The following is a 57,671-nucleotide window of genomic DNA, read 5'->3' as shown; positions in this document are numbered from 1 at the left end:
AGCCCCCTAACTGCTCACTATTTTTATATTTTTCGAAACTTTTAGTTAGATAGACCGTAATACAGTTATACGATTTTTTTTATACATAAGAGGGAGGTTTTTATATGAGTGTAAAGCGTACCTTATTATCTGTTGCGCTCGCTTTATTTGTTATTTTAGGCTTACTGGCCGCAACAACATCATGGTATACGGTGGATGAATCAGAGCAAGCGGTTGTTATTACATTCGGGCAAGCGGATGAAATTATTACAGAATCGGGACTTCATTTTAAAATGCCGTGGCCTATTCAAAAAGTAGAGGTGCTTTCAAAGGGAACAAAAAGCTTAACTTTTGGTTATACACAAAATGATGATGGAGAAATGGAATTAAAGGATAAAGAAACGAGAATGATTACTGGGGATGAAAATATAGTCCTTACAGATTTAGTCGTTCAATGGCGAATAGTTGATCCGAAAAAATATTTATTTAGCTCACAGGACCCTGAAAAGATACTTCATAGTGCTACATCAAGCGCTATTCGCTCAGTTATTGGGAGTTCAAAAATTGATGCAGCCCTAACAGATGGTAAGGCGGATATTGAGAAAAGTACGCGAGATTTACTCGTAACACTAGTAGATAAATATGATATTGGTATTAGTATTTTAGCAGTAAAGCTTCAAGATGTAGAGCTACCAAATGCTGATGTTCGCGCAGCGTTTATGGCTGTTACAGATGCTCGTGAGATGAAAAATACGAAAATTAACGAGGCAGAAAAATATACAAACCAGCGCATTAGTGAGGCGGAAGGTGAAAAGGACGCCATTATTTCACGTGCTGAAGGGGAAAAAATCGCCCGTATCCAGCAGGCAAAAGGGGAAGTTGCAGTATTTAACGAGCTGTATAAGCAGTATGCAAATAATAAAGAAATTACACGAGAACGTTTAGTGCTTGAAACGCTAGAAAACGTGCTGCCCAATGCACAAATTTATATTATGAATGATGATGGTGAAACGTTGAAATATTTACCGATTCAGCCTCCTCAAGCGGCTACACCAGCCAATAACGAAGAAAAAACTGAGGGGAGTGAAAAACAATGAGCAATGATAACAATAAATACGATGGCGACCTAGAAAAGTTTATCCGAAACCTATTCGGCGAAAAGGCTAAAAAATCGAACAGTGATAAGGTTGTTGATATGGATAGCGGGAAGATTAAAAAAACGAAGCAGCCAATCGATATGCGAAAATGGACAAAATCAATTATTGCCTTTACTGTTATTTTCGCGATCATCATTATCGCATTAGCAAATGTTTATATTGTAAAGGAAAATGAATATCGTGTTGTTCGTCAGTTCGGTGAAGTAGTGAAATATGAGGATACACCAGGGCTTCATATGAAAATACCATTTATTCAGCGAATTGAAACCCTTCCAAAAAACTTAATGATTTATGATGCAATGCAGGAAGAGGAAATTAGTACGTTTGATAAAAAACGAATTATTGTTGATAATTACACAGTTTGGCGTGTAACGGATCCAAAAGCGCTTATTTCAAACGCAGGGACTTTAGTGAATGCCGAAAGTCGTATGGAAGAAAACATCTACTCGGTCATTCGTATTGAGCTTGGACAGCTGAACTATGAAGATATCATTAATGATGAAAATTCAGAGCGCGGTAGTATTAATGATCGTGTCACTGCTCGTGTAAATGAGCTGCTAGCACAGGATAATTATGGTATTGAAGTAGTAGACGTTCGAATCCGACGTACAGATTTACCTGCAGAGAATGAACAATCTGTATATACGCAAATGATTTCAGACCGAGAATCTATTGCTCAGAAATATTTATCTGAAGGTGATGCGGCGAAAAACCGTATGATCGCTCAAACAGATCAAAAGGTGCAGGAAATGCTTGCAACAGCGAAAAAGGACGCAGCACTCATTACAGCTGCTGGGGAAGCAGAGGCAGCTAAAATATACAATGAGGCGTTCTCGAAGGACCCACAGTTTTATTCATTATATCGAACACTAGAATCATATAAAAAGACAATCGGAGAGGATACAGTTATCATCCTTCCATCCGATTCACCGTATGCTAAAATTTTATCAGGTTATACGGACTAAAAGAGAAACTCGCAAAGGCTGCTTAAAGGCTGTTGCGAGTTTTTTATTGTTTAATGAGAGGAAATGAAATGCCTTGGCTGTTATTCGCTGTTGGGCTAGGTCACATACTAGTCTTGTTCATCTATATGGCATTTTACTCAGTCAATTTAAGAACTATAATGACATTTGCTCTTTCAATAATAACAGTATTCGTCTTGTTCATTAGTAATTACTTCTTTGATGGTCTTAAAAATAATAAAAAAATCACGCGTGTTGATTTACCTCTTATTGTTAAAGAGAAAATTGGAATACGTTGATTTCCGCTACGGCTGACTCGCTTTCCGCAGGCACGGCTTCAACTAATTTCTTTCGGCTAATGCCGAAAGAAATGGATTTTCAGCTCGTGCTGTTCCTGCTGGAGTCGAGTCGCCTTCGCTCCAATCAACGAGCAAGCGCCTTTTTATTAATCATTTCACTAAAAAGCACGTTTATGATCTACTAGTATTTGTATAATCAACACATCTGTAAAAAAATATGTAAATTAAGTCAATTTAGCGTATTTCACACTTTGTGATGCGCTTTTTTAATTATATTAAGAAAATAATTACCTTTTTGCCCTAAATTATGTATAATGTTCTTTAGGTTAAAAGTCATTATTTTTTAACTTTGTATAATAAGTCTATGTATCTATTTCGGAAAGGGAGATTAACTTGATTCTACTAGATACCTCTTATGTATCTCCACTACTAATTAATACGCTATCTCAAACAGAAAAACCAATTTATGATGTAACGCATCAACAATTTTTAAAAGGAGACTTTGCTTTTCGGGCTTTTGGTCAGGATCATTCAATTATCATGAACGCTGAAATTGGAGTAAATACATTGAATGAATTTTTACCCGACCATAATCTAACGAAGATGGCGAATTTATTTAAAAATAAATTGGCGTTTCGAAAATCATTAGCTTCGAAATATCCAGACTTCTTTTTTCAATCCTGTTCACTAAAAGAACTAAAGCAATTACGTGTAAGTGAATTACCTTATCCGATTATTGTGAAACCTATTTTTGGTTATGGCAGTGAGGGTGTTAATAAAATTAATAACAGCCAGGCGATGACGAATTATATTAACACGTTAGCAGAGAATAGAATAGTCGATGAAAGGTTCATACTGGAGCAATATATTGAAGGAAATGAATATGCGATTGATTGTTACTATAATGAGCATGGTGAAGCAGTCATTCTGAATGTATTTACTAGAAGCTTTAAGGATAGTAATGATGTGGGGGACAGAATTTATTTTACTAGTAAAGAAGTAATTCGTTCAACAATCCCTATGTTTACTCAATACATACAGCATTTTGGTGAAAATTATAGATTGAAAAATATTCCCATCCATATCGAGCTTCGAGTAACACCTTCAAACGATATCATCCCTATTGAAATTAATCCACTACGTTTTGCAGGCGAGGGAACAACAGAGCTAGGCTACTATGCGTATCAAATTAATCCATATGATTATTACATACATAATCAAAAACCAGATTGGGATAAGGTTATAGCGGAAATGGATGATGCTATTTATAGCTTTACTTGTGCAGAGATTGAAAAAGAGATGGAGCCATCCATAATTGACGTAATCGATCATGATGCGCTAAAGAAAGAGTTTAATGAAATACTTAGCTATCGCGTATTACCTTTAATCGGTCGATCTACATTTGCGGTCATCTTTTTCAAAAGTCCAAATGTGCAAGAACATGGACATATTTTACATCTAGATTTTCAGCAATTTATTAAATGTAAACATTATCAATTACAGTGAGGGGCTAAATAAAACGTGAGTAAATTAAAATCGATTCGAACAAGAATTTTATCGGGTATTATTATACCGATAGTGCTAGTGAGTAGCATCTTTGCCGTTATATTAAACTTTATGACAACCGCATTAATCGAAGATCATGTTGTGCCGCAATATAAGGATAGTTTAGCATTAATGCTTGAAAAATATGACGCTTTTGTTGATCCAGAGTTAATCAATGCTGCAAAAGACGATGAAAAAGCATATGAAGAGCTAAAAGTAATAACAGATAAATTCCAAAAAGAGTTTGAGTTAGAAAATGTTTATATTATGAGTAAAGTGGATGGAGAAGAAGTTATATTAGTTTTAGGGGGTACTGACGACTATTTAACACCTCTCCCATTTACGAAGGAACAGGGGGATGCACTAACTCAGGATAATCTAATCGTCAGTGATATTTATGAAGACGATTATGGTAACCACCTATCGACGTTTATTAGTGTAAATAATACGGATTCTGTATTAGGTCTAGATGCAGATGCTGACTTTATTCTAGAATTACAAAAGAACATGATGTTAACTATAGTTGCTGTATTAGTCGTTGTTATTATACTAGGAATCGCTATTGCAATGTTTGTGTCACGTAGTATTAACGGTCCGCTAAACAAGTTGCTAAATCATACTGAGAAAATTGCACAGGGTGATTTAACGGAAGAGTTTTCAGTGAATCGTGAGGATGAAATCGGTCGTTTAAGCGATAGCTTCCAAAATATGCAGAACCAGTTGAAAGAAACATTATCACATGTATCAACAACTTCTAACCATGTTCAACAAGGTGCAACGAATTTATCAGATAGTCTTGAGCAATTATCGATTACATCTTCGCAAGTTGCCGATAATATTACGGATATTGCGTCATCGACAGAGGTTATTGCAAGTGGGGCTAATCAAAATCAAATTGTGCTTGTAAATATTTCTGAACAAATAAATGAGATTTCAACAGCAACGAATCACGTATTAGAAAGTGCACATGATGCAACCAATGCTGCATCTATCGGAAATGAAGTTATTCAAAAATCGGTAACAGGCATTAGAACAATAGATGATACAGCCCGTACTTCATTGTCTATTACAGAAAAAATGAATAATAAGTCTATGGAAGTAGGCGAAATTACAAAGATTATTTCTAATATAGCCGATCAAATTAATTTACTAGCATTAAATGCAGCAATTGAGGCGGCTCGTGCGGGAGAATATGGAAAAGGGTTTGCAGTTGTTGCCGATGAAATTCGTTCTTTAGCTGAACAATCATCGCATTCAGCGAGCAATATTACTTCGCTAATTACAGAGATGCAAAATGATTCAAATGAATCTGTAAGAGCTATTTCAGTTGTTGTAGAAAAAATTGAAGGTGAAAGTAAAACCATTTATTCTGCTGGTGAAACATTCGCTCAAATTGTGTTATTAATAGAAAATATTAATCATGAAATTCAATCAATTACTGCAACAATTGAAGAAATTGCAGCAAGTTCTAACGAAATTATTCATACAACAGATTCTACTACTTCATTGCTTCGAGCAACTTCCGACAATGCTCAAGGGATTGCTGCTTCAATCGAAGAACAAACAGCCTCTACTGAAGAAATGTTTAGTATTGCAACTCAATTGAATGATATGGTCCATGCACTGCAAGATCAAATGAATAAATTTAAACTGTAATAAAGCATAATTTATTTTCCAAGAGTATAGGGGGATTCCCTATACTCTTATATTTTACCTCAAAAGAATATGAGAGAAATCTATTAAACAACGATAAATATTTTGTTATACTAGACTCCAGATTAAAAACTGGAGGAAAAAACGTTGAGCAAATTTATTCAAAACTTCTTGTTGTCGTTTGCCATGGCTACCTCTGTCTTTGCTTGGTTGGATCAAGCACATTTTGGAATCGTGAATTATAAACTTTTAAATATACCAATCTTCTTTATTGTTCTTATGGCGTTAAGCTTCGTTATTGCAGAAGATGTACGAAATTCATTTAAAAAAGTACTAAAATTTGAGCAGCGTCAGGACAAGCGTCCGATTTGGCAGGTCGGTATCGGCATGATCTTCTTCTTTACACAAATCGGATTTGTTGAGCTATTCGCCCGCCAGCTTATGCCTTTTAATTTAGGTGGCATGCCGTTGTATATCGTATTTTCATTTATGAATGCTTTTTTAATAACGGTCATCTATGAAGAAATTTTCTATAGGGAAGAAAAAATATCGGATCAATTTCGATTTAAGAAATTAAAATGATGCAGGGCTAGTTGCCTTGCATCTTTTTTTATTTTTAAAAAGCGTACATATGTTTTACAATAGAGAGGACTTGAAATTACGGAGGAGATACGATGATAAAGGAGAAAGTGCTACTTTTAGATGGAAATAGCTTGGCATACCGTGCATTTTTCGCACTTCCATTACTAACAAATGATAGCGGAATTCATACGAATGCCACATATGGCTTTACGATGATGCTACAAAAAATTGTTGAGGAGGAGAAGCCAACAAAAATGCTCGTTGCATTTGATGCAGGCAAAACGACTTTCCGTCATGAATCTTACGGCGAGTATAAAGGTGGTCGTCAGAAAACACCGCCGGAATTATCGGAGCAATTTCCATACATTCGTAAGCTTATTGATGCATACAATATTCAGCGCTATGAACTTCCTCTATTCGAGGCGGATGATATAATCGGTACGCTTGCCCGCCAAGCTTTAGACGAAGGTATGGAAACGGTCATCGTATCGGGTGATAAAGACTTAACGCAGCTTGCGAGCGATAGTGTAACAGTGTACATTACACGAAAAGGTATTACAGATATTGAAAAATATACTCCAGCTCATATTGAAGAAAAATACGGCTTAACGCCACAGCAAATTATTGATATGAAGGGATTAATGGGTGACGCCTCAGATAATATCCCGGGTGTGCCAGGTGTCGGTGAAAAGACAGCGATTAAGCTTCTAAAAGAATACGGTACAGTTGAGGCTCTTTATGAAGCGATCGATGCGATGAAGGCTTCGAAAATGAAGGAAAAGCTCGTTGACAATGAAGAGCAGGCCTATTTATCGAAAAAGCTAGCGACGATTTATACAGAGGCCCCAATTGAAATTTCATTGCAGGATATTTCGTACAGTGGACCAGACGAGGATGCGTTGTTAGCCGTTTGGCAGGAGCTTGGGTTTAAATCCTTAATTGAAAAAAGTGAGTTTAGCGGTAATGAAGTGCAGCACGAGGATATATCTTTTGATATTGTCGAAACGATTACAGAGGATACTCTTACAGATCGGATGGCGGTTCATATTGAGCTTGAAAACGAGCACTATCATTCGTGCCGAGCGCTGGGCATTGCATTGACGGATGGGGAAAAAACATTGTATTTGCCAATCACTGATAAGCTTGAAAATGAAGCTTTAAAGGCATGGCTAGAAGATGAATCGAAGCAAAAATTAATGGCAGATAGTAAGGCTGCACAGGCGATGCTACAGCGTATGGGGATTTCGTTGCAGGGTGTAACGTTTGATTTACTGCTAGCCTCCTACATTGTAAACCCAGCAATTTCAGGAGACGATGTGGCGGTTCTATCGAAGGAATTCGGGTATCAAGATGTACAAACAAATGAAGCCCTTTACGGAAAAGGTGCAAAGTGGCACATTCCAGCTGATGATGTACTAGCCGAGCATGTGAGTCGGAAAGCGTTAGCTCTTTGGAGGCTTCAGCCTATTCTTGAGAAAAAGCTTCAGGAGAATGAGCAGTTTGATTTATATAAAGAGCTAGAGCTCCCGCTAGCTTCCATTTTAGGAAGGATGGAAAGTGAAGGCATTCAGGTGAATGTCGATACGCTTGAAAAAATGGGCGATGAGTTAGCGATCAAGCTCCATGAGATTGAGAAGGCTATTTACTCGCTTGCAGGAGAAGAGTTTAATATTAATTCACCAAAGCAATTAGGTGTTATTCTTTTTGATAAGCTAGGCCTCCCTGTTATAAAAAAGACAAAAACAGGCTATTCAACAGCAGCGGATGTGCTAGAAAAATTACAAGCTGAGCATGAGATTGTAAAGCATATTTTACATTACCGTCAGCTGGCGAAATTAAAGTCGACGTATATTGAAGGGTTAATCAAAGAGGTGCATGGTGAGGATAGTAAGGTACATACTCGATTCCAGCAGGCACTAACAGCAACAGGACGTTTAAGCTCAACAGATCCAAACCTACAAAATATACCGATTCGCTTAGAGGAAGGTCGGAAAATTCGTCAAGCGTTTGTTCCGTCAAAGCCAGGCTGGGTATTATTTGCCGCCGATTACTCACAAATTGAATTACGCGTGCTAGCACATATGTGTGAGGATCCGGCGTTAGTGGATGCATTCAGACAAGGGATGGACATTCATACACGTACAGCGATGGACGTATTTAACGTACCGGCTGAAGAGGTTACATCAAATATGCGCCGTGCAGCAAAGGCAGTAAACTTCGGTATTGTATACGGCATTAGTGATTATGGCTTATCTCAAAACCTAGATATTACACGTAAGGAAGCGGCAACATTTATTGACAATTATTTAGCTAGTTTCCCAGGGGTTAAAGGCTATATGGATAGAATTGTGGAAGCGGCTAAGGAAACTGGATATGTGTCGACTATCTTAAATCGTCGAAGATACTTACCGGATATTAAAAGCTCGAACTTCAATTTACGAAGCTTTGCAGAGCGTACGGCGATGAATACACCGATTCAAGGAAGCGCGGCAGATATAATTAAAAAAGCAATGATTGATATGGATGCTCGTTTACGTAAGGAAGGCTTACAGGCAAAGCTCCTTTTACAGGTGCATGATGAATTAATTTTTGAGGCGCCACAGGAAGAAGTGGAAAAACTAGAAAGAATCGTACCGGAAGTGATGGAAAACGCAATAGAGCTAATGGTTCCTCTTAAGGTTGATTTCTCTTATGGCTCCTCTTGGTACGATGCAAAGTAAGGAGTGTTGGGGATGCCTGAGTTACCAGAGGTTGAAGGTGTTGTTCGGGCGTTAAAGCCTGCAGTAGAAGGGAAAACAATCAAAAAAATTGAGCTATCCGAAGTTGTCTACGATGCAGTTCGTGCAGGGAAACAATGCATTGTGAAAAATACAGCGCCAGAAATGCTTGAAAGGCTGCTGGAAGGAATGCGCATTCGAGAAATAACTCGGCGTTCAAAATATATTTTCTTCCACATTGAGAGGGAGGAAGAGTCCTTTTTACTCGTCAATCATCTTGGTATGACGGGTGCATGGTTTATTGTTTCTCGTATAGAGGATATTACAGAGGAAAAATTTCGTAAACATGCTCATGCAGTCATAACGTTAGATTCGTCCGAACTACTTGTTTATGCTGATATCCGTCGTTTTGGTGAGCTACGCTTTTTAAAGGAGCTAGGAGATCATCCACCACTACTGCAAATGGCACCAGAGCCGTTTGATGAAGGGGCATGTGAGTTTTTCTTAGCGCAGTGTGATAGGCCAAAATACGCAAATAAGCCAATCAAAGAAGTGATTATGGATGGTCAGGTCATATCCGGCTGTGGCAATATTTATGCGACTGAAGCACTCTTTCTAATGGGCATACATCCAAATCGAAAAGCGAATCGTATAAGCCAGAATCGGAAAATAGAGCTATTTCGGGCAATCGAGATGATTTTGCTGCAAAGTATTGAAATGGGCGGCTCTACTATTTCGGATTATCGAAATATTAATGGAGAAGCTGGTGGGATGCAGGACCGATTAAAGATGTATGGCAAAAAAATATGCCCGCAATGTAGTACGAATACGAAACTAATGACAATTGGCGGAAGAACATCGGTCTATTGTCCAAAATGTCAACGGTAGGTGCTAAAAGTGATTATTGGATTAACAGGTAGTATTGCAAGTGGGAAAAGTACGGTTGCGAAAATGCTAGAAGGCTATAAGCTGCCGATTGTGGATGCAGATCTTGTCGCTCGAATCGTTGTAGAGCCAGGCACGTCGACGCTAGCGGCAATTGCTGAAGCGTTTGGTCCTGAAGTGATCTCTGAGGACGGGTCGATGGATCGTGAAAAGGTTGGTAGTATTATTTTTCACGATCCTGCACAGCGAAAGGTATTAAACGATATTATTCATCCAGCGATTCGAGCAGAAATGCTTCGTCAGCGTGATAGTTTAATTGAAGCTGGTGAAAAGGTTGTTGTGATGGATATTCCGCTCTTGTTTGAAAGTAAGCTGCAGCATTTTGTGGACAAAGTTTTAGTTGTCTCCGTAAAGGAAGAGGTTCAGCTAAAACGATTAATGGAACGTAATGGTCTATCTGAGGAGGAGGCGCGAGCACGAATCAATACACAGCTTCCGCTTTCTGTTAAGGAAAAAGGTGCTGATGCGGTCATTTATAATAATTTAGATTTAACTTCAACGGCTGAGCAGCTTGCAAAAATTTTAAAGTATTGGGAAGTAATTTAAATGAATTTGTTGTCCTATCGATTATTCGGTAGGACTTTTTCTGTTCACTTATAAATTCTTTGAAAATCGCTCATACCAAGAAAAATAATTAATGGCTGTATTATCGTACAGATATCTAATTGCGAGCACGACAACATTCCGTCATTTGTCTTCGTCTTTATTGTCAGAAAATAATAACTTTAAATTTCTGTGTGAATAATGTTCATCTTTTTTAAGAATGTGTTATACTAATTTGCGAATATAATAAATAAAATTATAACGTAATTACAGGAGGCTTTTTTTATTATGACAGTTTCAATCGCAATTAATGGATTTGGCCGAATTGGTCGTATGGTTTTCCGCCAAGCTATCGTTCAAGATGATTTAAACATTGTAGCTATAAACGCAAGCTACCCAGCCGAAACATTAGCACATTTAATTAAGTATGACACAAATCACGGAACATTTGATGGCACGATCGAAACAGGGGAAAATGCATTAATCGTAAATGGTAAGCATGTGGCTCTAATTTCTGAACGTGATCCATTAAAATTACCATGGGCAGAAATGGGTGTAGACCTTGTAATCGAAGCAACTGGTAAATTCAATGATCGTGATAAAGCAGCTCTTCATTTAGAAGCAGGTGCAAAAAAGGTAATTTTAACTGCGCCAGGTAAAAATGAGGATATCACGGTAGTTTTAGGTGTTAACGATGACTTATTAGATGTTGCGAAGCATGATGTTATTTCTAATGCATCTTGTACGACGAACTGTTTAGCTCCTGTAGCAAAAGTATTAAATGATACATTTGGTATTGAAAACGGTTTAATGACAACTGTACATGCCTATACAAACGATCAAAATAACTTAGATAATCCACATAAAGATTTACGTCGTGCTCGTAACTGTGCATCATCAATCATCCCTACTTCAACGGGTGCTGCTAAAGCATTATCTTTAGTTTTACCAGAATTAAAAGGGAAATTACACGGTATGGCACTTCGCGTTCCAACTCCCAATGTATCTCTTGTAGACTTAGTTGTAGATGTGCAAAAAGACGTAACAGCTGAGGAAGTAAATGCGGCATTTAGAGCAGCTGCTGAAGGTCCAATGAAAGGTATTTTAAACATTTCTATGGAGCCATTAGTATCTTCTGACTACAATACAACAACATTCTCATCAACTGTTGATGGTTTAACAACAATGGTAATGGGTACTCGTAAAGTAAAAGTTTTAGCTTGGTATGATAATGAGTGGGGTTACTCTGCTCGTGTAGTAGACTTAGCGAAAAAAGTATCAAAAGAATTACAAGCTGTAAACGCTTAATCAATATAGCTGCCTAATCCGTGCATCATTGCTCGGATTAGGCATTTTTTCATTTAGATTAAATTTAATATCATCACCAAAAGTCGGGGGACAATATATACCCCGCACACTACACTCCGAGCGGGCGCTTTCCGCGGGCGAAGCGCTGAGCCTCCTCGTCGCAAGGTGCTCCTGCGGGGTCTCATCCCTCCGCTTTCCCGCTGGAGTCGCCGCTCTTCGTTACGTGTGCTAATAATTGCTAAAAGTAATTTTGGATTCAAAATTTTTCTCCTGAGTGATCGCATCATCATGTTACCATTCTCGTATCCTTTTTTGATTGGAGTGGAGCCAGCGTGACTCCTTGGGGATTAGCGTCAAGAGAGGAACGAAGGCTAAAATCGTCACGTCGTGTGACAACGCCTTCGTGACCAACATCATGTTGGCCTGAGACCCCTCGGGCGTAGTGAGGAGGCTCAGCGGATGCCCCCCAGGAATATAGGAACGAAGGCTAAAACCGTCATATCCTCTGACAACGCCTTCGTGACCAACTTCATGTTGGCCTCTGGCGCAACGGAAATCAACCAATGTTATGGTGAAAGACGAAATTTGTTTTCTTTATGAAATGATTAGAAGTACCTTTTGGCATCGAATATGTTACCGAATAAACAACGATTATGGACAAGGAAAAGGAATTGCTATTTTTCATAGAACAATTTTTGTTATAATAGGATTACTAAACTTGAAATGAAGCAGGAGAAATGAATATGAGATGTCCATCTTGTCAGTACAATGGAACACGCGTTGTTGACTCAAGACCGGTAGATGATAATAAAGAAATACGAAGACGCCGAGAATGTGAGGCGTGTGGATCACGTTTTACAACATTTGAAAAAGTAGAGGAAACACCGCTAATCGTTGTGAAAAAAGAAGGCGCGCGTGAGGAATTTAGCCGTGAAAAGGTGCTGCGCGGCTTGATTCGTGCTTGTGAAAAGCGACCAGTAGCCTTAGATATGCTGGAGGAGCTAGTGTTTTCGATCGAAAAGGATTTACGAAGAATTGGAAATGCTGAAGTCCGCTCAGAGGATGTAGGGGAGATGGTGATGGATCGCCTAGCCAAAATTGATGAGGTTGCTTACGTCCGATTCGCTTCTGTATATCGTCAATTCAGAGATATAAGTGTATTTCTAGATGAACTAAAAGATTTATTACAAAAGCAAGCTGGTGAAAAGTAATGAGTAAAGGAGTGAATTAAAATGGTTCATATGTATAAAGAACTACTTGCGACGGATCATTTTGAAATAACGCTCCCTCATGCCTTATCATCAAATGAACGTCAGTTATTAACGCTTTTTTATCAGCCGCTAACAGGCGCGGAGCCGATTAGTTTATATTTAACTCTTTGGGCTGAAGGAGAGGACCATTCGAGTGGTGAAGGGACGCATTATTATTTGATGAACGTGCTCGGTACCTCCATTCGAAAAATATTTGAGGCACGTATTGCGCTAGAAGCAATTGGACTGCTACGAACATGGCGGAAGGATGATGGAGATCGTCGTCATTTTATTTATGAATTAGTTTGTCCACTTGATGCGAATGCTTTTTTTGCCGATCCATTATTATCGATGTTTTTATTTAGTAAAATTGGAGAGCAGGCTTACCGTAAATTGCGTCAGCGGTATATAAAGCCCGTTGATAAGCGTGATTTCCAAGAAGTAACAAGGACATTTACCGATGTGTACAAGCCTGTATATTCGGATTTATCTGTGGAGTCGTTTGATGGGAATGCAGAAAAGCAAGGATATCCTTTCTATTATGAACAATTCGACTTTGATTTACTTCGAGCCGGGCTTTCAGAGCAGCTCGTGCCATCCTCTGCACTAACAGTAGAGGCACGTGAGTTAATTGCAAAGCTGGCCTTTCTCTATCATTTGTCGCCGCTCGAAATGCAAAAGGTCGTCATACTAGCCTTAGATGAAGCAATGAAGCTACCGCCAGAGCGTTTGAAAAAAGCAGCGGCCGATTATTATAAAATTAGTATTTCGAAGGAAGCACCAAAGCTCGGGAAAACATTTAGGGATGAGTCATTAAAGTTACCTGAGATAAAGAAATCTAAAGAAGATGATTTACTTAAATATTATGAAACTACAAGTCCGATTGATCATTTGCGGAATATTAATAACGGGAAAGAGCCTACTACTTATACGAGGGAACTAGTAGAAAATTTATATTTAATACATGGGATGAGTATCGGGGTAGTAAACGTTTTAATTGATTATGTCATGCTTCAAACAGACAAAAAATTACCTAAAAACTTTGTTGAAACGATTGCGGATCATTGGAACCGTAAAGATATTAAAACGGCAAAGCAGGCAATGGAAATCGCTCGGCTAGAACATGATAAATACAAAAAAACAAAATTTAGTGAAGATCAGGAAAAAAGTACAACGACAACTATTCAAGGAACAGGGTATGAAGCGACAACGTATGAGTTCCTAAAGCGTATGAACAATGGGAAGGAACCATTCTCTTCAACCGTTGAGCTTGCCCAAAGCCTTGTCCAACAATATAGAATGCCAAATGATGTTGTAAATGTTTTAATTGAGTACGTAATGAAAGAAACAGATATGAAGTTTCCTAAAAAGTATGTGGAGCAAGTGGCAGAGCATTGGATTCGTAAAGATGTGAAAACAGTCCAACAAGCCCAAAAAATCATTAGGGACAATGAGGCGAAAGCCAATCCGAAAAGCAGTCCTAATAAAATGATTAATAAACGACAGGCCAAGTATGTGGAAAAGAAGCCAAAATGGTTTGATGGGAATAAAGAAAGCAATACAAATGAAGCTTTTGATGTAGATAAGGAACAACAGGAGCTAATGAAAAAAATGGGGATTATTGATGGGTAGGTGAGGTAAAATAGAACCGATTAGTAAGAAATTAAAAAATATTAACATTCCATCTTTCCAGGAACGGTACCAGGAAATGCGGAAATCAATTTTGGAAAATCCACTCGTTCAGCAATTTCTTGAAGAAAACGAACAGATTGTTCATAAGGATATGGTAGAAAGAAGCCTGACGAAACTAAATGAATATATTAGTCAATCTCAAGGCTGTTGCAAGTGCGGTAATACAGAGGATTGTACAAACCATTTAAAAGGATATATTCCTAAGCTGTTTATTGCCAATAATATTATTGATATTAAATATGAACGATGTGAGAGGAAAATTTTAGAGGATGAACGACGAGATACAGCTTCCAATATTTCGAGTATGTTTATGCCGAAAGATATTCTAGATGCAAAGTTAGAACAAATTGATGCGGACACGAAAAAGCGTATCGTTATTAAAGGTGCAGCAACACAATTTGTTGATTTCTACCGAAAAACAGGACAGCTTCCACCGAAGGGCTTTTATTTACATGGAGAGTTTGGTGTAGGAAAATCCTTTGTTCTTGGTGCTATTGCAAATGAACTGGCTCTTTTGAAAGTAAAAACGGTACTCGTGTTTGTCCCAGAATTCCTACGTGAAATGAAAAACTCTATTTCGGATAATTCTCTTCAAGAGAAAATTGACTTTGTGAAAAAAGCGCAGGTGCTTATGCTAGATGATTTAGGTGCTGAAAATATGTCCCCTTGGGTACGGGATGAAATTTTAGGGACGATTCTTCATTACCGAATGAGTGAGCAGCTTCCAACGTTTATAACGTCTAATTTCGATTATAGTGAATTGGAGGCACATTTAGCACAGTCCTCTAAAGGCGATGTCGAAGAAGTGAAGGCACGTAGAATTATGGAGCGTATAAAAGCGATTACGACGCTTGTTGAAATGGACGGGGTAAATCGACGGAACTCGTAAAAAAATCTGAATTCTACAGTTGCATTTCTTTGTAAAGGGGCGTATACTTTGCTAGTAAATATACTATCAATGCTTTGATAAGGACATGAAGTTTGTGAACCGCGCTTTTAGAGAGGGTAGCCTTGGCTGTAAGCTACCTAGTACGACACAACCTTTACTACCTTGGAGCTCCTGTGAGGATAATTTGCAGGCGTCTATCAGTACGTTAACTGACCGAGAGCTTCTAATCGCTACGTGCGAGAAGGAAGAAGGGTGGAACCACGAGCATACGCGTCGTCCCTTTTTGGGATGGCGCTTTTTTATTTGGATTCTAGTTTTCGTCTGTCGCTTTGGCGGAAGTTTTTTGAAAAATGGCGGAACAAACGAAAAATTTGGCGGAAGTTTTCCAAAAAATTGGAAGAACCTCAGAAAATTTCGGCGGAACTTCAAATAGAATAGGGCTTTGTGGAAACTAGACAAAACATTTTTAGGAGGAATCATTCATGGCAGACATGATCAACATTACTTTCCCAGATGGAAATGTAAAAGAATTTGAAAAAGGTATTTCTACATTAGAAATCGCTGGCTCTATTAGCCCAGGTCTTAAAAAATCAGCCTTAGCTGGTAAAGTGAACGGTGCTTTAGTGGATGCAAAAACATCAATCGAAGCTGATGCAGAGATCGAAATTATTACAAATAAATCACAGGAAGCGTTAGAAATCCTACGTCACTCTACTGCTCACTTAACGGCACAAGCAGTTAAGCGCTTATTCCCAGATGCAAAATTAGGGATTGGTCCAGTAATCGAATCGGGCTTCTACTATGATATCGATTCGCCAACACCGATTACGGCAGAAGACCTACCAGCAATCGAAAAAGAAATGAAAAAAATCATTGCTGAAAATATTGAAATCGATCGAAAAAATGTTTCTCGTGACGAGGCACAAAAAATTTACGAGGAAGTTGGCGACGAGTACAAATTAGAGCTACTTGAAGCAATCCCAGCAGGAGAGCAAGTATCGATCTACTATCAAGGTGATTTCTTTGACCTTTGCCGTGGCGTACATGTACCTTCAACTGGTAAATTAAAAGAGTTCAAATTATTATCTTTAGCGGGTGCATATTGGCGCGGAAACTCTGATAATAAAATGCTACAACGTATTTATGGTACAGCTTTCTTCACAAAGGATGAGCTAAAGCATCACCTACAAATGCTTGAAGAAGCAAAAGAGCGTGATCACCGTAAAATCGGGAAAGAGCTTGATTTATTCATGACGAGCCAAACGGTAGGTCAGGGTTTACCACTTTGGTTACCGAATGGTGCAACAATTCGTCGTACAATTGAGCGTTATATCGTGGATAAAGAGCTTTCTTTAGGCTATAAGCATGTGTACACACCAGTACTTGGCTCGAAAAAATTATACGAAACATCAGGTCACTGGGATCATTATCAGGATGGTATGTTCCCGCCGATGGAAATGGACAATGAAACATTAGTGCTTCGCCCGATGAACTGTCCACATCATATGATGGTATTTAAAAATGGTTTACATTCTTATCGTCACTTACCAATCCGTATTGCAGAGCTAGGTACGATGCACCGTTATGAAATGAGTGGAGCGGTTTCAGGCTTACAGCGTGTTCGTGGGATGACTCTAAACGATGCACATATTTTCGTACGTCCGGACCAAATTAAAGCGGAGTTCAAAAAAGTAGTAGAGCTAATCCTAGCTGTATACAAAGATTTCGATTTAAACGACTACTCATTCCGTTTATCATATCGTGATCCGAATAATAAAGAAAAGTATTATGATGATGATGAGATGTGGGAAACTGCACAAGCAATGCTTAAAGAAGCGATGGATGAGCTTGGCTTAGATTACTTTGAAGCAGAGGATGAGGCTGCATTCTACGGTCCTAAGTTAGACGTTCAAGTGAAAACGGCAATTGGTAAAGAAGAAACATTATCAACAGCACAGCTTGACTTCTTATTACCACAGCGCTTTGACTTAACTTATATCGGTGAAGATGGTCAGCCGCAGCGTCCAGTTGTTATTCACCGTGGTGTTGTATCAACAATGGAGCGTTTTGTAGCCTTCTTAATCGAAGAATACAAAGGTGCATTCCCAACTTGGTTAGCACCAGTTCAAACGACAATCATTCCGGTATCGAACGCAGTACACTATGACTATGCGCGTGAAATTCAGGAAAAATTACAAGCAGCGGGCATTCGTGTAGAGATGGATGATCGTGAAGAAAAGCTGGGCTATAAAATCCGTGAATCACAAATGAAGAAAATTCCTTATATGCTTGTGATTGGTGACAAAGAGGTAGAAGCTGGCGGCGTCAATGTTCGTCGTTACGGCTCTAAAGATTCTGAAACAATTAGCTTCGATGAATTCCTAGCGAACATTCTAGCGGAAGTAACAAAATAAAGTAAAAACAGTGCAGCCTATGAAAAGGGCTGCGCTCAAACTGTAGAAAAAGTATTACCTTAGAAATCGGCAAGCCCCGCCACTACGCTTTTCGTGGGCGAGCGCCGAGCCTCCTCAAATTTGCACGAGTGCAAATTCTGCGGGGTCTCGGGGCAACACGATGTTGGTCACGAAGGCGTAGTCACACGACGTGACGATCTTAGCCTTCGTTCCATTATCGCTTTCCCACAGAAGTCTACGTGGCGGGGCTTGCCTTTTTTTAAAACATATATCAGTGAATTCTTCAAAGGTCAACAACTCAAACCTTTTCACAAAAACGGATAATGAAATTGATAAATATTGTTATTATTGCATTTACTTTACGAAGAAGATGGTCTTCTAGAAAGGTATTGGAATACCAGTTTTTCAAGTTGTTCACGTCATGGATGCCATTTTTATTCATCATCTGGAACATTTGTATAAATAGAGAGGGCATATCTTATCATTAAGCAATAGTAGTTGATTGTAGTGAAAGGCGCGACACTCCAGCAGGAAAAGCACGAGCGGAAAATCCATTTTTGCGGCGGTCCGCAAAAGGAAGGAAAACTAAAATCGTCACATCATGTGACAACGTTTTCCTGACCAACGTCTTGTTGGCCCGAAGCCGTGTCTGCGGAAAGGGAGCATCTGGAACGGAAATCAACGGTTTCTTACTGATTATTTTAAAAAGAAAAAAGACTGTAGGCAAACTCAAATTTATATGAGTTTGTCTACAGTCTGAGCGCAGCCTATGAAAAGGCTGCGCTGTTTTGTGTACTATACTTTAAAGTGATTTACGGCATTTTGTAGCTCGACTGCACGATTACTTAACTCTGTTGAGACTACACTAATTTCTTTTAGTGTAGAGACTTGCTGCTGCATCGCTGAGTTCGCCATAAGCGTATCCTCTGCATTAGTAGTTGCTGAGGATGAGATTTCCGATACAGACGCCGCAACCTCTTCAGCAGCTGCAGAAATTTCCTCTGTAACAGCAGAAATGTCTTCAATTTGCGCTTTCATACTATCGACAGCTCCGACAATTTGATTGAACGATAAACCTGCGTTTTGAATAATACCAACACCGGCTTCAACTGTTGCAAGGCTTTGCTGAATAGCCTCCTCGACATTTTTAGTATCAGACTGAATTTCAGTTGTTAGTGCGGTAATTTGACTTGCAGATGCATTGGATTCTTCTGCGAGCTTGCGAACCTCATCCGCTACAACCGCAAAGCCTTTCCCGTGTTCTCCAGCACGAGCCGCCTCGATTGCTGCATTTAGTGCAAGTAGATTTGTTTGCTCTGTAATACTTGTAATGACCTTTGTTATATTTTCAATTTCCATTGATTGTACGCTTAATTTTTGAATAAGCTCTGTTGTTAACTTTGTTGATTCATAAATAGTTGTCATTTGACGCTCGGCTGAAGAAATGTTGCTTTCTCCTTGGTCTGCAATTGTAGATGTGTCCGATGCTGTTAAATGTAGTGTTTGAGCTGATTCTGCAATTCGTTGAACCGCGGAAGACGTTTCGTCCATTGCAATCGCACTTTCCTTTGCCGATGCTGCTGCTGCCTGAGTGTTTTCGGCTGATATTTCAGCACGATCTGCCACATTAATTGAAGTAAGTGTTACTTCCTGGGTAGAAGCTGTTAATTCCTCGGCTGCTGCACTTAGCTGTTCCGCACTAGTAGAAAGGGATGTAATTAACTTACGAATCGTATCTTTCATTGTGTTAAATGATTGTGTTAATTGACCAACCTCATCCTTTGATCGAATGACCATATCCTCCTGTGTAAGATCTCCAGCTGCAATCACTTGGACAGATTGCTGTAATTTCCTTAACGGGAGAGCGATGATTCGATTCATAAAAATAGTTGTCAGTATAGCAGCAATAATTGTAGCTACAATAAGGGTAATAGCTAAATATAAAGCGTTTTGAGCTTTTGATTGAGCTTCATCTTTAGCATCATCAAAAAGTACATCAATCAAATCGGCAAGCTTATTTGCAGTGGCTAATGTATCCTCGTTAATAGGGACAACATCTTTGTTTAAGACGGCAACTGCTGCGTATACATCTTCCTTTTCATTAATTTCTAGAACCTTTTCCACAAGTGCATCAAATTCTTGTTTATTTGAAATAACGTGATCAAGTAATTGATGCAATTCTTCTCGTTCAAAGCTTTCATCTAGTTGAGTGATGATATTTTGTAATTCCTGTTGAGACGTACGTAGCTTTTCTAGTGCCTCTGTATTACCTAAAATATATGATCGTAATTGTAAGCCTTGATTGAGAACGTGGTATTCAATATCAGCTGTTAAATGTGTTTGAGGCAATCCGCGCTCAATTGTGCCACTATAATACTTATCTATACTGCGTAATTGAGAGAAAATACTGAAGCAAGCTACTACTGTAATTATTGTAGTAATACTAAATCCAAATAATAATTTTTTCCCGATTGACATAATAATCAGCACCTTTGTTATTATATTTGGTATATATACATTAATAGTAATCGATAATATGGAATTTTGAAATAATTATTATTGTTCAAAAAATATTAAAAAGCGGTATTATTCTGTCATCTGAATAGAAATATGTCGAATTAAAAATGTCTTGAGTATAAGTATTGACAGTGAGACATACCCGTGTTAATATTATCTAGGTTATGAATACAAGTTTGAAGTAGAGGCTGCCCGCTTCTCACCTGCCAGAACGCCATTTGAGCTGTTTACAGGTATGATACGTTGAATTGTTTTACGCAAGACTTGCGTATGCACATATAGTGGGCGGACATCTTTTAACATGTCCGTCCTTTTTTTATGGACATAACAAGAGGTGTACCGTTCAACCCGGGCCAACCTTATGCCCAAACCATGTATTCGCGCACAATTTGGAGGTGGATTATTATTAGCAAAGACATGTATGTAAACGAAGGCATTCGCGCACGTGAACTTCGTGTAATCGACCATAACGGTGATCAGCTAGGCGTCAAAACACGAAATGAAGCTCTTGAAATTGCCACTCGTGTTAACTTGGATCTTGTCCTTGTGGCCCCTCAAGCCAAGCCCCCGGTCGCACGTATCATGGACTATGGTAAATTTAAGTTTGAACAGCAAAAGAAAGACCGTGAAGTTCGTAAAAATCAAAAGGTCATCAATATGAAAGAGGTTCGTCTGAGCCCAACAATTGATGAGCATGATTTCCAAACGAAGCTACGTAATGCTATTAAATTCCTTGAAAAAGGCGATAAAGTTAAATGTAGCATCCGCTTCAAAGGTCGTGCTATCACACACAAAGAGATTGGTCAACGTGTGTTAGACCGCTTTGCTGAAGCTTGTGCTGAAGTATCAACGGTTGAACAAAAGCCGAAGATGGAAGGCCGAAGCATGTTCTTAGTTCTTAACCCAAAGAACGAGAAGTAATAATGAATTGATTAGTTTAGGAGGAAATCGACATGCCAAAAATGAAAACTCACCGTGGCGCTGCTAAGCGTTTCAAAAAGACGGGTACTGGAAAATTAAAATTTGACCGTGCTTATGGTAGCCACTTATTTGCTAACAAATCAACGAAGCAAAAACGTCAACTTCGTAAAGCAAAAATCGCTACTTCTGGGGATTTCAAACGTATCCGTACGTTACTTACTTACATGAAATAATACTTGAACATTCAGGTTCAAATCAAAAAAACACATTCGAAAGAATTTGCAGGAGGTAATTAGTATGCCACGCGTAAAAGGCGGAACAGTAACGCGCAAGCGTCGTAAAAAGGTTTTAAAATTAGCTAAAGGTTATTTTGGTTCAAAACATACTTTATATAAAGTTGCTAACCAAGCAGTAATGAAGTCAGGTCAATATGCATATCGTGACCGTCGTCAAAAGAAACGTGATTTCCGTAAATTATGGATCACTCGTATTAACGCAGCTGCTCGTATTAACGGTCTTTCTTATAGCCGTTTAATGCACGGTTTAAAAGTTGCTGGTATCGAAGTTAACCGTAAAATGTTAGCTGACTTAGCAGTAACAGACTCACAAGCATTCGCTCAATTAGCAGATGCTGCAAAAAAAGCTGTTGCTAAATAATTGAACAAAAACAAGGCTGATAGGGATTTTCCTATCAGTCTTTTTTCTTCAGAAGGGGTGGAAATATGGAAATCGCAGTATTTTTTTATGTAGGTGTAGTATCCCTCATATTGCTGATCCTCATGTATAATGACAAGCAAAAGGCAATAAAGAAAGAATGGAGAATTGCAGAAAGTACATTGTTTACACTTGCAATAGTTGGTGGAGCGATTGGCGGTGTGCTCGGTATGTATTTATTTCGGCATAAAACGAAGCATAATTCATTCGCATTTGGTTTGCCATTAATTGCTGCTGTTCAAATTTTCCTTATCGTAAAGCTTGTTTCTTAATAACTTTAAAAACCGTAACAGATTACCATTGTAATCCGTTGCGGTTTCATAGCTATTCCTTCATAAGGTTTTCAATCGGATTTTTCCAAGAGATTTTGGCCTTCGGGTAACTCATTAGAATTTCTTTTTCTAAATAATAAAAGTCGTCCTTTGTAAAACCTTGCAGCTTCATTGAATCGTGAACAAATATGAAAATAGACACAACTTCAAAGGCATCATCCGTTGTTCCTAAATATTTTTCCCCCTCAAATAGAGCGCCTTTATAAGAGATAAAGAAGTTTTTTCGTACATTTTTTACATCATCATAAAAGTAATAATCCCCTCGTTCATACGCCTCGTCCAACTTTCGCTTCGGATCAGTTAAATAGCGTACACCCTTGTAAAATATGTAAATAATCAAAGCGATTATGATAATTCGTAACAATAACGCCATAAAAATTCCCCCTTGAATGCCGTGTTCCTTTCCTATACGATTGAAGAGGAGAAAAGTTTCATTTTTTTAAGAAATCGAGGTAATATTTTATGGAATTTAAAGAATTATTTACAATGCAACGAGAACTTGATGCATTTATTCAGGAAACACAAAATATTCAGCATGATGTGTTTCAGGAAAAAGGATTAGCACTGTTAGTCGAGCTATCAGAGCTTGCCAATGAAACACGTTGCTTTAAGTTTTGGAGTACAAAAGGTCCATCTGAACGAGATGTTATTTTAGAGGAGTTTGTCGATTCAGTTCACTTTATTTTATCACTAGGGCTGATGAGAGGCTTTTCGCTAGATGCATGGCCAGAGGTAAAGGAAGCGCGCGAATTAACGCCATTATTTATCGAGACAACGAATGCTGTATTAGAATTTATTGGAGCACCAGCTGAAGCATCGTATTCTAATGTGTGGTCCAAGTATGGCCTGCTAGCGCATAATTTAGGTTTCTCTGTAGATGAAATTATTCAAGCTTACATCGAAAAAAACGAAAAAAACTATGAGCGTCAACGTTCTGGTTATTAAAGAAGAATTTAGTTTAGAAAATAAAATAACGCATAACAGAAAGCATCTCGCCAGAATAGGGCGAGATGCTTTTATAATAGCCTATTTAGCCAATTCTAAAAGGGCGAGTTGCTGTTGTTGCTCGATATAAATTTGCTGTGCTTCCTCGATGGAAATGATCTCAAAATGAATAGTAGACATTGGTTGTAGCTGGGCTAACTTTGGTAAGTCAGCTCGAATCACCTGTGCGATTTTTGGATATCCACCTGTCGTTTGTCGATCTACCATAAGAATAATGGGCTGACCATTTGGAGGAACTTGGATTGTACCGAATGTTACTGCTTCGGATATTAAATCTTCTTTTAGTGTACGCTCTAATTTTCCTTCGCTTTGCAAGCGGTAGCCCATTCGATCGGCATCTTTAGTTAATGTAAAAGGGATCGTCGTCAAAAGCTTATGACTTTCTGCAGTAAATGCCCCCCATTCTGTGCCCGCCGTAACTCGAATCGTAACATCCTTTGAAAACTTAATGAAATCTTTATATCTGGCAAAATATTTACTAGGCATATCACTGTTTGGTAGAATCGGTAAAATATCACCTTTTTGCAGTGCTCTTCCTTCAAAGCCGCCAAAGCCAGCTCGTAAATATGTACTTCGACTACCTAATACAGGTGGTACTTGAATTCCCTGCTTTACAGCGATATAGCCTCTAGCCCCATCTTTCGCTGCCTGAAGTTTTAAAACACTTCCTGCTTTAACTGTAACAGGTCGCCACATCGGACATGGCTCCCCATTTAGCAACGGTGAAAAATCAGCCCCTGTTAAAGCGATTACAGCATCGGCATCAAATCGAAGTGTAGGACCAACTAATGTTATTTCGATAGCTGCTTCCATTTCCTGTTGAAGTAAAATATTGCTTATTTTATAAGATAGAGGATCCATTGCCCCGCTTACAATAATGCCGTATTGCTGCTGAGAAAAACGGCCCTCATCTTGAACTGTTGAAAAAAAACCTGGTTTCATCACTGTAATTGTCATTGCTTTGTCTCCCATTGAAGAAATTCTTGTTCTGAAATGGCTTTAAAACGAATACGATCGCCAGCCTTCAAATAGGTTGGTGGATATTCGTTAGGCAAAAATAGAGGCTGTGGAGTACGGCCAATAATTTGCCAGCCACCCGGTGTTTGGAATGGATAAGCGCCTGTTTGTTTTCCTGCGATTCCGACAGAGCCAGCTGGAATAGCTAGACGTGGCGTTTCTTTCCGTGGTGTAGCAATAGATTCATCTAGACCACCCATAAATGCAAAACCTGGGGCAAAGCCAAGTAAATAAACGAGACAATCACTTTCTGTGTGACGTTTTATTATCTCCTCCTTAGTGAGATTATGATAATTTGCGACGAATTCTAAATCTGGTCCATATTCGCCACCGTAAACTACGGGTATTTCAACGATGCGACTTTCTGAAACGGTTTCTTTATCTTTCTGTTGCAGTAATTTTTGTAAATAGTCGACAATTGATGCGTAAATAGATCGTGAACTATTATGGAATGAACTTTTGGCTACTCTCGCAATATCATAATGAATACAAATATTTGTGTAACCAGGGACGATTTCTACCATCCCTTCAAACGGTGCATTTTGTAGCACTCGAAAAAAATGTTGAATTTTCTCATGTGTTTCAGTAGAGATCGAGTCTCCGAAAACAACGAATAAAGCCGAATCACTTAGCGGCTTGAATGTGATATTTCCTACCATAGAACCCCCAAAAAATATAAATATATGATTAATTATAAGCTAAATATTCAAAAATGCCATTAAAATTTGATGCAATTGTCATTAATATCAGAATTGTGATAAAATACGAAAGTGGTCATTTTAATAGAACTAGAGAGGGGGAGAAATGAAATCATGAAATTTAAAGTCGACATCAATTGTGATTTAGGGGAAAGCTTTGGTCGCTATACTTTAGGAGAGCAAGAGGAAATATTAAAGTACGTGACATCTGCAAATATTGCCTGTGGTTTTCACGCAGGAGATCCAACTGTAATGCGTGAAACTGTAAAATTAGCGATTGCTAATGATGTGAAAATTGGGGCACATCCTGGCTTACCGGATTTAGTGGGCTTTGGGCGCCGCGAAATGGCGATCACACCACAGGAAGCATATGATATGGTAGTTTATCAAATTGGTGCATTACAAGGCTTTTTAACAACAATGGGGGCTACTATGCAGCATGTTAAACCGCATGGCGCGTTATATAACATGGCTGCTAAAGATGGGGCACTAGCCGAGGCGATTGCACAGGCTGTGTATGATGTATCACCACAGTTAATTTTATTTGGTCTTGCATCGAGTGAATTAACGAAGGCTGGTGAAAAAATCGGGCTTCAAACAGCGCATGAAGTATTTGCAGATCGTACATATCAGGAGGATGGCTCATTAACGTCACGTAAGCAGCCAAACGCGCTTATAACAGATGAGGAGCAAGCCTTACAACAAGTCATTCAAATGATTACAACGGGTACAGTTACATCTCAGCAAGGAACGGCTGTAGCGTTAAGAGCAGATACAGTTTGTATTCACGGAGACGGGGCCCATGCAGTACAGTTTGCAAGATTCACAGAGCAAAAATTAGCACAACAAGAAATAGAAATCAAAGCATTCATTTAAGGGGATTTTATATGGCAGAAATTAATATTAATTCACAAGTTAAAAGAGATAAAACAAGACGAAATGCGTTATTAGGTGCAGCGTTCCTTATGGCAACATCATCTATCGGACCAGGCTTTCTAACGCAAACAACAGTATTTACTAGTGAGTTGATGGCAAGCATGGGGTTTGTCATTTTAATTTCATTAATTTTAGACGTAATCGCACAGATGAATGTTTGGCGTGTCATCGGCGTTTCTGGTTTACGAGGACAAGATCTTGCGAATAAAGTATTTCCAGGATTAGGGTATGTACTAGCCGTACTAATTGTAATTGGCGGTCTTGCATTTAATATTGGAAACGTAGCAGGGGCTGGCTTAGGTTTAAATGCCATGCTCGGTATCGATACAATTTATGGTTCTATTATGAGTGCAGCATTCGCTATTTTTATCTTCTTATTTAAAGAAGCAAGTAAAATAATGGACCGTGTAGCACAATTAGCAGGATTTATTATGATTTTCTTAATGCTGTATGTAGCGTTTACAACTTCGCCACCTGTAGGAGAAGCCATTGCGCGCACGGTATGGCCTGAAGAAATTGGCTTACTTGCAATTGTCACACTTGTAGGTGGTACAGTAGGGGGCTATATTACGTTTGCAGGCGGCCACCGTTTAATCGACGCAGGTATTACAGGTGTAGAAAATCTTCGTCAAATTACAATGAGCTCGGTAACAGGTATCCTAGTAACAGGTATTATGCGTGTGGCACTATTCTTAGCAATTTTAGGTGTTGTATCGCAAGGTTTAAAACTTGATCCGGCTAACCCGGCAGCGTCAGTATTCCAATTGGCAGTAGGAGATATCGGCTACCGAATTTTCGGTGTTATTATGTGGGCGGCAGCAATTACATCTGTTGTTGGTGCTGCGTATACATCGGTATCATTTATTCGTACATTCCATCCGGCGATTGAAAAATACAAAAACTGGATTATTATCGGCTTTATTATCACGTCATCGGCTGTTTTTGCCCTTGTTGGTCAGCCAGTTCAAGTATTAGTTGTTGTAGGTGCATTAAATGCATTAATTTTACCACTTGCACTAGGAATTATACTGATTGCGGCACATAAAACAAGCATCGTTGGAAACGTTTACAAGCATCCTAAAGTGCTAACGATTTTAGGTTTAGTTGTAGTTGTTGTTATGGCGATTCTAAGTGTTCGTACGATAAGTACTTCCTTCTCTTCGTTATTTTAAGCAGTTATGAAAGTATAAGTGAACGAATTATCCTCATAAGAAAAACCATCACGCTCTATATTGGAGCCTGATGAGTTTTTCTAATTAAAGGAGTATTGATCAGATGATGGAATTTGAAACAATGTCACCGCAGCATATACGAAAATTGATTCGTGATGGGCAAATTACAGGACCGACTGCAGGAATGGCGAAAGGGTTTACACAAGCGAATCTGGCAATTTTGCGTCGAGAGGATGCTTTTGATTTTCTATTGTTTTGTCAACGCAATCCGAAATCATGTCCACTTGTGGATGTGTTAGAACCTGGTCAAATCGAGAGCTTAATCGCTCCGGGCTCAGATATTCGTACCGATATTCCGAAATATCGTATTTATAAAAACGGTGAATACGTAGAGGAAGTTGAAAACATTTTAGACTATTGGGAAGAGGATTTTGTGTGCTTCCTAATCGGCTGTAGCTTCACTTTTGAAACGCCGCTTTTAGAAAGTGGTATACCAGTTCGTCATATTGAAGAAGGCTGCAATGTCCCGATGTTTAAAACGACAATCGAAACAACGTCCTCAGGAAAATTCCATGGTCCACTCGTTGTAAGTATGCGCCCTATGATGCACTCGGAAGCGATTCGTGCCGTACAAATCACATCGCGTTTCCCGGGAGTTCACGGTGCACCAGTTCATATTGGTGATCCAGCACAAATCGGTATTGCGGATGTACATCATCCCGATTTTGGTGATGCTGTAACCATTAAAGATGGCGAAGTACCTGTATTTTGGGCATGTGGCGTAACACCACAAGCAGTAGCAATGCAAAGTAAGCCTTCTATTATGATTACACATGCACCAGGGCATATGTTTATTAGTGATTTAAAGGATGTTCATTTAAGCGTTCTTTAATGAATTAAAGTAAAGGCAGGCCACTCTGTTGATAATCGATTACCAACGGAGTGGATTCTCCAAAATCTTATCGTACCTGCTAAGCGCTATTCCACTTTCCACAAGCCATCTCCTGTTGTAATTCGTTGAACGCCTTCCTCACAAACCCCATACGAGCGCCAAGAGCATGTTTCACAAACGACGCCAATATCACTCGGAATGACATGCTGCTTGACAGATGATTCGATGTCTTCCCAGCTTAGTATTTGCCCAATATGAAGACCTAACTTTTCTAAAATAACAGCATCTCGATCGTAAATATCACTATCCTGGCAATGGTATTCACCAGAATTAGGATACTTCTCACACAAATGATCCGGCCCTTTAACTAGCCTAACAAGTGTTTTTGGATTCTCTCTTAGGGTTTGATGCATCTTGGTCATATTAGCTACGTATTCTTTTGAATAGCCCATTCCTCGATATCCTAACAAGCAAAAAAGATGATGACCCCGTAATTTATACATAATGCTTTCCCCCGTACGTTAATGTTTTATGTAAACATATTTATTTTAAGTGTTAACGTAAATTTTATCAAAATGAAGCTGTTTCATAAATGGTTATTTTTTAAAAAGACGAACATTATTTTCGAATGAAACGGAGCCAGGCCAGCGAAAGCATACTAGCAATCGTAGTGCAAACCACGGCCATAGTTTGTACTACTATTTTTTTATACAAGAAGTGAAGAAAAGCCTTGCATTCGCCCGTAACGGAATACGGGGGAAAAACATAATAAGCAGGAGTGACGGGAACTGGAATGGCTAATAGAATCGGAAAATTGGCTAGTATTCACCTTGAAAGGCTAGTACTATTTTTCCTCCGTTTCACATTGGCTAGTAAATTTAAAATTTCGGCTAGTATTTTGAAAAAAGTGGCTAGTATTTTCGAAATTTCGGCTAGTATTTCAAAAAATGTGGCTAGTAAACCTTGGACTCCATTCGAAAAAACTCATCACCCCCAAAATAAGACAGATGATTTACTTTGTTATGCGAAAAATCATTCTATTTTTATGCTTTGACGAATGTTTATTGATTATTGTAAAAAACATTCGTATAAACTGATGCTTTTATGAATTACACAATCCATTCAAATATAAGCTAGATTTTTAAAGGTATTTCTAAAGTACTCTTGCTATTTTAAAATTAATGTAATAGAATGTTCGATAAATTCAATATAATTAAATTAGTATATATTTTACTAGGGGATCCCTTGATAAGGGCTGAGAAAAGAGTAGTTACTTTTAAACCCTCACAACCTGATCAGATTTGTATCTGCGTAGGGAAGTAGAGTTATGTTTGTATTTTTGTGCGCTTTTTTGTGCATGATTGTATTCGAGCAGAACCACTTTCCTTATCGGGAGAGTGGTTTTTTTATTTGTAAAAAATCTTTAAAAGGGTGGTGCATATCTAACATGAAGCTGATGGCAGTAACGGATGATTCGCATACAGTTGTTGAATTGGCAAAGAAAATACTCCAAATCCAGCATAACGTCGATTTTATTCAAATTCGAGAAAAGACAAAGACAGTAAAAGAGGTAATAGCACTGCTACAACATTTAGATGAGAGTGGGATCGATAAAGAGAAACTTATTCTGAATGATCGATTGGATATTGCATTATGCTGTGGCATTGGAGCGGTGCATTTGCCAGAAAAGGGGCTACCGGTGCAAAAGGTAAAGGAATTATATCCCTATATCAAGGTGGGAAAGTCTGTACATGACTATGAAGGAGCACAGGAGGCGGAACGACAAGGGGCTGACTATGTGTTATATGGCCATTGCTTTGAAACGAATAGTAAAAAGGGGATGGCTCCTAATGGTCTTGCACCAATCCTTGAGATGAAAAAGAGTTTGGCGATTCCTGTATTTGCAATTGGAGGCATTAATGTAGACCGGGTACAGGAGCTACAACATATACAGGCGGATGGCATTGCCGTAATGTCCGGTATTTTTTCAGCAGAAAATCCATTCACTGCAGCAAGTCAATTCTATGAGGTGGTCAAATATGAAAACAAGCTATGAAGTAGCCATCGTTGGTGGTGGAATTATCGGAAGTGCCATCGCTTATTATTTATCAAAAGAGCAAATCAACGTAGCGGTGTTTGAGGAAAATCAGATTGGTGCAAAAGCGACAGGTGCAGCGGCAGGTATGCTTGGTGCTCATTCGGAATGTGAAGGGGATGTTAATGTCTTTTTCCCTTTTGCGAGATATAGTCAGTCTCTTTATTGGAAGTTGAAAGAGGAATTATATGAATTAAGCGGAATTGACCTAGGCTATAGAAAGGGAGGAATTTTAAAGCTTGCCTTTTCTAATCAGGACAAAAAAGAATTGGGGGCAATGTTAGCACAGCCTACTGTTACATGGCTGGAAGCAGAGGAAGTAAGAAAACTAGAACAGGATGTTTCCCCTCATATAGTAGGTGCAGCCTTTATCCAAGACGATATCAATGTGTTACCAATTGGTGTATGCCAGGCTTTTGCTAAAAGCGCCAAAGTTCTGGGGGCATCGATTTTTGACTATACAAAGGTGCTACAAGTAAAAAAACAGCAGGACACCTTTCTAATTGAAACGACACGAGGACTTGTGGAAGCGAAGCGCGTTGTCATTGCCAGTGGTGTTTGGAGCACTACCTTCTTTAAGGAGCTAGGTTTACAGCATGGAATGACCCCAGTCAAAGGGGAGTGCATATCCGTTACGGATGAACAGGCTGTTTTAAAGAGTACGATTTTTCATGATAAATACTATATTGTCCCAAGAAATGACGGGCAGCTTGTTATTGGCGCAACGATGAAAGAGAACGACTGGACAGAACACGTAAGTTTAAACGGTATCGAAACATTAATTCAAAAAGCGAAAGAATTATTGCCTACTAGTGCTCATATGAAAATCGACTCTGTTTGGTCAGGATTACGACCACAAACGTTTGATCAAAAACCATTCATCGGTCATCATCCAGAAGATGAATCTATTCTATTTGCAACAGGGCATTATCGGAATGGCATACTGTTAGCTCCGGCAACAGGTGAGATGATTGTCAACCTCATTTTGAAAAGAGACGTAAAAAAAGAGTGGGTAGAGGCATTTCGAATTGACCGAGGAAAGCCATTAACCTTTTAGGAGGGGATGAAAGCATGACTATGATTGTAAATGGAAAAAGAATTGACCTGCCAGAAACAGTTCAGACTGTTAGAGGGTTGCTGGCTCATTACAATTTAGAAAATCGCATTGTCATCGTAGAAATAAATCAGGAAATTATTACGAAAGAATACTATGAATCAACTAGCCTTTCACACGGGGATGTTGTAGAAATTGTTCATTTTGTTGGAGGAGGATGAAACATGTTAAAAATTGCCGATCGTACGTTTCAATCAAGATTATTATTAGGTACGGGAAAATACCCATCATTTGAAGAACAGAAAAAAGCAGTAGAAAGATCACAATCAGAAATTTTAACGTTTGCTGTGAGAAGAATGAATATTTTTTCAGCGGAGCAGCCGAATTTTCTGGAGAGACTAGATTTAACGAAATACACGTTACTACCGAATACAGCAGGGGCTAAAACGGCAGAAGAAGCGGTGCGTATCGCTAAGCTCGCGAAGGCTTCAGGATTATGCGACATGATTAAAGTAGAGGTCATTGGGGATGATCGTTCGCTTTTACCAGACCCGATTGAAACATTAAAAGCATCAGAAATGCTGCTCCAGGAAGGGTTTATTGTATTACCATATACATCGGATGACGTAGTGTTAGCGAAACGCCTTGAAAACCTTGGTGTACACGCGATTATGCCAGGTGCTTCACCGATTGGATCTGGAAAAGGAATCATTAACCCGCTAAATTTAAAATTTATTATTGAAGGGTCAGAAATTCCAGTCATTATAGATGCAGGCATTGGCTCTCCTAAGGATGTTGCCTATGCCATGGAGCTAGGAGCAGATGCCGTGTTACTTAATACAGCTGTATCAGGGGCAAAAGATCCAGTGAAAATGGCAGAGGCGATGAAACTCGCAGTAGAAGCTGGAAGACTAGGATTTGAAGCAGGACGAATCGAAGAAAAAGAATATGCTGTAGCAAGTAGCCCTCTAACAGGCATGGTGACATCTTGAACAACCGCTATGCACGACAAGCATTATTTTTAGGGAACAATGTGCAGCAATGTATTCAGCAGGCTAAGGTTCTAATTATAGGAGCCGGCGCACTTGGTTCAGCTAGCTCTGAAATGCTAGCAAGGGCTGGTGTTGGGCAGATAACCATTGTCGACCGAGATTATGTGGAATGGAGTAACTTACAAAGGCAGCAGCTATATGATGAGGAAGATGTGCAACAAAAAGTACCAAAAGCGATCGCTGCTAAAAAACGACTGGAGCAAATTAATAGTGAAATTTCCATTGTAGGCATTGTTGAGGATGTACATGGGCTCAATATTGAAGAATTAATGAAAGATCATTCCATTGTCGTAGATGCAACAGATAATTTTGAAACGAGCTTAATCGTCAATGATGCAGCGATGAAGCAAGGAATGCCATATATATTTGGTGCTTGTGTAGGGAGTTACGGGCTGACATTGCCGATTATTCCAGGAGAGACTCCTTGTTTACATTGTTTACTCAATCATTTGCCAATGGATGCAATGACATGTGATACGGTAGGTGTCATGAGCCCGATTGTACAAGTAACAGCCGCCTATCAGGTGACACAAGTATTCAAATGGCTTGCTGGAAAAACAATGGCACCTATTGTACAATCCATCGATCTTTGGAAGGATGAAAAGGCTGAAATCAATGTCCAAAAGCTTAAAAACCCCTCTTGCCCAAGTTGCGGAGAGGGGCCAACGTATCCTTTTTTACAATTTGAAAATCAAATGAAAACACATGTACTCTGCGGGCGAGATGCAGTTCAACTTAGGCCGGGCATCACACAAACACACTCATTGCAAGAGATAGCAAACAAAATAAATGGTCAAGTTACGCATATAGTGTTAAACCTGCATTTGCTATCGTGTCATTTTGAGGAGTATCGAATCGTCTTTTTTGCTGACGGGCGTGCCATTATCCATGGTGTTACAGATCCTAAAATAGCACGCGCGGTTTATAATCGCTTTAGTCAAATTGGATTAGTAGCTAAGTGATGCAATTATAGGAAGCCTGCCGTAATGATTTTCCTCTTATTGTTTTTAGATGTGCAGGGATAATAAAGTTGTTTAATAAACCTTCTTCTACTTTCGGGATTGTTGAAGAATATTCGGGAAAGATACCTATAAAGAAAAAGTAGGTGGGATTTAATGAAGAAAAAACTCTACGTCCTTTTTTGTATCCTATTTCTCGTAAATAATACTGTTGTTTTTGCGAAGCAAGAAACACCTAACCAAGATTTTATTAATAAGCAAATGGACCAAGCAAAGAAAAATGCCAATCAACCTTTTTTGGACCAATTGAAGATGCGCTCACTAGAGCATAACGATGTTGTAAACATTAAAATTGAAAATAATTCGGGACTTCGGAGAGTATTTAGTATCAATGATGGCTATCAAGAACGTGTACTTAGAAAAGTTGTATACTGGCTTAATAACTCTGTCAAAGTGAATGGAACAATCGAAGGAGCTTTAGATAATCCATCCAATAAATTGACGTTAAAGATGGCAAATGGTGAAGTGATCACCATTGAACCCGCTTATACATGTGTAGTTGACAATAAACGTCAAACCTGCACGGCTAAAGAAGGGGAATTAATCGTTTCAGAAAATAGGCAAAACGTGCGATTAAAGTCACAATCCCTTTATGATTGGCTCATGGTAGGGTGGAGAGAAGAATTGGACGGACCTACTAAAGAAGAGTTACTTGAAGAAGCATTGTTTACACGTTATTTATATCATTTGGGCCCATCTTATTCTGAATTTTTTATGTGTCCAAAAATCAAAATTGAACCCATTAATGGAGATCCTAGGAGACATATTATTTATGCCAGTGCTTTAAACTATTCTGGACATCACGGCGGAGATTTTGATAAACTTACTTTTTCTGTAAGGGATTCTAACCTATCAGGGTTAGAAGTGACAAACGTAAAAATAAAGAAACATATTTCGGGAGAAGAAAGCGAAAAACAATGTCGGACGTTTGATTAAATATAGTTCTTTCAAAAGAGGTGTTTTTTTCAGAGAAGGGAACGCCTCTATTTTTCAGTAAAGCTTTTGAAGGGGTGTATTTATGTTAACCGCAACGTTCAAATAAGAGGCATTAATAGCATACATCAGAGTTAGCAAGCGCGATATTTTCGTACCAATAAAAAATGAATGAACAGTACTCACTTTTGCCCATAATAATTGGCAACATCGGTATTGTTTTCTTTTCTATAGAGCTATTTCGAGCTATAATGGAAAGAGATATATTTAGGAGGTCGAAATAATGACAGGTTTAGATCCAACGTTACAAATGTTAAAGGAATTAACAGATGCAAACGGTATTCCGGGAAATGAGCGTGCTCCACGTGAAGTGATGAAAAAGCATATCGCGCCGTTCTCTGATGAAATTGATACAGATAATTTAGGCGGGCTCATCGCTAAAAAGGTTGGCGATGAAAACGGACCGAAAATTATGGTTGCAGGTCACTTAGATGAAGTCGGCTTTATGGTAACACAAATTGATGATAAGGGCTTCCTGAAGTTCCAAACGGTTGGCGGCTGGTGGGGTCAAGTAATGCTTGCACAACGCGTAACAGTGACAACTCGTAAAGGGGAAGAAATTATCGGTGTGATCGGTTCAAAGCCACCACATATTTTACCCGCTGAAGTTCGTAACAAGCCAGTAGATATTAAGGATATGTTCATTGATATCGGTGCAGCTTCTAAAGAAGAAGCACTAGGCTGGGGCGTACTACCGGGCGATATGGTCACACCTTATTTTGAATTCAACGTGATGAAAAATGAAAAGCACCTACTAGCAAAAGCATGGGATAACCGTATTGGCTGTGCAATTGCCATTGATGTACTTCGTGCACTAAAAGACGAAAAGCATCAGAACATCGTGTATGGTGTAGGAAATGTACAGGAAGAGGTAGGCTTACGAGGCGCGAAAACAACGTCATATAAAGTACAGCCAGATATCGGCTTTGCAGTGGATGTCGGTATTGCAGGGGATACACCAGGTGTCACACCGAAAGAATCGACATCAAAAATGGGGGCAGGCCCACAAATCGTTATTTATGATGCATCGATGGTGGCACACACAGGCTTGCGTGATTTCGTTGTAGGCATTGCGGAAGAGGCAGGCATCCCTTACCAATTTGAAGCAATCGCTGGCGGTGGAACAGATGCTGGCTCTATCCACATTACAGCAAACGGTGTTCCATCCCTTGCTATCGGTGTAGCGACTCGCTATATTCACTCACATGCAGGCATCCTACACCGTGATGACTACGAAAACGCAGTAAAATTAATCGTAGAAGTCATTAAAAAGCTAGACCGAGAAACAGTTAATAAAATCATTTTTGATTAAGAGAATCGCCTTCTAACAGAAATGTTAGGAGGCTTTTTACGTAGGGGAAACAAAAATATCTATGTGGCAATTCAAACATAAGCAAAGGAAGAAGTATCGTAGGAGTAAAACCTTGTAGATAAAAACCGTATGACAATTGTGAATGAAAATAGTATTCATATCGTTGAATACTATTTTTGTTGCTGTTTGGGTGGTTTACTTTGGACATATATTGATCATCCAAAGCAAGCTAATCTCTATTATCAAGTGAATGTTTACAGTCTTGTTCACTATATTTTGTCTCACCCTCAATTATTTCAGTAAGGCCATGCGAAAGTTTTTCTTTTTCACAAAATTGGTAAACTTGTTTCCCTTTTTTAGTTATTCCATAATAATAGGTTGTATGAGGTTCATCTTTAAAGATGACCATATAATGTCCATGATAAAAATCTTTATTTATTACGTGCTTTGGCTCAACATAATGTGATTCTTGAATTTTTTCGTCTGTATATCCCTGCTCCTCCAAATATTCTGGAACATATTTATTAGCGATGTATTTTGTATATGGATTACCATTGTTTAAAACATAAATAACACCTATTGGAATAGCAATGACAATAACAACAATTAAGATAGTAATTGTAATAAATATCTTTTTATTAGTCATACCTCACCCTTCTTTATTCTCTTTAAGATAAGATTAATTATTACTTACAAGTAATTAGTTGATTTGTGTGTGATAGGCTTTGTTCGCTTATTTAAAAATGAACATCCTCCTATTTATTCCGGGTAAAATTGAAGGAACAAACCTTTTGATCAACTTACCGCTAAATAGCTTCTTTAGTGTAATTTTACACTTTCGGAAAGCTTAGTCAATTATAAATTATAATTTTATCCACTTTTAACGGAGGGAAGAATTCCTTACATAGGTTAGGGTTGTAATGTTTGGAGTGGCACGAGGTGTGCATATTGGCTTAGCCTAATAATTTCCCAACTACCAATATAAAACTGATAAGAAGAGCTCATATAAACGAAATGCCAATCGACATGAAGCTTCGAATAGAAGAGATAGCATTCGTCGCCTCCTTCATCCCTAACAGCGACGAGAAAAAACATAGAACGGTAGGGACTAAAACGACTGTTAACGGGTGAATGGTAAATTGGGATAGGAAGAAATGACGGATCCATTCAGAAGTAGCGGCAATTAAAAATAAAGCAATACAAACGATGGATGCAGCGAATGAGTATAAATTCCAATTCTCCTTCATCAACCGACACCTCCATTTTTTACTTAAACGCTTTTCCTTAATTTAGGTTTCTGTCTATAAGGAAAAATGTAATGGATAACTGAAATATTTTACGTTATATTTGTTCTATCTAGAAATGGGGGGGAGTATGTGAAGCCGTATCAAATGGAACGAAAGATGGTCATGATCGAGCAGGCTGCGCTTTTATTTATCGCACAGGGCTTTGAAAATACGACAATGAATCAAATTGCTGAAAAAGCGAATGTAGGGATTGCCACACTATTTCGGTACTTTCCAAATAAAGAATCTTTAATTATCGATGTTGTAAAGCATGTAATAGAAGATCGAATTCCGGTATATGAGGAAATATATAATTCAAACAGCAATGGCTATGAAAAAATAGAGCGCTTGCTTCTTATGTATTTACAATATATTTATGGCGAATCCACACCTTATATTAAACTGCTGGAAGCTTTTGAAGTTTACATAAGCTTTAATGAGGTCGATGAGCAATTATTGCAAGAAATCGAAAAATCGTATGAGGCGTATAATGTTTATGTAAGAAAAATGCTAGTAGATGGTCAAGAGGATGGATCGATTAAAAACGATATTTCCCTTGAAACTTTGGAAACGGTACTCAATATGTTTGGGACTGCTATAAAAAAATACTCACTTTATGAGGTATTACCTAATAAAATTATGCTACTACCAACAGAGGATCAGCTAGTAGAGATGAAAAATATAGCTCTTCAGTTTATAAAAAACAACTACTTGTAGGGGTTAGTCTACAAGTAGTTATTTTACCTTATACCGGTTGATTCACCTGCAGCAGCTTTTCAACAATAGCATCTGTTAATTCTTGAGCGGTTTGAGGAACGAAATTTTTTAGTATTCCGTTAATCATCGGGCCCATCATACCGCCAGCGGTAATATCTAGATGTCCAGTCATTTTCGTATTGTGTTCATCGATCACTTCTGCCTCGAAATAACCACCGCCGTTAAAGTTTTCAGATAAACCTTTTAAATCGAACAGAACTTGCGAAGGCTCATTCCATTCTTTGATATCGATTTGCAGCTTAACTGTTTTTTTCATAAAGCCTAAATCTCCTTTGAATTTCCAAGTTGATTGGTTTTCACTTAAAATTTCATGCTCGATATAGCCTGGTACAAGTGGTGCCCAGTTATTCATATCGCTTACAAAAGCCCAGATTGTTTCAATATCTAAAGGTACATTAACCGTATGTGTTCCGTTTGGCATAATTTTCTCGCTCCTATCCTGTTATTTTACAGATTGTTCTGACTTTACGTTGCGTGAAGATACACTTCCGACATGCTTACCAGCTAAATAACCGACAGTCATCGCCGGACCGATTGTGCCACCCGCACCAGCATAAGCTGTTCCTAAAATGCCCATTGCCGCATTTCCTGCTGCATATAAGCCTTCAATTTTGTTGCCGCGAAGACTAATAACCTGTCCATTTTCATCAATACGTGGACCGCCATTTGTCCCAAGCGCGCCTAAATTAACTGGCACTGCATAGAATGGACCTTTTTCAATTTTACCTAGGTTCGCCGTTGCATTCCCGCCACCGTCAGCTAGGAGATTTTCAAATTGGGTTGTGCCGCGGTGGAAATCCGTATCCTCACCTTTTTCACACATAGCATTCCAGCGTGCCACAGATTCCTCTAAACCTTGGGCATCAACCCCGATTTGCCCTGCAAGCTCAGCAAGTGAATCCCCACGATTTACCCACTCTGGTGCTTCATCGCCAGGCATCATCGTAATAATCATTTCTCTATCCTTTAATTGTTGGTCGAATACCATCCATACAGGTGCTTCGTTTGGATACTCTAGCTTAACAGGATCATATTCATAGAAAGAGCGCGGTAAATCATTGTATGTTGTGCCTTCATGTACAAAGCGTTTTCCGTATTTATTAACAATAATACTATTTGGACCATTACGACCGCCGCCTGTTTGGTTCATAATATGGTCTTCGTATTCCATTGTTGGGTCCTGCATGGAAGGATACCACCAAGCCTCACTCATGTTTCCAAGAGCAGCCCCAGCCTCCATCGCCATAATAAGGGCATCTCCTTCATTTCCAGGAGGGGACATTGGATGAGTAATTGGTGCTTTCAAGAATGTTTTCACAAGCTCTTGATTCCACTCATAGCCACCCGATGCTAGTACAACCCCTTTACGCGCGGCAATAGTAATTTTTTCTCCAGCTTCATTTTCAGCAACGACACCAATAACAGCACCGTTATCATCTAAAACAAGCTCTTTTCCAGGCGTGTTAATTTTTATGTTTACATCACGATCAAGTGCTCCTTTTAAAAGCAATCCGATCAGTGAGCGTCCCATCGTTACGATGTTATTTTCCATACGCTCGGCAATTTTATTAAAGTCTACCCCACCGATTGCTCCACCTTCAGCTAATGTTAGCGGCGGGAATACGGGATTTTGGCGAATTAATGGACCCCATTCACCAACAGAATTTAAATCAAAAGGTACTGGATCTAATGAGCGAGTGCCCTTTTTTAATGCTTCATCTATATGCCCATAATATTCATTAAATGGTACAGGCATTTCAAATCGTACAGGTGTATGCTCATGTAAGTAGTCGATCATTTTATGGCCATTATCTACAAAAATTTCGATATAGGCTGGATCAGGTACTTTTCCAAGTGTTAAACGTTTTAAAAAAGCAATTGCCCCTTCACGAGTATCTTCAACGCCGGCTGCCTTCATATAACGGTTCATTGGTATCCACGGAACCCCTCCGGAAAACGCTGTAGTCCCACCGATTTGATGTGTTTTTTCTAACATTAAAACATCTGCACCTTGATCAGCTGCTAAAATAGCTGCTACAAAAGCTGCGCCCCCTGTTCCTAGTACAATTACGTCAACCTCTTCATGCCACTGTTCCGGCTTTTTTGCTGGCATAACCATTCCTCCAATCGATTATTTAGTCCCTTTGTTCTGAATAAATGATAGTACTTCTATCATTCAAGTATATTGTACATAAATAATGTTATTTTTGGAATAGTGTTGAATGAAATATTTTCTATTCTAATCAAATTATTTCTATTTAGAGTATCGAATTTTGTAGATGTGTGATGGAAAGTGTTACACGACGGAGAGAAGAACATTAGCGAAATTAAATAAGCAAATTTTTTAGCGTATACATTGTTATGCAGGAATTTAATAAAGTGAAGAGGATGTAAAGATAGCAGGGGTACTAGCACAGATAAAAATGATTCCCATGAAAGATTTATAGCATTCTAAAGCGGATTATTAGTCTCTAATTATCGACTGTTTTCTTTTTATAAGAAAATTTAAAATAAACATAATTATTCACTTGATTTTATAAAAATACATATGTATAATAGAAATCAAGATAAAGCATTCGAGGAGCGAGCGTACATGAAATTGTTAGAAGAGGTGCAGTTAAAGTTAGTGGAGAGCCTTAAGGGGAAGGACTTACTAACCTTGCTTGACTATACGAGTGAAGAGGTAGAAAGCTTGATTAAGCTAGCCTCACAGCTGAAAAAAGTGACAAAAGAGGGCAAGTGTCCGAAGCTTTTAGAAGGAAAAACACTAGGAATGATTTTCGAAAAAAGCTCGACGCGTACTCGTGTATCCTTTGAAGTGGGCATGCAGCAGCTAGGTGGCTATGGCATGTACATGAATGCACGCGATATGCAAATTGGTCGAGGTGAGCCAATTTCAGATACGGGTCAAGTATTATCAGGCTACTTAGACGGTATTATGATTCGTGCTAATTCTCATGAGATGGTAAAGGAGCTTGCAGAATATGCAAAGATTCCTGTCATTAACGGGTTAACAGACCTATATCATCCTTGTCAAGCATTAGCGGATATTGAAACAATCTCAGAACATAAGGGAGAAGTAAAAGGTCTAAAAGTAGCGTATGTTGGCGACGGCAATAATGTAGCACATTCATTAGTCATTGCTTGTGCACATGTTGGAATGGATGTGGCAGTCGCTACACCTCCTGGTTATGAGTGTGATACTGAAATTATCGCAAAAGCAAGTGAGCTTGCAAAGGCAAATGGTAGCTTAGTAACTGTTACACAGGATCCGATTGCTGCAGTAAAGGATGCAGATGTTGTTTATGCAGATGTCTGGACATCAATGGGGCAGGAGGAAGAAACAGCTCAGCGCTTAATCGACTTCAAAGCCTACCAAATTAATGATGAACTTGTGGCACATGCAAAGCCGGACTATATGTTCTTACACTGTTTACCGGCTCATCGTGAGGAAGAAGTAACAGCTTCGGTCATCGATGGACCAAACTCTTATATCTTTGAACAAGCGGAAAATCGTTTACATGCACAAAAGGCGGTTTTAGCTTCATTACTTGCTTAATATTCGCGAGTTGCGAATCTAAGTATGAGAAAGAAAAAACATTGCCAATTGCAGGATGGCGCGGTTGGCAATGGGTAGTATGTTAACGGCACGTGCGGGGGACTCGCTGCAGGCTATTAATACGCTACAATATTGTGATGTACGTTATCAAGATGGATAACCTCATCACTACATAGGAAAACAACTCGGGAGACGCTGAGTTGTTTTTTGTTTTTGGTCTTTAAAGAGTACACTGAAAATCGACATATCGACTTACATATAAATGACCCTCATCAGAAAGTTTATTTCTAATGAGGGAATCACGAGCAGCTATGCTACGCACGAGCGAGCATACGCTCTAGTGAAAGGACTGCCTGTGCAGTAACTTCTTTATCTACGGCAATCACATTTCCTTGTCCGCCTTGTTGGATTGTTTCCAGTGCCCATAATAAATGAGGCAAATCGATTCGATTCATTGTTAAGCAAGGGCACATATTTTCATTCAATGAAATAATATGCTTATCAGGGTTATTTGCGATTAATCGCTTCACTAAATTCATTTCAGTCCCAATAGCCCAGCTTGATCCAGGAGGTGCAGCTTCGATAACATCACAAATATACTTTGTAGAGCCATTATCATCTGATAGCGCAACAACTTCTCGACTACATTCTGGATGGACAATTATTTTCATCTCAGGATATTTCGTACGTACATCCTTTATGTTATAAACTGTAAAGCCTTCATGCACGGAGCAATGTCCCTTCCATAGGATGACCTTCACATCTTCTATTGCACCCTCATACTCTAGCTTGCCTGAAATCGGATTCCACACGGCCATATGCTCCAATGGAACACCAAGGTCAAATGCAGTGTTTCGCCCTAAATGCTGATCGGGTAGGAATAGTAGACGTGGCTTTTGTGTAAATGCCCACTCTACCATCGTTTTTGCGTTAGAGGACGTAACACAAGCGCCACCGTTTCGCCCTGTAAATGCTTTAATGGCTGCTGTTGAATTCACATACGTTAACGGAATAATTGTCTCGCCAAACAGTTTGGTTAGCTCTACCCAAGCTTCCTCTGTTTGGTATATATTCGCCATATCTGCCATCGAGCAGCCTGCACGCATATCAGGTAAGTAGACAATTTGATCATCTTCCGTTAGCATATCAGCTGTCTCCGCCATAAAATGAACACCACAAAATACGATACTCTTTGCTTTTTTATTCGCTGCAGCGACTTGAGCAAGCTGCAGGGAGTCTCCTGTCGTATCAGCAAATTGAATGACCTCATCTCGCTGATAATGATGACCTGGAATGAAGAGTTCATCGCCTAGTTTTTCTTTAATTTCGCGGATTCGTGTTTCCATTTCTTCACGCGTCATTGATTTATATTTGTCTGGAAGCAATGATCCTTCCATCAATTTAGTGAGTACCATGAACAATTACTCCTTTCGGCCCAACAAGTGCGCTAATATCAAAGGCTGAGACGGAATGAGTAAGGGCACCAAGAGAAATCCATTCTACGCCACTTTCTGCATACTCTCTTAAATTATCTAACGTAATATTACCTGAAGCCTCCGTGGCAATATGCGGAGGAACTAGAGGAAGCCAATCACGAATTTCCGAGGGTGTACGGTTATCGAACATAATAATGTCTGCACCTGCATCGATTGCTTCCATAAGCTCTTCCTTCGTTTCAATTTCCACCTCAATTTTTACTGTATGACCGATTTTACTACGCGCGGATTCTACAGCCTTTGTTATACTACCTGCAAAAGCGATATGATTATCCTTTAACATAATGGCATCATAAAGCCCACTGCGGTGATTGTATGCTCCACCAGTACGAACAGCATATTTGTCGAGCATACGAAGCCCTGGCATCGTTTTACGCGTATCACAAATATGCGCATTAGTACCAGTTGTTCTAGCGACCGCTTTATTTGCCTTTGTGGCAATACCGCTCATCCGCTGTACTAGGTTTAAAATAACACGCTCACCTGTGAGTAGGCTGCGAAGTGATCCTTCGATAATCGCAAGCTGATCTCCCTTTGAAATGTGCTCACCATCTTGTTTTAATACGCTCACCTTTAAGGTTGAATCTAGTATCGAGAATCCAATTTCGATAATTTGAGCCCCGCAAAAAATGCCATCCTCCTTTGCATAAAACGTAAAGGAACCTTGCTCTTGGGCTGAAAAAATTGTTTCGCTCGATAAATCACCATCGCCGATATCTTCATTAAAAAAACTAGTTAACATAGCTTTTAGTTTGATTACATTCATATAAATCGTTCCTCACATTCATTTTTCCTTGCTCGAAGACAATCCATCTCTTTTGCCAATGGTTTGCTTTCATAGGATAGTCGTTTCTTATATGGGCCCCACGGGATTCTGTCCTCTCTTGTGCAGCATGGGCAATTAAAGAGGCTGTTATATTCATAAAATATAATTCTATGCGTTCCTTAGAATATCCCCGTAGATTACCTGTTTTGCTTGTGATGCCTGGTAATTGAACTATCAATTTTTGTAGGCCTTCCTTTGAGCGAACGATACCTGCATTGCTGAGCATTGCCTTTTGTAAAAGCACTTTTGGCAATAAGCTTTCAGAAATAGGAGAGTCTATATCGCTTCTTAAAATAAAATTGTGTTGATTATCGCCGTTTTCTAGCAAATAGGTTGCCATCATTGTTCCAAATGTAATGCCTTCTAATAATGAATTACTCGCAAGTCGATTTGCACCATGAACCCCTGTGCAAGCAACCTCACCAACGGCAAATAATCGAGGGATAGAAGTTTGTCCGTAGAGATCCGTAATCACACCGCCCATTAGAAAATGGCTGCCAGGAGCAATCGGAATCCTTCCATTCGATAAATCCACACCGTTTTGGCTGCAAAGGTTGTGAATCGTAGGGAATTTTTGCTCGAAGCTTTTGATCCGTGAAATATCAATAAATACTTCCTGTCCATTCTCCCGCATTTTGTACATTTCATAAGCTGTAATATGACGAGGTGCTAAATCTCCTAAAGGATGCTTTCCGTCCATAATCGGTTTCCCGTTCACATCAACGAATTTTCCGCCTGCACCTCGAACAGCTTCTGAAACGAGCCCTCTAGCTCCGTTAACATAGAGCAGACTCGGATGGAATTGAACGAACTCCATATCTGTTACTGATGCCCCAGCTAAATAGGCGAGTGCAATACCATCTCCGTAGCTAGTCTCACAATTTGACGTACATTCATACAGTGCACCGGCCCCACCTGTAGCTAAAATAACGTACGAGGCGAAGTATGATTTTTCTCCACTATTCGTTTTCACACGAACACCGCAGCACTCATGGGCGGAATTTAAGAGTAGCTCATACGCAAACTCATACGTATGAATATAGACATTGGGTGGTAATTCGCCAGCAATATAATCGACAAGGTTTTTGCCTGTAGCATCTCCACCTGCATGGACGATACGGTGCTTGCTATGAGCACCTTCTAAGCCAAGAGAAATTTCGCCATCCTCATTGTGATCAGCTTGAAATCCTTCTTGTAAAAGTTCCTTCACAACGGAAGCGCCGTTTTCAATGAGTGCTTTTACATTACCTTCGTGGTGGTGGTATTCACCAGCCTTAAGCGTATCTTGTATATGAAGGGCAGTATCATCATCAGCTGAGATAACGGCAGCAATGCCCCCTTGTGCTTTGTAGGAGCTACTAACGGTTAAATCCGACTTTGTAATGATGTGTACATGGAAGCGGCGGCTTAAATTTCGAGCAGCCTCGAGTGCTGCAATGCCCCCGCCAATAATGACGATGTCTGTACTAATATTCATGCTCGTACCTTCTTTACAGTTGTCTTGACACATATCTTTACATAAAATAAAGAAAAGAACAAGTATTTCTTACTCGTTAGAAAAGAGGCGTGGACAATGATTTATTTAGATTATGCGGCAACGACACCAATGACTGCTAGAGCCATTGCAGCCTATAGCGAAGCCGCACAAGAGCTCGCGGGAAATCCGTCAAGCTTACATGATATGGGAGGCAGGGCAGCAGCTGCTGTCACATGGGCAAGAAAGGTAATTGCAGAAGAGCTCGGTGTACATGAGGACGGCATTATTTTTACTGGAAGTGGAACAGAAGGGAATTTATTAGGAATCTTATCTTTAGCGAAGGGGGCACGTGGTGGAAAGCACATCATTTCATGTATGGCCGAGCATACTTCTGTTCATGCAGCGTTAAATACGTTAGAGGGGGAAGGCTATAAAGTTACAAGGCTGCCACTAACGCAAGAGGGAATTATTGATTTAGCAAGCTTAGAGATGGCGATTCGTAGCGACACGACACTAATTTCGATTCAGCATGCTAACTCTGAAATCGGCACGGTCCAGCCAGTGAAAGAGATTGCGAGGATAGCAAAGAGATTTGGTGTTCGAATTCACGTCGATTGTGTGCAATCATTTTGTAAGCTCGATATAACGGATTTTTCAGGTGAGGTTGATGGGATTACAGTATCGGCTCATAAAGTAGGCGGTCCGAAAGGCTGTGGAGCTGTGTATTTGAATCCTCGTGTGCGGGCGACACCAGTATTTCCTGGAGTCACACATGAAAAAGGCTTGCGTGGAGGAACGCTTGATACGCCGAGCATTGTTGCAATGGCAGTAGGGGTTGAGGAATTTAAGTATAATATCGACTACCAAAGGCAGCTTCGACACGATCTTCTAGAGGGGCTCGATAGTTCATTATTTCAAGTAATCGAAGCCCCAGCCGAAAACCAGCTACCGAATATTTGTGGGATTTGCATGAAAGGGATTGAAGGACAATATGTCATGCTGAAACTAAATGAGGATGGCATTTATATTTCAACAGGAAGCGCCTGTGATATCAATAGTGCATCAGGAACGAAGGCGATACTCGCGATGGGGAAATCATTGACGGAGGCAAGACAGTTTTTCCGCATTTCATTTGGAAGTGAGACGACGCATGAGGAAATAGCTACGGTGAATAAGGCATTACACAGGATAGCAACATTCGTAAAATGAGTACTTAAATTTCGAATAATCATGGAAAGCTATGAACGTTGAAATAGAAGCTGAGGTAAGCCAAAAAAGAACCTCAGCTTAATTGTTCGGATAAGATTAATGGCTGAAATGCTGTGACAATTTTTCCGAAAATGAATTTCGCTCCTGCTCACTTGAGTCTTGCCACCAGGCTTCTAAAAACACGCCGAGACCAGGTAATAAATGTTCCTCCCCACGACTAATGGCATCATTTACGATGTCAGAAAATTCAGCTGGGGATTGACCCGTCACATTGGTAGTAATTGCTTGTCGAATTTGAAAATCCATTTTTTCCTCTCCTTTCTATGTGTAGTATTGCTTTATTATCTAAAATTATGTGTGATAGATGGCATCAGATTCGAAAAATGGAAGGGTAGTTAGCAATTATTAGCTTCGGGAAAAATTACTTAGAATATGCTATAATTCATCGTTGAATAACTTATTAAAGGACGGAACAAGATGAAACGAATTGAATCGACACAAAACGCACTCGTAAAGCATTGGAAAAAGCTCGTTACACAGCGTAAAGAGCGTGAAAAAACAGGTGAATTTATAATCGAAGGCTTCCATTTAGTAGAGGAAGCGTTAAAAAATAAAGAGCAAATCGTTCAAATTATTGTCCGTGATGGTGTTGACCTACCACTGTTATGGGCGATCGACGATGTGCAAACAGTACAGGTTAATGATGCGGTTGCAAAGGAAATTGCAGAAACAGAAAAATCACAGGGTGTGTTTGCTCATTGTAAGCAAAAAGAGGTTTCGGAAACAGAAATGGCAGCTTGGCGCAAAGTATTACTTGTAGATGCTGTTCAGGACCCAGGAAATATTGGCACGATGATTCGTACGGCTGATGCGGCTGGTATTGATGCGGTCATTTTAGGCAAAGGCTGCGTGGATGCGTTTAATCCAAAAACGATGCGCTCAGCACAGGGTTCTCATTTCCATATCCCTGTCGTTCGTGGCGATTTAGATGAATGGATTGACCGCCTGCAGGACGACAATGTAAAAGTATTCGGCACAGCGTTAGAAGAGGCCATTTCATACAAGGAAGTTGATGTGAAGGATGCCTTTGCGTTAATCGTAGGTAATGAAGGTAGTGGCATTAGCCCGCAACTGTTAGCCAAAACAGATCAAAACGTGATCATCCCAATTTTTGGTGGTGCAGAATCATTAAATGTAGCAGTTGCGACAGGGATTTTATTGTATCAATTTAGAGGGTAAGTGTTGGCTAGTAAGCTTTTGGTGTGGCGAGTATAGAGTCACATCGGCTAGTATTCTAAGCTCGAATTTTCACATTGGCTAGTAAATTTTAAAAAACGGCTAGTATTTTTGAAAATGTGGCGAGTATTTCGAGAAAAGTGGCTAGTATTTCAAATAAACTGGCTAGTAAATCCAGCGTGATGTGTGATCATCCGACTTTCCGTGGCGCAGAAGCAGTCGCGACAGCGAATTGAAAGATTGGCTACTAAGCTTTCAACGTGGCGAGTATAGAGTCACATCGGCTAGTATTCTAAGCTCGACTATTCACATTGGCTAGTAAATTTAAAAAAACGGCTAGTATTTCGAGAAAAGTGGCTAGTATTTCAAAAAAACTGGCTAGTAAATCCAGACTCTACGCATAAAGAGACCAATTCTTACACTTGAAACAAAAAAGGAAATATCGTACTATGTTAAGTATTACGAATGAATAAATGCTTTGACCGAGAAGAGTAAATGTTCAAGAGATTGCTTTAGGGAGTGCAGGCCGAGACTGAAAGCTTGCATAGCAGTTCGAATGTTGAATTCACCTCGCGAGCAGCTTCCGGGAGTCATATCACATGACGAAAGGAATGCCGGCGAATGACGTCGTTAAGTCAATAGAGTGATTGCATATTGCAATAACTAGGGTGGTACCGCGAATGATCCTCGTCCCTTTTGGGGGCGGGGTTTTTTTGTTTTTTCTGCCACAGCCAAAGTAAAAACTACAAGGAGGTTTTTTATAAAATGGAACAACAATTAAAGCAGCTTGAGCAAGAAGCGCTAGCGAAAATTGAAGCAGCATCAGATTTAAAACAACTAAATGATGTTCGTGTTGCCTATTTAGGAAAAAAGGGACCAATTACGGACTTATTAAAAGGAATGGGTAAGCTTTCAGCTGAGGAGCGCCCGAAAATGGGGGCACTTGTGAATACAGTGCGCGAAAACGTTACGGCTCAATTAGAGGCGAAGGTAGACTTACTTGAAGAGAGAGCGATCCAAGCACAATTGGAAAAGGAATCAATCGATGTTACGTTACCAGGGGCTGCGATTAAATCAGGAAATCGTCATCCATTAACACGTGTAATTGAAGAGATTGAAGACTTGTTCGTTGGAATGGGCTATGAAATCGTAGAAGGGCCAGAAGTAGAAAAAGACTACTATAACTTTGAAGCGATGAACTTACCAAAAGGTCATCCAGCTCGTGATATGCAGGATTCATTCTACATTTCAGAAGAGATCCTACTGCGTACACATACGTCACCAGTACAGGCACGTACGATGGAAGCGAAAAAAGGGGAGCCAATTCGCGTTATTTGCCCAGGTAAAGTATTCCGCCGAGATACAGATGATGCAACACACTCTCACCAATTCATGCAAATCGAAGGGCTAGTTATCGGGGAAAACATTCGCATGAGTGATCTAAAAGGAACACTGGATGCATTAGCGAAGAAAATGTTCGGTGCTGAGCGTGAAATTCGCTTACGTCCATCATTCTTCCCATTCACAGAGCCATCTGTAGAAGTTGATGTATCTTGTCATAAGTGCGGTGGCGCGGGCTGTAACGTATGTAAGCAAACAGGCTGGATTGAAATTTTAGGTGCGGGTATGGTTCATCCGAACGTGCTTGAAATGGCTGGCTATGATTCGAAAAAAGTATCAGGCTTTGCGTTCGGTATCGGTGCTGAGCGTATCGCGATGTTAAAATACGGGGTGGATGATATCCGTCACTTCTATACGAATGACGTACGCTTCTTATCACAATTCCACCGAAGTGAAGGGTAAGGAGGAAGATTTATGTTAGTTTCATTAAAATGGTTATCCCAATATGTAGATATTGATGGTCTTGACCCACAAGAGTTAGCAGAAAAAATTACACGCTCAGGAATTGAAGTCGATGCAGTCATCGATCGCTCTGTTGGCATGACAAATGTCGTTGTTGGTAGTGTTGTATCAAAAGAAAAACACCCTGAAGCAGATAAATTAAATGTATGCCAGGTGGACGTAGGTGAAGAAGTCCTTCAGCAAATCGTTTGTGGTGCACCGAATGTCGATGAGGGACAAAAGGTGATTGTAGCGCTTCCAGGTGCTAAGCTTCCAGGCGGCATTAAAATTAAAAAAGCAAAGCTACGTGGTGTTGAATCGAACGGTATGATTTGCTCGCTACAGGAGCTTGGCATTGAAGGTCGTCTTGTACCGAAAGCATATGCTGAAGGAATTTATGTTTTACCAGCAGACGTAACTCCTGGTGAGGATGCACTTGAAACTTTAGGGCTTCGCGATACAGTTTTAGAGCTTGGCCTAACACCAAACCGTTCAGATGCGTTATCGATGCTAGGTGTTGCTTATGAGGTAGCAGCGATTCTTTCACAGGACGTGAAACTGCCAGAAATCACATACAAGGCTTCAGCTGAAAAAGCAGAGGATCTATTAAAGCTTCGTGTAGAGGACACAGCAACGAACCCACTATATTCAGCAAAAGTAGTGAAAAACGTAGTAGTGGCTGAATCTCCACTTTGGCTACAGCATTATTTAATGGCTGCAGGTGTTCGCCCTCATAACAACGTAGTAGATATTACAAACTATATCCTAATGGAGTACGGTCAACCACTTCATGCATTTGACTACGATAAACTAGAAACAGGTGAAATCGTAACACGCTTTGCTACAGAGGGAGAAAAAATTACGACACTTGATGATGTAGAGCGTACATTAGCCTCTCACAACTTTGTCATTACGAATGGCAAAGAGCCAGTTGCAGTTGCTGGTGTTATGGGTGGTGCAAACTCTGAGGTGTCAGATGCTACAACAACAGTTGTGATTGAATCTGCTTACTTCGCAGGTGGTTCAGTTCGCCGTACATCAAAGGATTTAGGCTTACGCTCAGATTCATCAGCTCGCTTTGAAAAAGGCGTAGACCCGAACCGTGTACTTCCTGCTACTGAACGCGCGGCACAGCTACTCTCAGAGCTTGCAGGTGGTGAAGTACTAGAAGGTACAGTACTTGTAGATGAGCTAGACAAAACGCCAGCTCGTGTTGTTGTTTCGCCAGACTTCATTAACGGCCGTCTTGGAATGAAAATTTCCTTAGAAGAAATGCTCTCTATTTTAGAACGTCTAGGTTTTGGTGTAGAAGCGGCAAATGGCATGCTGATCATCGATGCACCGACACGTCGTCAGGATATTAAAATCGAAGAAGACATCGTGGAAGAAATTGCACGTATGTATGGCTATGATGAAATTCCAATGACCCTACCAGAGTCGGATGTAGTAGGTCGTTTAACACCTTACCAAGCAAAACGAAGAATCGTTCGTAATGTTATGGAGGGGGCTGGATTATTCCAAGCTGTAACATACTCATTAACGTCAGAGGAGGACTCACAAAAATTCGCTTTAAAAGCTGAAGAAACAACAAAGCTGTTAATGCCAATGTCTGAGGAGCGTTCAACCCTACGTCAAAGCTTAATCCCTCATTTAGTAGAAGCAGCCGCTTATAATGTAGCTCGTCAAATTGACTCTGTAGCACTTTACGAAATCGGCTCTGTATTCCTTGGCCAAACGTCTGAGGAGCTTCCATTCGAGGAAGAGCATTTAGCGCTTGTACTAACTGGTAAGTGGACGGATAACGCTTGGCAGGGTGAGAAGAAGCCTGTTGATTTCTTCGTAGCAAAAGGAATTATCGAGGCTATATTTGCAAAGTTTAGCTTAACAGACCGCGTTTCTTATGAAGGAGCAACTGTTGATGGCTTACATCCTGGTCGTACAGCCCATGTACTACTAGACGGTGAAAAAATTGGTCTTATCGGCCAGCTTCACCCAGCTCAGCAAAAGCAAGCTGGCGTAAAAGAGACTTATGTTGCTGAGTTAAATTTATTAGCAGTTTTAAGTGCTGTAACAGAGGACTTAGTGTATACGCCTGTTCCGCGCTTCCCAGCAATGACTCGTGATATTGCCCTTGAGCTTGATCAGACAACAGCCTCTGGTGAAATTGTTCGAATCATTAAAGGGGCAGGAACAAAGCTTCTGAAGGATGTAAAAGTGTTTGACGTGTACGAGGGAGAAAAAATGGCTCCAGGTAAAAAATCTGTTGCCTTCTCATTAACTTACTTCGACCCAGAGCACACGCTAACTGATGAAGAGGTAGTAGCTGCACATAATAAAGTCTTAAAAGCATTAGCACAGGCTGGTGCGGAAGTACGATAAAAATATTAGATGAAAATTTGATATAAATATAAAGAATTTGCCTTATTTCTACGGGGGAAAGCTATCAAAAGCCTTTTTCTAAGTAGAAATGGGCGAATTCTTTTTTTATTGGAAGAAAGCTACATACTAGTGGATATTGTTAATATTTTGCTTAAATAATTTTGGAGTTGCGACTTAACACCTATCTACAAATGATGCTGTAACTATCAAAAAAATATTTCTTGTATTGTTATATTTATATAAATTATTACAATAATGTGGTATAATCTAACTAGTGATTATTATTGCAAAATAACTCCTAATGCTATGTTAATTAAAATAAGAAATCTGTAATAAGGGAGCCAGACATGCTTATGCAACAAACAGAAACAATTGAATTTGATAGTTTACAAACATTAGATGAAAAGTTTGAATATGCAAAAAGCATGCATTTGATTGCAAATTTTGAAGAAGGTTTAAGTTACTTTCGGATACTAAAAACGGAATACGAACAGGTTAAGCAATATGATAAAGTAATCGATTGCCTCGGGTGGATATGTCAGAATCTTGCGAACATGGGGCGTGTCGAAGAGTTATATAAATATTTGCCTGAGTATAAAGCGTATTGTAATGAATATGGTACAGAGGTCAATAGATTAAAGCTCAATACATATTTAGCGTTTATTAGTGCATCAATTGGTGCAGAGGAATCAGCAATCGAGTATTATAACGAAGCAATTTTTTTAGCGAAAAAGCTCAATGATACAAAGCGTTATTTACTTAGTTTGATTAATTTACAAGCGGTCTATTTAATAATGAAGAATTTTGATCATGCAAATGAAATTGCCTATGAGGTAAAAAGAATTTTCGACAGGGATCCAAGGGTAAAAACAACGATGTCCGAGGCTGCCTATTATTTGAATCTGATTACCATTAAATTAGAGTGGAATAAATTAGATGAAATAGAGGAACTCCTACATTCCTTTGAAAAAATTAATGAAATCGAAAAGCATAGTCGAGAGGTCATGTACTATCGCTGTGTAAAAGGTCGTTATTTTAATAGCTTAGGGCATTATGAGAAGGCAATCGAGGAATTAGAAAAAGCATACGACTATGTAAAAAAAACAGAGGAAGAGCCATTTTTAACAATTATTTTAGAGAATTTAATAAAGTCAAATGAAAATGTGGGAGACTATAAATACGCCTTACAGTATGCCAATTTGCTAAATGAAAAACTAAGTAATCAACAAAAGAAGCAATTACGCTCCGAAACTATTAAGGTGATAAAAGAAATCGATTTAGATAGTATGAAACAGCTTGTTTATGTGGATGGTTTAACGTCCATCCCTAACCGTAGATATTTAGAAAAACACGGTTCCAAGCTAGTTGATGATGCGAATCGTAAAGGGTCTAATGTATACTGTGGAATTATAGATATCGATCATTTTAAAAATATTAATGATCGTTTTGGTCATATTATAGGAGATTTAGCGATACAGCAATTAGCGCATGTAGTGAAAAAGGCATTGCCGGAAAAGGTAGTTTTTGCACGCTATGCTGGAGATGAATTTGTATTTTTAATTGAGCAGGTTGAAGAAGCTGAAGCATTTTTCCAAGGGCTATTCAACCAAATGACTAACTTTGAATTCCGAACGGAGGAGCTTGAAGTGAATTTAACACTTAGTATGGGCGTAGCCTCCCTATATGATTGCCGAGACAAGGAATTGAAAGTATTATTAGATTTAGCTGATCAGGCTCTATATCAATCCAAAAACACCGGTCGCAATCTAATAAGCTTCTATAACAATCAAGAGTCAGCCTTCATATAAATTGCCCCCTACTATAAAAAATGATTTCAACCTTATTGAAATTTCGATAGGACTTCGTTATGATAGGGGCATTCCAATTAAATAACAACCACAGGAGGGGCCGGGTTAGTCGGCTGAGATTGTGCACAAGACTGCACTGACTCTTAGAACCTGTAAGTTAATACTTGCGTAGGGATGTGGATAGAAACCAACTCAAAAACGATGTTAGGCTCTGTCCTAATATCGTTTTTTTTCTTTCACTCGTCAAGGATGAATTGGCAAGCCTGAATCAATAAACTATGAAAAAGTGAGGAAATCAAACGTGAGCTTAAAAGAAATTCGAGCAAAAAAACCGCTTGTACACTGTATTACAAATTATGTTGTCGCAAATTTTACGGCAAACGGTCTACTAGCTATTGGTGCTTCACCGATTATGGCTGATGAAGTACAAGAAATGAGGGATATGGCTTCAATTGTCGATGCTTTGTTAATTAACATCGGAACAGTCAATGAAGTAAAAAGTAAGGCGATGAAGCTGGCGGGACAATGTGCCAATGAGCGCGGCATTCCAGTTGTATTAGATCCTGTTGGCGTAGGTGCTTCGAAGTTTCGCATGAATGTTGTGCAGGAGCTATTGGGCACAGTGAAATTCGACTGCATTCGCTGTAATACAGGGGAGCTTGCAGCGATTGCTGGAGTTAGGTGGGACGGAAAAGGTGTCGACAGCGGCACAGGAGAAATGGATGTAGAAAGTGTAGCAATCGCAGTAGCGAAGAAATATAGCTGCCTTGTTGTTGTGACAGGGAGCACCGATATCGTTACAGATGGTAGGGATGTCCTTCGTGCAGAGGGTGGTGACGAGCGCATGACGGAAGTAACCGGAACAGGCTGTTTACTAAGTGCTATCTGTACAGCGGCGCTAGCTTCAACAGATAACGCGCTCTCTACGCTACAAAATGTCCTACAAGACTATAAGGGTGTAGCAATAATGGCTTCTCATGAGCGTGGCATCGGCTCGTTTGGAGTGGGCGTTTTAAATGCACTACAATTAATTTCAAGAGGTGAAATAGGATGAATATTGTTATGACTGTAGCTGGTTCAGATAGCGGTGGAGGAGCAGGAATTCAAGCGGATCTTAAAACATTTCAGGAGTTAGGTGTATTTGGTACAACAGCCATTACAGCCTTAACCGCTCAAAATACACTAGGTGTTAACGGGATTTTTCCAACTACACCCCAATTTGTCCAGGACCAAATGAGGACTGTTTTTGAGGATATGCCCGTTAGAGCTGTGAAAACAGGAATGTTATTTTCTGCTGAAATTATTGAGAAAGTCGCGGATTTTTTGGCGGATCAGTCGGTCCAACTCGTGATTGATCCAGTGATGATAGCAAAGGGAGGGGCGAGCCTACTTCAACAACAGGCAATGGATGCCCTTAAAACGAAGCTGCTGCCGATTGCTACTGTCCTAACACCGAATATTCCAGAAGCCGAAGAAATTACAGGACTTCGTATTGAGACAGAGGAGGATATTAAAAAAGCTGCACAAGCGATACTACAGCTTGGTGTTTCGTGTGTCGTCATGAAGGGTGGACACTTATCAGGTAAGGATGCAATTGATACAGTGTTTTTCAATGATGGCACGAGCTTTACAATGACAAGCGAGCGAATCCAAACAAGACAAACACATGGCACAGGCTGCACATTTTCTGCTGCATGTACCGCTTTTCTAGGAAGAGGATTAAGTGTACGTGAAGCAATAATAGAAGCGAAGAAATTTGTTCAGCTAGCGATTTCAAACCCGTTAAATATCGGGAATGGGCACGGTCCGACAAATCATTTTGCCTACAAAGAACATGAGGGGCAGTGTGAGGTGACAGTCCATGAAGCGTGAGAATTTACAAGTTTATTTTATTATGGGGACACAAAATATAACGAATCGCGAGCCACTAAAGGTTCTTGAGGAGGCATTACAGGCAGGCGTGACCATTTTTCAATTGAGAGAAAAAGGCGACGGTGCGTTACACGGTGCGGCGTACGAGGGGTTTGCCATTGAATGTCAGAAGCTTTGCCAGAAGTACGACGTGCCCTTTATTGTAAATGATGATATTGAACTCGCCATAAAGCTTGGAGCAGACGGTGTTCATATTGGCCAGGAGGATATGTCCGTTGGTGAGGTTCGAGAAAAAATCGGCGATCGAATACTCGGGATTTCGGTCCATAACATGGAGGAATTGCAGGTTGCACTTACACACAAAGCCGACTATGTTGGGATTGGCCCGATTTTTGCAACAAAATCGAAGGCGGATGCAAAAACACCTGCTGGTACAAGCTTCTTACAGCAAGTCTCTCACCAATACCCTGAGCTGCCGATTGTAGCAATAGGTGGCATCACAAAGCAAAATGGGACCGAGCCAATCCAAGCCGGAGCAGACGGCGTAGCGGTTATCTCAGCGATTTGTGAAAGTGAAAATATCAACGAAACAGTCGCGGTGTTTAAAGATTTAACGAATTAACCTTATAAAATCGTAATCTTACCCCCACGGAAAGGCTAACAAGCAGCTTTCGTGGGGTTTGTTTGTGATGACTTAGGAAAAGTAGTTCAACAAACAGAACCGCTTATAGAATAAGAGAATTTAAACTGTTACACTGAAACTATGAATGATTATTCTGTCACTTAGCATGAGGCGTGTATCGTATTGTTAACAAGAAAACCGAATTGGTAACGCAATAAATTAATGTTATTTAATCTTATCTTTGCAACGGGGGTACTTATGAAAACTCACTATTATTTAGGGTGGTTTAACTCTTTTTTTCCAGAGAATCTGGTCAGAGTGTTACACGAGGATATAACTGATAGAAAATCGATTGTAATGATTAGCTCGAATCCTTATTTGTTAGAAGAGGATGGTGCTACTGAACGGTCGTGGCTAGACCAGGCTGGCATTACGTTTGATGAATATTATTTGATCAATTATAGCGTACATAAGGAAGATGCCCATAAGTTAATTCAAAATGCGTCAGTCATTTTCTTGTTAGGTGGAAATACGGTTAATCAAAATAATTTTTTGAATGATTATGAATTGTCGTATGTGATAAAAAAAAGCGGAGCCGTTGTGATGGGAGCAAGCGCGGGTGCCATCAATATGTCCGCTAAATGGCTATGTTCGAAAAAACTTGGATATAAAGTTGAAATAAACGCTCTTTATGACGGAGTAGGTCTAGACAATTTTTCCGTCCTGTCTCATTATGATCTTGAAAATAACATTGCTCTTGTTCAAAGCGAATTGTCCTCTTTATCGGAAGAAATGGATATTTATGCGTCGAATAAGGATTGCGCTGTACGGGTAAAGGGAAGCAAAATCGACATTTTCGGCAATGTATATGTAATGTCCCACTCAAAGATTCAGAAATTGGAAGAGACGCTCTAGTTGTGAAGGAGAACTATGCAAAATAGGATTGTTTCTTCGTTATCCCAAAATGTAATTTAATATTAATTTGAGGATGTGTGGATTTTATGACGAGAATTTGCTTAGTACGACACGGTGAAACGGATTGGAACGTTTTGGGTAAACTTCAAGGAAGAACAGATGTAGAGTTAAATAGTAATGGCGTAGAACAAGCAAAGGATTGTGGAAGGTTTTTAGCAGCTACGACATGGAATCTAATCATTACTAGTCCACTACAAAGGGCTAAAAAAACAGCAGAAATCATTCAAACTTACATAGATGTTCCACTAATTGAAATGCAAAATTTCGTTGAAAGAAGCTATGGAGATGGGGAAGGGATGAGCCCTGAGGAAAGGCTGTTGGCATTTCCGGATAATCAATATTCGAACGCAGAAGATCGAGCATCCTTAACCAATCGAGTAATGGCTGGTATTACCAAAATAAACGATGAGTATGAAGGGGGAAATGTAATACTTGTGGCTCATGGGGCAGTTATTAATTCAATCTTAGCAAGCATATCAAACGGTAGCATTGGCTCTGGAAAAACGCAGCTTCATAACGCTTGCATCAGTGAGCTTGAGTTTGATAAAGGTCAATGGCATATTAAAAATTTTAATAAAGTAGACCATTTCACTACCGTCGCATAAAATTTTACTGAATTTTCTGTTTTTTATTCTTCCTGTTT

At 39.5% G+C, this 57,671-nt stretch carries 56 protein-coding genes, 2 riboswitches and 1 other annotated feature; of the genes, 43 read left to right on the top strand and 13 right to left on the bottom strand.

Translation table 11 applies throughout. The annotated features are described in order from the left end of the window. The first annotated feature begins 104 nt into the window (after positions 1 to 104). From hflK to V4T18_RS12940, 15 genes are all read left to right on the top strand, one after another. Positions 105 to 1,076, top strand: coding sequence for an FtsH protease activity modulator HflK (gene hflK, locus V4T18_RS13010; RefSeq protein ID WP_332649975.1), 972 nt, complete (start codon positions 105 to 107; stop codon positions 1,074 to 1,076). Next, complete coding sequence (gene hflC, locus V4T18_RS13005) at positions 1,073 to 2,101, top strand: protease modulator HflC (protein WP_332649973.1); 1,029 nt, start codon at positions 1,073 to 1,075, stop codon at positions 2,099 to 2,101. The genes hflK and hflC overlap by 4 nt, the downstream gene beginning before the upstream one ends. A 355-nt stretch (positions 2,102 to 2,456) precedes the next feature. Then, a complete protein-coding gene (locus tag V4T18_RS13000; RefSeq protein WP_332646081.1) occupies positions 2,457 to 2,582 on the top strand; it encodes a hypothetical protein in 126 nt (41 codons plus the stop codon). A 208-nt stretch (positions 2,583 to 2,790) separates the two neighbouring features. Then, the gene (locus tag V4T18_RS12995; RefSeq protein WP_332649971.1) at positions 2,791 to 3,903 is read left to right on the top strand and encodes an ATP-grasp domain-containing protein; all 1,113 of its coding nucleotides are present in this window, start codon (positions 2,791 to 2,793) and stop codon (positions 3,901 to 3,903) included. Between the two features lie 15 nt (positions 3,904 to 3,918). Beyond that, positions 3,919 to 5,598, top strand: coding sequence for a methyl-accepting chemotaxis protein (locus V4T18_RS12990; protein ID WP_332649969.1), 1,680 nt, complete (start codon positions 3,919 to 3,921; stop codon positions 5,596 to 5,598). Positions 5,599 to 5,742: 144 nt separating this feature from the next. Further along, positions 5,743 to 6,177 (top strand): DNA polymerase I, encoded by a 435-nt coding sequence (locus tag V4T18_RS12985; protein WP_332649967.1) that lies wholly within the window; start codon positions 5,743 to 5,745, stop codon positions 6,175 to 6,177. Between the two features lie 92 nt (positions 6,178 to 6,269). Then, positions 6,270 to 8,897 carry a DNA polymerase I gene (gene polA, locus V4T18_RS12980; protein WP_332649965.1) on the top strand — a complete coding sequence of 876 codons (2,628 nt, stop codon included), beginning with the start codon at positions 6,270 to 6,272 and terminating at the stop codon, positions 8,895 to 8,897. Positions 8,898 to 8,909: 12 nt separating this feature from the next. Then, positions 8,910 to 9,782: a bifunctional DNA-formamidopyrimidine glycosylase/DNA-(apurinic or apyrimidinic site) lyase gene (gene mutM / locus V4T18_RS12975; RefSeq protein WP_332649963.1), complete on the top strand. Its 873-nt coding sequence runs from the start codon at positions 8,910 to 8,912 to the stop codon at positions 9,780 to 9,782. 9 nt (positions 9,783 to 9,791) lie between these two features. Then, positions 9,792 to 10,385 carry a dephospho-CoA kinase gene (gene coaE / locus V4T18_RS12970; protein WP_332649986.1) on the top strand — a complete coding sequence of 198 codons (594 nt, stop codon included), beginning with the start codon at positions 9,792 to 9,794 and terminating at the stop codon, positions 10,383 to 10,385. Positions 10,386 to 10,670: 285 nt separating this feature from the next. Beyond that, positions 10,671 to 11,690: a glyceraldehyde-3-phosphate dehydrogenase gene (locus tag V4T18_RS12965; protein WP_332649961.1), complete on the top strand. Its 1,020-nt coding sequence runs from the start codon at positions 10,671 to 10,673 to the stop codon at positions 11,688 to 11,690. Positions 11,691 to 12,433: 743 nt separating this feature from the next. After that, positions 12,434 to 12,901 carry a transcriptional regulator NrdR gene (nrdR, locus tag V4T18_RS12960; protein ID WP_332649960.1) on the top strand — a complete coding sequence of 156 codons (468 nt, stop codon included), beginning with the start codon at positions 12,434 to 12,436 and terminating at the stop codon, positions 12,899 to 12,901. Positions 12,902 to 12,922: 21 nt separating this feature from the next. Next, a complete protein-coding gene (locus tag V4T18_RS12955) occupies positions 12,923 to 14,572 on the top strand; it encodes a DnaD domain protein (RefSeq protein WP_332649958.1) in 1,650 nt (549 codons plus the stop codon). A 10-nt stretch (positions 14,573 to 14,582) separates the two neighbouring features. Continuing rightward, positions 14,583 to 15,521 (top strand): primosomal protein DnaI, encoded by a 939-nt coding sequence (gene dnaI / locus V4T18_RS12950; RefSeq protein WP_332649984.1) that lies wholly within the window; start codon positions 14,583 to 14,585, stop codon positions 15,519 to 15,521. Between the two features lie 482 nt (positions 15,522 to 16,003). Next, positions 16,004 to 17,935, top strand: coding sequence for a threonine--tRNA ligase (gene thrS, locus V4T18_RS12945; RefSeq protein WP_332649957.1), 1,932 nt, complete (start codon positions 16,004 to 16,006; stop codon positions 17,933 to 17,935). A gap of 498 nt (positions 17,936 to 18,433) precedes the next feature. Next, positions 18,434 to 18,556 (top strand): hypothetical protein, encoded by a 123-nt coding sequence (locus tag V4T18_RS12940; RefSeq protein WP_332649493.1) that lies wholly within the window; start codon positions 18,434 to 18,436, stop codon positions 18,554 to 18,556. 174 nt (positions 18,557 to 18,730) lie between these two features. Here the strand turns inward: V4T18_RS12940 and V4T18_RS12935 are convergent, their stop codons facing one another. Beyond that, on the bottom strand, positions 18,731 to 20,413 hold the full coding sequence (locus V4T18_RS12935; protein ID WP_332649955.1) for a HAMP domain-containing methyl-accepting chemotaxis protein: 1,683 nt from the start codon (positions 20,411 to 20,413) through the stop codon (positions 18,731 to 18,733). A 456-nt stretch (positions 20,414 to 20,869) separates the two neighbouring features. Here V4T18_RS12935 and infC point away from each other — a divergent pair, with 456 nt between their 5' ends. From infC to V4T18_RS12915, 4 genes are all read left to right on the top strand, one after another. Continuing rightward, positions 20,870 to 21,373 (top strand): translation initiation factor IF-3, encoded by a 504-nt coding sequence (infC, locus tag V4T18_RS12930; protein ID WP_332649982.1) that lies wholly within the window; start codon positions 20,870 to 20,872, stop codon positions 21,371 to 21,373. A gap of 32 nt (positions 21,374 to 21,405) precedes the next feature. Further along, positions 21,406 to 21,606, top strand: a complete 201-nt coding sequence (rpmI, locus tag V4T18_RS12925) for a 50S ribosomal protein L35 (RefSeq protein WP_332649953.1) — start codon at positions 21,406 to 21,408, stop codon at positions 21,604 to 21,606. A gap of 64 nt (positions 21,607 to 21,670) precedes the next feature. Continuing rightward, on the top strand, positions 21,671 to 22,030 hold the full coding sequence (rplT, locus tag V4T18_RS12920; RefSeq protein ID WP_332649951.1) for a 50S ribosomal protein L20: 360 nt from the start codon (positions 21,671 to 21,673) through the stop codon (positions 22,028 to 22,030). A gap of 65 nt (positions 22,031 to 22,095) precedes the next feature. Beyond that, complete coding sequence (locus V4T18_RS12915) at positions 22,096 to 22,359, top strand: DUF1294 domain-containing protein (protein ID WP_332649949.1); 264 nt, start codon at positions 22,096 to 22,098, stop codon at positions 22,357 to 22,359. A gap of 52 nt (positions 22,360 to 22,411) precedes the next feature. Here the strand turns inward: V4T18_RS12915 and V4T18_RS12910 are convergent, their stop codons facing one another. Continuing rightward, positions 22,412 to 22,792 carry a sigma-w pathway protein ysdB gene (locus V4T18_RS12910; protein WP_332649946.1) on the bottom strand — a complete coding sequence of 127 codons (381 nt, stop codon included), beginning with the start codon at positions 22,790 to 22,792 and terminating at the stop codon, positions 22,412 to 22,414. Between the two features lie 89 nt (positions 22,793 to 22,881). Here V4T18_RS12910 and V4T18_RS12905 point away from each other — a divergent pair, with 89 nt between their 5' ends. Beyond that, positions 22,882 to 23,364, top strand: coding sequence for a dUTP diphosphatase (locus V4T18_RS12905; RefSeq protein ID WP_332649944.1), 483 nt, complete (start codon positions 22,882 to 22,884; stop codon positions 23,362 to 23,364). A gap of 81 nt (positions 23,365 to 23,445) precedes the next feature. Here the strand turns inward: V4T18_RS12905 and V4T18_RS12900 are convergent, their stop codons facing one another. Both V4T18_RS12900 and pxpB read right to left on the bottom strand, forming a co-directional pair. Then, on the bottom strand, positions 23,446 to 24,381 hold the full coding sequence (locus tag V4T18_RS12900) for a biotin-dependent carboxyltransferase family protein (RefSeq protein ID WP_332649943.1): 936 nt from the start codon (positions 24,379 to 24,381) through the stop codon (positions 23,446 to 23,448). Next, entirely contained in the window at positions 24,378 to 25,100 is a 723-nt protein-coding gene (gene pxpB / locus V4T18_RS12895) for a 5-oxoprolinase subunit PxpB (RefSeq protein WP_332649941.1), read from the bottom strand. Before pxpB ends, V4T18_RS12900 begins: the two co-directional genes overlap by 4 nt. 153 nt (positions 25,101 to 25,253) lie before the next feature. On the opposite strand from pxpB, the gene V4T18_RS12890 reads away from it, so the two are divergent. The 3 genes from V4T18_RS12890 to V4T18_RS12880 all read left to right on the top strand — a co-directional run bounded on the left by V4T18_RS12890 (position 25,254) and on the right by V4T18_RS12880 (position 28,139). Beyond that, entirely contained in the window at positions 25,254 to 26,015 is a 762-nt protein-coding gene (locus tag V4T18_RS12890; RefSeq protein WP_332649940.1) for a LamB/YcsF family protein, read from the top strand. Between the two features lie 11 nt (positions 26,016 to 26,026). Beyond that, positions 26,027 to 27,247, top strand: a complete 1,221-nt coding sequence (locus V4T18_RS12885) for an NRAMP family divalent metal transporter (protein WP_332649938.1) — start codon at positions 26,027 to 26,029, stop codon at positions 27,245 to 27,247. Positions 27,248 to 27,350: 103 nt separating this feature from the next. Continuing rightward, positions 27,351 to 28,139: a putative hydro-lyase gene (locus tag V4T18_RS12880; protein WP_332649936.1), complete on the top strand. Its 789-nt coding sequence runs from the start codon at positions 27,351 to 27,353 to the stop codon at positions 28,137 to 28,139. 86 nt (positions 28,140 to 28,225) lie between these two features. On the opposite strand, the gene V4T18_RS12875 is transcribed toward V4T18_RS12880, so the two are convergent. Next, positions 28,226 to 28,642, bottom strand: a complete 417-nt coding sequence (locus tag V4T18_RS12875) for a DUF1284 domain-containing protein (protein ID WP_332649934.1) — start codon at positions 28,640 to 28,642, stop codon at positions 28,226 to 28,228. Between the two features lie 362 nt (positions 28,643 to 29,004). Here V4T18_RS12875 and V4T18_RS12870 point away from each other — a divergent pair, with 362 nt between their 5' ends. The 8 genes from V4T18_RS12870 (at position 29,005) to V4T18_RS12835 (ending at position 35,664) form a co-directional block, all read left to right on the top strand. Continuing rightward, positions 29,005 to 29,193, top strand: a complete 189-nt coding sequence (locus V4T18_RS12870) for a hypothetical protein (RefSeq protein ID WP_332649932.1) — start codon at positions 29,005 to 29,007, stop codon at positions 29,191 to 29,193. A 171-nt stretch (positions 29,194 to 29,364) separates the two neighbouring features. Further along, a riboswitch (TPP riboswitch) is annotated at positions 29,365 to 29,474 on the top strand. A 112-nt stretch (positions 29,475 to 29,586) separates the two neighbouring features. Then, on the top strand, positions 29,587 to 30,195 hold the full coding sequence (locus V4T18_RS12865) for a thiamine phosphate synthase (RefSeq protein WP_332649930.1): 609 nt from the start codon (positions 29,587 to 29,589) through the stop codon (positions 30,193 to 30,195). Continuing rightward, positions 30,179 to 31,291 carry a glycine oxidase ThiO gene (gene thiO, locus V4T18_RS12860; RefSeq protein ID WP_332649928.1) on the top strand — a complete coding sequence of 371 codons (1,113 nt, stop codon included), beginning with the start codon at positions 30,179 to 30,181 and terminating at the stop codon, positions 31,289 to 31,291. The genes V4T18_RS12865 and thiO overlap by 17 nt, the downstream gene beginning before the upstream one ends. 14 nt (positions 31,292 to 31,305) lie before the next feature. Continuing rightward, complete coding sequence (gene thiS, locus V4T18_RS12855; RefSeq protein ID WP_332649927.1) at positions 31,306 to 31,509, top strand: sulfur carrier protein ThiS; 204 nt, start codon at positions 31,306 to 31,308, stop codon at positions 31,507 to 31,509. Between the two features lie 3 nt (positions 31,510 to 31,512). Continuing rightward, positions 31,513 to 32,280 carry a thiazole synthase gene (locus V4T18_RS12850; RefSeq protein WP_332649925.1) on the top strand — a complete coding sequence of 256 codons (768 nt, stop codon included), beginning with the start codon at positions 31,513 to 31,515 and terminating at the stop codon, positions 32,278 to 32,280. After that, positions 32,277 to 33,302 carry a ThiF family adenylyltransferase gene (locus V4T18_RS12845; RefSeq protein WP_332649923.1) on the top strand — a complete coding sequence of 342 codons (1,026 nt, stop codon included), beginning with the start codon at positions 32,277 to 32,279 and terminating at the stop codon, positions 33,300 to 33,302. The genes V4T18_RS12850 and V4T18_RS12845 overlap by 4 nt, the downstream gene beginning before the upstream one ends. Before the next feature lie 153 nt (positions 33,303 to 33,455). Continuing rightward, complete coding sequence (locus tag V4T18_RS12840; RefSeq protein WP_332649922.1) at positions 33,456 to 34,295, top strand: hypothetical protein; 840 nt, start codon at positions 33,456 to 33,458, stop codon at positions 34,293 to 34,295. Positions 34,296 to 34,575: 280 nt separating this feature from the next. Further along, on the top strand, positions 34,576 to 35,664 hold the full coding sequence (locus tag V4T18_RS12835) for a M42 family metallopeptidase (protein ID WP_332649920.1): 1,089 nt from the start codon (positions 34,576 to 34,578) through the stop codon (positions 35,662 to 35,664). A gap of 229 nt (positions 35,665 to 35,893) precedes the next feature. On the opposite strand, the gene V4T18_RS12830 is transcribed toward V4T18_RS12835, so the two are convergent. Together V4T18_RS12830 and V4T18_RS12825 are read right to left on the bottom strand one after the other, a co-directional pair. After that, positions 35,894 to 36,310 carry a DUF3139 domain-containing protein gene (locus V4T18_RS12830; RefSeq protein ID WP_332649918.1) on the bottom strand — a complete coding sequence of 139 codons (417 nt, stop codon included), beginning with the start codon at positions 36,308 to 36,310 and terminating at the stop codon, positions 35,894 to 35,896. A gap of 355 nt (positions 36,311 to 36,665) precedes the next feature. Further along, the gene (locus V4T18_RS12825) at positions 36,666 to 36,911 is read right to left on the bottom strand and encodes a hypothetical protein (protein ID WP_332649916.1); all 246 of its coding nucleotides are present in this window, start codon (positions 36,909 to 36,911) and stop codon (positions 36,666 to 36,668) included. Between the two features lie 129 nt (positions 36,912 to 37,040). Between V4T18_RS12825 and V4T18_RS12820 the strand changes: the two genes are divergently transcribed. Further along, positions 37,041 to 37,667, top strand: a complete 627-nt coding sequence (locus V4T18_RS12820) for a TetR/AcrR family transcriptional regulator (protein ID WP_332649915.1) — start codon at positions 37,041 to 37,043, stop codon at positions 37,665 to 37,667. Positions 37,668 to 37,695: 28 nt separating this feature from the next. Here the strand turns inward: V4T18_RS12820 and V4T18_RS12815 are convergent, their stop codons facing one another. Together V4T18_RS12815 and V4T18_RS12810 are read right to left on the bottom strand one after the other, a co-directional pair. Then, a complete protein-coding gene (locus tag V4T18_RS12815) occupies positions 37,696 to 38,148 on the bottom strand; it encodes a CoxG family protein (protein ID WP_332649914.1) in 453 nt (150 codons plus the stop codon). A 21-nt stretch (positions 38,149 to 38,169) separates the two neighbouring features. Next, positions 38,170 to 39,840, bottom strand: coding sequence for an FAD-binding protein (locus V4T18_RS12810; protein ID WP_332649913.1), 1,671 nt, complete (start codon positions 39,838 to 39,840; stop codon positions 38,170 to 38,172). A 480-nt stretch (positions 39,841 to 40,320) separates the two neighbouring features. On the opposite strand from V4T18_RS12810, the gene argF reads away from it, so the two are divergent. Beyond that, on the top strand, positions 40,321 to 41,286 hold the full coding sequence (gene argF / locus V4T18_RS12805) for an ornithine carbamoyltransferase (protein ID WP_332649912.1): 966 nt from the start codon (positions 40,321 to 40,323) through the stop codon (positions 41,284 to 41,286). A gap of 314 nt (positions 41,287 to 41,600) precedes the next feature. Here the strand turns inward: argF and nadA are convergent, their stop codons facing one another. The 3 genes from nadA to nadB are packed head-to-tail and all read right to left on the bottom strand — an operon-like array spanning position 41,601 to position 45,085. Continuing rightward, positions 41,601 to 42,701, bottom strand: coding sequence for a quinolinate synthase NadA (gene nadA, locus V4T18_RS12800; protein ID WP_332649911.1), 1,101 nt, complete (start codon positions 42,699 to 42,701; stop codon positions 41,601 to 41,603). Next, positions 42,688 to 43,548, bottom strand: coding sequence for a carboxylating nicotinate-nucleotide diphosphorylase (gene nadC / locus V4T18_RS12795; protein ID WP_332649910.1), 861 nt, complete (start codon positions 43,546 to 43,548; stop codon positions 42,688 to 42,690). Before nadC ends, nadA begins: the two co-directional genes overlap by 14 nt. Next, positions 43,514 to 45,085 (bottom strand): L-aspartate oxidase, encoded by a 1,572-nt coding sequence (gene nadB / locus V4T18_RS12790; protein WP_332649908.1) that lies wholly within the window; start codon positions 45,083 to 45,085, stop codon positions 43,514 to 43,516. The genes nadC and nadB overlap by 35 nt, the downstream gene beginning before the upstream one ends. Positions 45,086 to 45,181: 96 nt before the next feature. On the opposite strand from nadB, the gene V4T18_RS12785 reads away from it, so the two are divergent. Beyond that, on the top strand, positions 45,182 to 46,294 hold the full coding sequence (locus V4T18_RS12785) for a cysteine desulfurase family protein (protein ID WP_332649906.1): 1,113 nt from the start codon (positions 45,182 to 45,184) through the stop codon (positions 46,292 to 46,294). A gap of 96 nt (positions 46,295 to 46,390) precedes the next feature. On the opposite strand, the gene sspI is transcribed toward V4T18_RS12785, so the two are convergent. Further along, complete coding sequence (gene sspI / locus V4T18_RS12780; RefSeq protein WP_332649903.1) at positions 46,391 to 46,600, bottom strand: small acid-soluble spore protein SspI; 210 nt, start codon at positions 46,598 to 46,600, stop codon at positions 46,391 to 46,393. A 171-nt stretch (positions 46,601 to 46,771) separates the two neighbouring features. On the opposite strand from sspI, the gene V4T18_RS12775 reads away from it, so the two are divergent. The 9 genes from V4T18_RS12775 to V4T18_RS12735 all read left to right on the top strand — a co-directional run bounded on the left by V4T18_RS12775 (position 46,772) and on the right by V4T18_RS12735 (position 57,633). Further along, the gene (locus tag V4T18_RS12775; RefSeq protein WP_332649901.1) at positions 46,772 to 47,533 is read left to right on the top strand and encodes a TrmH family RNA methyltransferase; all 762 of its coding nucleotides are present in this window, start codon (positions 46,772 to 46,774) and stop codon (positions 47,531 to 47,533) included. 466 nt (positions 47,534 to 47,999) lie between these two features. Beyond that, positions 48,000 to 48,228: a binding site (T-box leader), on the top strand. Between the two features lie 67 nt (positions 48,229 to 48,295). Further along, positions 48,296 to 49,333: a phenylalanine--tRNA ligase subunit alpha gene (gene pheS / locus V4T18_RS12770; RefSeq protein ID WP_332649899.1), complete on the top strand. Its 1,038-nt coding sequence runs from the start codon at positions 48,296 to 48,298 to the stop codon at positions 49,331 to 49,333. 12 nt (positions 49,334 to 49,345) lie between these two features. Then, the gene (gene pheT / locus V4T18_RS12765) at positions 49,346 to 51,751 is read left to right on the top strand and encodes a phenylalanine--tRNA ligase subunit beta (protein ID WP_332649897.1); all 2,406 of its coding nucleotides are present in this window, start codon (positions 49,346 to 49,348) and stop codon (positions 51,749 to 51,751) included. Between the two features lie 353 nt (positions 51,752 to 52,104). Beyond that, complete coding sequence (locus V4T18_RS12760) at positions 52,105 to 53,559, top strand: tetratricopeptide repeat-containing diguanylate cyclase (RefSeq protein WP_332649895.1); 1,455 nt, start codon at positions 52,105 to 52,107, stop codon at positions 53,557 to 53,559. A gap of 83 nt (positions 53,560 to 53,642) precedes the next feature. Then, positions 53,643 to 53,751, top strand: a riboswitch (TPP riboswitch). A gap of 109 nt (positions 53,752 to 53,860) precedes the next feature. Further along, positions 53,861 to 54,613: a hydroxyethylthiazole kinase gene (thiM, locus tag V4T18_RS12755; protein ID WP_332649893.1), complete on the top strand. Its 753-nt coding sequence runs from the start codon at positions 53,861 to 53,863 to the stop codon at positions 54,611 to 54,613. Beyond that, positions 54,610 to 55,431, top strand: coding sequence for a bifunctional hydroxymethylpyrimidine kinase/phosphomethylpyrimidine kinase (thiD, locus tag V4T18_RS12750; RefSeq protein ID WP_332649892.1), 822 nt, complete (start codon positions 54,610 to 54,612; stop codon positions 55,429 to 55,431). The genes thiM and thiD overlap by 4 nt, the downstream gene beginning before the upstream one ends. Further along, complete coding sequence (gene thiE / locus V4T18_RS12745) at positions 55,421 to 56,053, top strand: thiamine phosphate synthase (RefSeq protein ID WP_332649891.1); 633 nt, start codon at positions 55,421 to 55,423, stop codon at positions 56,051 to 56,053. The genes thiD and thiE overlap by 11 nt, the downstream gene beginning before the upstream one ends. A gap of 258 nt (positions 56,054 to 56,311) precedes the next feature. Further along, positions 56,312 to 56,968: a Type 1 glutamine amidotransferase-like domain-containing protein gene (locus V4T18_RS12740; RefSeq protein WP_332649890.1), complete on the top strand. Its 657-nt coding sequence runs from the start codon at positions 56,312 to 56,314 to the stop codon at positions 56,966 to 56,968. Between the two features lie 86 nt (positions 56,969 to 57,054). Continuing rightward, positions 57,055 to 57,633, top strand: coding sequence for a histidine phosphatase family protein (locus V4T18_RS12735; protein ID WP_332649889.1), 579 nt, complete (start codon positions 57,055 to 57,057; stop codon positions 57,631 to 57,633). Positions 57,634 to 57,671 lie beyond the last annotated feature (38 nt).

It is taken from the genome of Lysinibacillus sp. 54212 (genome assembly GCF_036662795.1).
Classification (GTDB): Bacteria; Bacillota; Bacilli; order Bacillales_A; family Planococcaceae; genus Lysinibacillus_B.
The sequence above is the reverse complement of the archived record's forward strand: the minus strand, read 5'-3'. Positions and strand labels throughout refer to the sequence as shown.

Coding starts and splice junctions, on each gene's coding strand:
- hflK (WP_332649975.1), top strand. CDS start 105: ATGAGTGTAAAGCGTACCTTATTATCTGTTGCGCTCGCTTTATTTGTT.
- hflC (WP_332649973.1), top strand. CDS start 1,073: ATGAGCAATGATAACAATAAATACGATGGCGACCTAGAAAAGTTTATC.
- V4T18_RS13000 (WP_332646081.1), top strand. CDS start 2,457: ATGCCGAAAGAAATGGATTTTCAGCTCGTGCTGTTCCTGCTGGAGTCG.
- polA (WP_332649965.1), top strand. CDS start 6,270: ATGATAAAGGAGAAAGTGCTACTTTTAGATGGAAATAGCTTGGCATAC.
- mutM (WP_332649963.1), top strand. CDS start 8,910: ATGCCTGAGTTACCAGAGGTTGAAGGTGTTGTTCGGGCGTTAAAGCCT.
- V4T18_RS12965 (WP_332649961.1), top strand. CDS start 10,671: ATGACAGTTTCAATCGCAATTAATGGATTTGGCCGAATTGGTCGTATG.
- nrdR (WP_332649960.1), top strand. CDS start 12,434: ATGAGATGTCCATCTTGTCAGTACAATGGAACACGCGTTGTTGACTCA.
- V4T18_RS12955 (WP_332649958.1), top strand. CDS start 12,923: ATGGTTCATATGTATAAAGAACTACTTGCGACGGATCATTTTGAAATA.
- thrS (WP_332649957.1), top strand. CDS start 16,004: ATGGCAGACATGATCAACATTACTTTCCCAGATGGAAATGTAAAAGAA.
- V4T18_RS12935 (WP_332649955.1), bottom strand. CDS start 20,413: ATGTCAATCGGGAAAAAATTATTATTTGGATTTAGTATTACTACAATA.
- infC (WP_332649982.1), top strand. CDS start 20,870: ATGTATGTAAACGAAGGCATTCGCGCACGTGAACTTCGTGTAATCGAC.
- rpmI (WP_332649953.1), top strand. CDS start 21,406: ATGCCAAAAATGAAAACTCACCGTGGCGCTGCTAAGCGTTTCAAAAAG.
- rplT (WP_332649951.1), top strand. CDS start 21,671: ATGCCACGCGTAAAAGGCGGAACAGTAACGCGCAAGCGTCGTAAAAAG.
- V4T18_RS12915 (WP_332649949.1), top strand. CDS start 22,096: ATGGAAATCGCAGTATTTTTTTATGTAGGTGTAGTATCCCTCATATTG.
- V4T18_RS12910 (WP_332649946.1), bottom strand. CDS start 22,792: ATGGCGTTATTGTTACGAATTATCATAATCGCTTTGATTATTTACATA.
- V4T18_RS12905 (WP_332649944.1), top strand. CDS start 22,882: ATGGAATTTAAAGAATTATTTACAATGCAACGAGAACTTGATGCATTT.
- V4T18_RS12900 (WP_332649943.1), bottom strand. CDS start 24,381: ATGACAATTACAGTGATGAAACCAGGTTTTTTTTCAACAGTTCAAGAT.
- pxpB (WP_332649941.1), bottom strand. CDS start 25,100: ATGGTAGGAAATATCACATTCAAGCCGCTAAGTGATTCGGCTTTATTC.
- V4T18_RS12890 (WP_332649940.1), top strand. CDS start 25,254: ATGAAATTTAAAGTCGACATCAATTGTGATTTAGGGGAAAGCTTTGGT.
- V4T18_RS12885 (WP_332649938.1), top strand. CDS start 26,027: ATGGCAGAAATTAATATTAATTCACAAGTTAAAAGAGATAAAACAAGA.
- V4T18_RS12880 (WP_332649936.1), top strand. CDS start 27,351: ATGATGGAATTTGAAACAATGTCACCGCAGCATATACGAAAATTGATT.
- V4T18_RS12875 (WP_332649934.1), bottom strand. CDS start 28,642: ATGTATAAATTACGGGGTCATCATCTTTTTTGCTTGTTAGGATATCGA.
- V4T18_RS12865 (WP_332649930.1), top strand. CDS start 29,587: ATGAAGCTGATGGCAGTAACGGATGATTCGCATACAGTTGTTGAATTG.
- thiO (WP_332649928.1), top strand. CDS start 30,179: ATGAAAACAAGCTATGAAGTAGCCATCGTTGGTGGTGGAATTATCGGA.
- thiS (WP_332649927.1), top strand. CDS start 31,306: ATGACTATGATTGTAAATGGAAAAAGAATTGACCTGCCAGAAACAGTT.
- V4T18_RS12850 (WP_332649925.1), top strand. CDS start 31,513: ATGTTAAAAATTGCCGATCGTACGTTTCAATCAAGATTATTATTAGGT.
- V4T18_RS12840 (WP_332649922.1), top strand. CDS start 33,456: ATGAAGAAAAAACTCTACGTCCTTTTTTGTATCCTATTTCTCGTAAAT.
- V4T18_RS12835 (WP_332649920.1), top strand. CDS start 34,576: ATGACAGGTTTAGATCCAACGTTACAAATGTTAAAGGAATTAACAGAT.
- V4T18_RS12830 (WP_332649918.1), bottom strand. CDS start 36,310: ATGACTAATAAAAAGATATTTATTACAATTACTATCTTAATTGTTGTT.
- V4T18_RS12825 (WP_332649916.1), bottom strand. CDS start 36,911: ATGAAGGAGAATTGGAATTTATACTCATTCGCTGCATCCATCGTTTGT.
- V4T18_RS12815 (WP_332649914.1), bottom strand. CDS start 38,148: ATGCCAAACGGAACACATACGGTTAATGTACCTTTAGATATTGAAACA.
- V4T18_RS12810 (WP_332649913.1), bottom strand. CDS start 39,840: ATGCCAGCAAAAAAGCCGGAACAGTGGCATGAAGAGGTTGACGTAATT.
- argF (WP_332649912.1), top strand. CDS start 40,321: ATGAAATTGTTAGAAGAGGTGCAGTTAAAGTTAGTGGAGAGCCTTAAG.
- nadA (WP_332649911.1), bottom strand. CDS start 42,701: ATGGTACTCACTAAATTGATGGAAGGATCATTGCTTCCAGACAAATAT.
- nadC (WP_332649910.1), bottom strand. CDS start 43,548: ATGAATGTAATCAAACTAAAAGCTATGTTAACTAGTTTTTTTAATGAA.
- nadB (WP_332649908.1), bottom strand. CDS start 45,085: ATGAATATTAGTACAGACATCGTCATTATTGGCGGGGGCATTGCAGCA.
- V4T18_RS12785 (WP_332649906.1), top strand. CDS start 45,182: ATGATTTATTTAGATTATGCGGCAACGACACCAATGACTGCTAGAGCC.
- sspI (WP_332649903.1), bottom strand. CDS start 46,600: ATGGATTTTCAAATTCGACAAGCAATTACTACCAATGTGACGGGTCAA.
- V4T18_RS12775 (WP_332649901.1), top strand. CDS start 46,772: ATGAAACGAATTGAATCGACACAAAACGCACTCGTAAAGCATTGGAAA.
- pheS (WP_332649899.1), top strand. CDS start 48,296: ATGGAACAACAATTAAAGCAGCTTGAGCAAGAAGCGCTAGCGAAAATT.
- pheT (WP_332649897.1), top strand. CDS start 49,346: ATGTTAGTTTCATTAAAATGGTTATCCCAATATGTAGATATTGATGGT.
- V4T18_RS12760 (WP_332649895.1), top strand. CDS start 52,105: ATGCAACAAACAGAAACAATTGAATTTGATAGTTTACAAACATTAGAT.
- thiD (WP_332649892.1), top strand. CDS start 54,610: ATGAATATTGTTATGACTGTAGCTGGTTCAGATAGCGGTGGAGGAGCA.
- thiE (WP_332649891.1), top strand. CDS start 55,421: ATGAAGCGTGAGAATTTACAAGTTTATTTTATTATGGGGACACAAAAT.
- V4T18_RS12740 (WP_332649890.1), top strand. CDS start 56,312: ATGAAAACTCACTATTATTTAGGGTGGTTTAACTCTTTTTTTCCAGAG.
- V4T18_RS12735 (WP_332649889.1), top strand. CDS start 57,055: ATGACGAGAATTTGCTTAGTACGACACGGTGAAACGGATTGGAACGTT.